Source organism: Streptomyces sp. NPDC014891, from assembly GCF_043081085.1.
Taxonomy (GTDB): Bacteria; Actinomycetota; Actinomycetes; order Streptomycetales; family Streptomycetaceae; genus Streptomyces.
Genome location: NZ_JBIBWF010000015.1, coordinates 113168 through 168340, shown reverse-complemented (window position 1 = coordinate 168340; position 55173 = coordinate 113168). Strand labels below are relative to the sequence as shown.

55 protein-coding genes (2 of these 55 only partly in view) are annotated in these 55173 nt (G+C 73.2%); 25 read left to right on the top strand and 30 right to left on the bottom strand.

The features are described 5' to 3' along the window. From ACF09E_RS33535 to ACF09E_RS33515, 5 genes are all read left to right on the top strand, one after another. Positions 1 to 972 carry the 3' portion of a bifunctional SDR family oxidoreductase/pyridoxal phosphate-dependent aminotransferase family protein gene (locus ACF09E_RS33535; protein WP_392209765.1) on the top strand. Its footprint begins 3126 nt before the window's first position, so only the last 972 of its 4098 coding nucleotides appear in the window; its start codon lies beyond the left edge, outside the window; the stop codon is at positions 970 to 972. A 208-nt stretch (positions 973 to 1180) separates the two neighbouring features. After that, complete coding sequence (locus tag ACF09E_RS33530; RefSeq protein ID WP_341623410.1) at positions 1181 to 1483, top strand: hypothetical protein; 303 nt, start codon at positions 1181 to 1183, stop codon at positions 1481 to 1483. After that, positions 1480 to 2649, top strand: coding sequence for a class II histone deacetylase (locus tag ACF09E_RS33525; RefSeq protein ID WP_392209763.1), 1170 nt, complete (start codon positions 1480 to 1482; stop codon positions 2647 to 2649). Before ACF09E_RS33530 ends, ACF09E_RS33525 begins: the two co-directional genes overlap by 4 nt. Before the next feature lie 11 nt (positions 2650 to 2660). Further along, positions 2661 to 3476, top strand: coding sequence for a thioesterase II family protein (locus ACF09E_RS33520; protein ID WP_392209761.1), 816 nt, complete (start codon positions 2661 to 2663; stop codon positions 3474 to 3476). Continuing rightward, positions 3473 to 5074 carry an MFS transporter gene (locus ACF09E_RS33515; RefSeq protein ID WP_392209759.1) on the top strand — a complete coding sequence of 534 codons (1602 nt, stop codon included), beginning with the start codon at positions 3473 to 3475 and terminating at the stop codon, positions 5072 to 5074. The genes ACF09E_RS33520 and ACF09E_RS33515 overlap by 4 nt, the downstream gene beginning before the upstream one ends. 70 nt (positions 5075 to 5144) lie before the next feature. Here the strand turns inward: ACF09E_RS33515 and ACF09E_RS33510 are convergent, their stop codons facing one another. Continuing rightward, positions 5145 to 5585 (bottom strand): VOC family protein, encoded by a 441-nt coding sequence (locus ACF09E_RS33510; RefSeq protein ID WP_392209757.1) that lies wholly within the window; start codon positions 5583 to 5585, stop codon positions 5145 to 5147. Between the two features lie 188 nt (positions 5586 to 5773). On the opposite strand from ACF09E_RS33510, the gene ACF09E_RS33505 reads away from it, so the two are divergent. Then, positions 5774 to 6121: a VOC family protein gene (locus tag ACF09E_RS33505; RefSeq protein ID WP_392209755.1), complete on the top strand. Its 348-nt coding sequence runs from the start codon at positions 5774 to 5776 to the stop codon at positions 6119 to 6121. An 18-nt stretch (positions 6122 to 6139) separates the two neighbouring features. Here ACF09E_RS33505 and ACF09E_RS33500 read toward each other — a convergent pair whose 3' ends face one another. Beyond that, on the bottom strand, positions 6140 to 6730 hold the full coding sequence (locus ACF09E_RS33500; RefSeq protein ID WP_361850275.1) for a TetR/AcrR family transcriptional regulator: 591 nt from the start codon (positions 6728 to 6730) through the stop codon (positions 6140 to 6142). Positions 6731 to 6901: 171 nt separating this feature from the next. On the opposite strand from ACF09E_RS33500, the gene ACF09E_RS33495 reads away from it, so the two are divergent. Then, positions 6902 to 7639: a dienelactone hydrolase family protein gene (locus ACF09E_RS33495; protein WP_392209753.1), complete on the top strand. Its 738-nt coding sequence runs from the start codon at positions 6902 to 6904 to the stop codon at positions 7637 to 7639. 490 nt (positions 7640 to 8129) lie between these two features. Here ACF09E_RS33495 and ACF09E_RS33490 read toward each other — a convergent pair whose 3' ends face one another. The 5 genes from ACF09E_RS33490 to ACF09E_RS33470 form a co-directional block, all read right to left on the bottom strand. Next, a complete protein-coding gene (locus tag ACF09E_RS33490) occupies positions 8130 to 8441 on the bottom strand; it encodes a hypothetical protein (protein ID WP_392209751.1) in 312 nt (103 codons plus the stop codon). A gap of 70 nt (positions 8442 to 8511) precedes the next feature. Beyond that, positions 8512 to 9618: a PI-PLC domain-containing protein gene (locus ACF09E_RS33485; RefSeq protein ID WP_392209749.1), complete on the bottom strand. Its 1107-nt coding sequence runs from the start codon at positions 9616 to 9618 to the stop codon at positions 8512 to 8514. Positions 9619 to 9949: 331 nt separating this feature from the next. After that, positions 9950 to 10693 carry a methyltransferase domain-containing protein gene (locus ACF09E_RS33480; protein ID WP_392209747.1) on the bottom strand — a complete coding sequence of 248 codons (744 nt, stop codon included), beginning with the start codon at positions 10691 to 10693 and terminating at the stop codon, positions 9950 to 9952. A gap of 563 nt (positions 10694 to 11256) precedes the next feature. Then, positions 11257 to 11655 (bottom strand): hypothetical protein, encoded by a 399-nt coding sequence (locus ACF09E_RS33475; RefSeq protein WP_392209746.1) that lies wholly within the window; start codon positions 11653 to 11655, stop codon positions 11257 to 11259. A 144-nt stretch (positions 11656 to 11799) separates the two neighbouring features. After that, on the bottom strand, positions 11800 to 12327 hold the full coding sequence (locus tag ACF09E_RS33470) for a hypothetical protein (protein ID WP_392209744.1): 528 nt from the start codon (positions 12325 to 12327) through the stop codon (positions 11800 to 11802). A 388-nt stretch (positions 12328 to 12715) separates the two neighbouring features. Here ACF09E_RS33470 and ACF09E_RS33465 point away from each other — a divergent pair, with 388 nt between their 5' ends. Genes ACF09E_RS33465 through ACF09E_RS33455 form a run of 3 tightly spaced genes read left to right on the top strand, consistent with a single transcriptional unit; the run spans position 12716 to position 15116 of the window. Next, a complete protein-coding gene (locus ACF09E_RS33465) occupies positions 12716 to 13240 on the top strand; it encodes a hypothetical protein (RefSeq protein ID WP_392209742.1) in 525 nt (174 codons plus the stop codon). A 2-nt stretch (positions 13241 to 13242) separates the two neighbouring features. After that, positions 13243 to 14454 (top strand): histidine kinase, encoded by a 1212-nt coding sequence (locus ACF09E_RS33460; RefSeq protein ID WP_392209740.1) that lies wholly within the window; start codon positions 13243 to 13245, stop codon positions 14452 to 14454. Then, positions 14451 to 15116 carry a response regulator gene (locus ACF09E_RS33455; RefSeq protein ID WP_392209739.1) on the top strand — a complete coding sequence of 222 codons (666 nt, stop codon included), beginning with the start codon at positions 14451 to 14453 and terminating at the stop codon, positions 15114 to 15116. The genes ACF09E_RS33460 and ACF09E_RS33455 overlap by 4 nt, the downstream gene beginning before the upstream one ends. A gap of 143 nt (positions 15117 to 15259) precedes the next feature. Here ACF09E_RS33455 and ACF09E_RS33450 read toward each other — a convergent pair whose 3' ends face one another. From ACF09E_RS33450 to ACF09E_RS33410, 9 genes are all read right to left on the bottom strand, one after another. Beyond that, positions 15260 to 15541, bottom strand: coding sequence for a DUF3253 domain-containing protein (locus tag ACF09E_RS33450; RefSeq protein ID WP_392209737.1), 282 nt, complete (start codon positions 15539 to 15541; stop codon positions 15260 to 15262). A gap of 72 nt (positions 15542 to 15613) precedes the next feature. Further along, positions 15614 to 16012 (bottom strand): hypothetical protein, encoded by a 399-nt coding sequence (locus ACF09E_RS33445; RefSeq protein WP_392209735.1) that lies wholly within the window; start codon positions 16010 to 16012, stop codon positions 15614 to 15616. A gap of 103 nt (positions 16013 to 16115) precedes the next feature. After that, positions 16116 to 16718, bottom strand: coding sequence for an SLATT domain-containing protein (locus ACF09E_RS33440; RefSeq protein WP_392209733.1), 603 nt, complete (start codon positions 16716 to 16718; stop codon positions 16116 to 16118). A 49-nt stretch (positions 16719 to 16767) separates the two neighbouring features. Continuing rightward, positions 16768 to 18153: a hypothetical protein gene (locus ACF09E_RS33435; protein ID WP_392209731.1), complete on the bottom strand. Its 1386-nt coding sequence runs from the start codon at positions 18151 to 18153 to the stop codon at positions 16768 to 16770. Next, complete coding sequence (locus ACF09E_RS33430; protein WP_392209729.1) at positions 18153 to 19544, bottom strand: hypothetical protein; 1392 nt, start codon at positions 19542 to 19544, stop codon at positions 18153 to 18155. The genes ACF09E_RS33435 and ACF09E_RS33430 overlap by 1 nt, the downstream gene beginning before the upstream one ends. After that, on the bottom strand, positions 19520 to 20707 hold the full coding sequence (locus ACF09E_RS33425; protein WP_392209727.1) for a hypothetical protein: 1188 nt from the start codon (positions 20705 to 20707) through the stop codon (positions 19520 to 19522). The genes ACF09E_RS33430 and ACF09E_RS33425 overlap by 25 nt, the downstream gene beginning before the upstream one ends. Continuing rightward, positions 20649 to 21158 carry a hypothetical protein gene (locus tag ACF09E_RS33420; RefSeq protein ID WP_392209725.1) on the bottom strand — a complete coding sequence of 170 codons (510 nt, stop codon included), beginning with the start codon at positions 21156 to 21158 and terminating at the stop codon, positions 20649 to 20651. The genes ACF09E_RS33425 and ACF09E_RS33420 overlap by 59 nt, the downstream gene beginning before the upstream one ends. Positions 21159 to 21354: 196 nt before the next feature. Beyond that, positions 21355 to 24798, bottom strand: a complete 3444-nt coding sequence (locus ACF09E_RS33415) for a hypothetical protein (RefSeq protein ID WP_392209723.1) — start codon at positions 24796 to 24798, stop codon at positions 21355 to 21357. A 381-nt stretch (positions 24799 to 25179) separates the two neighbouring features. After that, a complete protein-coding gene (locus ACF09E_RS33410; RefSeq protein WP_392209721.1) occupies positions 25180 to 25596 on the bottom strand; it encodes a hypothetical protein in 417 nt (138 codons plus the stop codon). 278 nt (positions 25597 to 25874) lie between these two features. Between ACF09E_RS33410 and ACF09E_RS33405 the strand changes: the two genes are divergently transcribed. After that, a complete protein-coding gene (locus ACF09E_RS33405; RefSeq protein WP_392209719.1) occupies positions 25875 to 26525 on the top strand; it encodes a hypothetical protein in 651 nt (216 codons plus the stop codon). Between the two features lie 159 nt (positions 26526 to 26684). Here ACF09E_RS33405 and ACF09E_RS33400 read toward each other — a convergent pair whose 3' ends face one another. After that, positions 26685 to 27911, bottom strand: coding sequence for a serine hydrolase domain-containing protein (locus ACF09E_RS33400; RefSeq protein WP_392209717.1), 1227 nt, complete (start codon positions 27909 to 27911; stop codon positions 26685 to 26687). A 224-nt stretch (positions 27912 to 28135) separates the two neighbouring features. Here ACF09E_RS33400 and ACF09E_RS33395 point away from each other — a divergent pair, with 224 nt between their 5' ends. Continuing rightward, the gene (locus ACF09E_RS33395; RefSeq protein WP_392209715.1) at positions 28136 to 28909 is read left to right on the top strand and encodes a MerR family transcriptional regulator; all 774 of its coding nucleotides are present in this window, start codon (positions 28136 to 28138) and stop codon (positions 28907 to 28909) included. Positions 28910 to 28952: 43 nt separating this feature from the next. Here the strand turns inward: ACF09E_RS33395 and ACF09E_RS33390 are convergent, their stop codons facing one another. Continuing rightward, positions 28953 to 29531 carry a TetR/AcrR family transcriptional regulator gene (locus ACF09E_RS33390; RefSeq protein WP_392209713.1) on the bottom strand — a complete coding sequence of 193 codons (579 nt, stop codon included), beginning with the start codon at positions 29529 to 29531 and terminating at the stop codon, positions 28953 to 28955. Positions 29532 to 29625: 94 nt separating this feature from the next. Between ACF09E_RS33390 and ACF09E_RS33385 the strand changes: the two genes are divergently transcribed. Then, complete coding sequence (locus ACF09E_RS33385) at positions 29626 to 30072, top strand: anthrone oxygenase family protein (RefSeq protein WP_392209711.1); 447 nt, start codon at positions 29626 to 29628, stop codon at positions 30070 to 30072. A gap of 110 nt (positions 30073 to 30182) precedes the next feature. Further along, positions 30183 to 30623 carry a DUF4267 domain-containing protein gene (locus ACF09E_RS33380; protein WP_392209709.1) on the top strand — a complete coding sequence of 147 codons (441 nt, stop codon included), beginning with the start codon at positions 30183 to 30185 and terminating at the stop codon, positions 30621 to 30623. Positions 30624 to 30840: 217 nt separating this feature from the next. On the opposite strand, the gene ACF09E_RS33375 is transcribed toward ACF09E_RS33380, so the two are convergent. The 3 genes from ACF09E_RS33375 to ACF09E_RS33365 form a co-directional block, all read right to left on the bottom strand. Next, complete coding sequence (locus ACF09E_RS33375; protein WP_392209785.1) at positions 30841 to 31278, bottom strand: type II toxin-antitoxin system PemK/MazF family toxin; 438 nt, start codon at positions 31276 to 31278, stop codon at positions 30841 to 30843. 93 nt (positions 31279 to 31371) lie between these two features. Beyond that, positions 31372 to 32361 carry a nucleotidyl transferase AbiEii/AbiGii toxin family protein gene (locus tag ACF09E_RS33370; protein ID WP_392209707.1) on the bottom strand — a complete coding sequence of 330 codons (990 nt, stop codon included), beginning with the start codon at positions 32359 to 32361 and terminating at the stop codon, positions 31372 to 31374. Then, on the bottom strand, positions 32358 to 32954 hold the full coding sequence (locus tag ACF09E_RS33365) for a hypothetical protein (protein ID WP_392209705.1): 597 nt from the start codon (positions 32952 to 32954) through the stop codon (positions 32358 to 32360). Before ACF09E_RS33365 ends, ACF09E_RS33370 begins: the two co-directional genes overlap by 4 nt. A gap of 120 nt (positions 32955 to 33074) precedes the next feature. Between ACF09E_RS33365 and ACF09E_RS33360 the strand changes: the two genes are divergently transcribed. Continuing rightward, complete coding sequence (locus tag ACF09E_RS33360; protein WP_392209703.1) at positions 33075 to 34034, top strand: phytoene/squalene synthase family protein; 960 nt, start codon at positions 33075 to 33077, stop codon at positions 34032 to 34034. Here ACF09E_RS33360 and ACF09E_RS33355 read toward each other — a convergent pair. Further along, positions 33973 to 34854 (bottom strand): alpha/beta hydrolase, encoded by an 882-nt coding sequence (locus ACF09E_RS33355; protein ID WP_392209701.1) that lies wholly within the window; start codon positions 34852 to 34854, stop codon positions 33973 to 33975. The genes ACF09E_RS33360 and ACF09E_RS33355 overlap by 62 nt on opposite strands. Before the next feature lie 160 nt (positions 34855 to 35014). On the opposite strand from ACF09E_RS33355, the gene ACF09E_RS33350 reads away from it, so the two are divergent. Beyond that, complete coding sequence (locus ACF09E_RS33350; RefSeq protein ID WP_392209699.1) at positions 35015 to 37084, top strand: BTAD domain-containing putative transcriptional regulator; 2070 nt, start codon at positions 35015 to 35017, stop codon at positions 37082 to 37084. Positions 37085 to 37094: 10 nt separating this feature from the next. On the opposite strand, the gene ACF09E_RS33345 is transcribed toward ACF09E_RS33350, so the two are convergent. Beyond that, entirely contained in the window at positions 37095 to 37307 is a 213-nt protein-coding gene (locus tag ACF09E_RS33345) for a hypothetical protein (protein ID WP_392209697.1), read from the bottom strand. A 191-nt stretch (positions 37308 to 37498) separates the two neighbouring features. On the opposite strand from ACF09E_RS33345, the gene ACF09E_RS33340 reads away from it, so the two are divergent. Continuing rightward, on the top strand, positions 37499 to 38197 hold the full coding sequence (locus tag ACF09E_RS33340; protein ID WP_392209695.1) for a hypothetical protein: 699 nt from the start codon (positions 37499 to 37501) through the stop codon (positions 38195 to 38197). A gap of 146 nt (positions 38198 to 38343) precedes the next feature. Here ACF09E_RS33340 and ACF09E_RS33335 read toward each other — a convergent pair whose 3' ends face one another. The 3 genes from ACF09E_RS33335 to ACF09E_RS33325 form a co-directional block, all read right to left on the bottom strand. Continuing rightward, positions 38344 to 38505 carry a hypothetical protein gene (locus ACF09E_RS33335; RefSeq protein WP_392209693.1) on the bottom strand — a complete coding sequence of 54 codons (162 nt, stop codon included), beginning with the start codon at positions 38503 to 38505 and terminating at the stop codon, positions 38344 to 38346. Between the two features lie 156 nt (positions 38506 to 38661). Beyond that, positions 38662 to 40128, bottom strand: a complete 1467-nt coding sequence (locus tag ACF09E_RS33330) for a sensor histidine kinase (protein ID WP_392209691.1) — start codon at positions 40126 to 40128, stop codon at positions 38662 to 38664. After that, a complete protein-coding gene (locus ACF09E_RS33325; protein WP_392209783.1) occupies positions 40125 to 40829 on the bottom strand; it encodes a response regulator transcription factor in 705 nt (234 codons plus the stop codon). The genes ACF09E_RS33330 and ACF09E_RS33325 overlap by 4 nt, the downstream gene beginning before the upstream one ends. 133 nt (positions 40830 to 40962) lie before the next feature. Here ACF09E_RS33325 and ACF09E_RS33320 point away from each other — a divergent pair, with 133 nt between their 5' ends. Both ACF09E_RS33320 and ACF09E_RS33315 read left to right on the top strand, forming a co-directional pair. After that, a complete protein-coding gene (locus ACF09E_RS33320) occupies positions 40963 to 42114 on the top strand; it encodes a glycosyltransferase (protein WP_392209689.1) in 1152 nt (383 codons plus the stop codon). Beyond that, complete coding sequence (locus ACF09E_RS33315; protein WP_392209687.1) at positions 42111 to 43118, top strand: GDP-mannose 4,6-dehydratase; 1008 nt, start codon at positions 42111 to 42113, stop codon at positions 43116 to 43118. Before ACF09E_RS33320 ends, ACF09E_RS33315 begins: the two co-directional genes overlap by 4 nt. 125 nt (positions 43119 to 43243) lie before the next feature. On the opposite strand, the gene ACF09E_RS33310 is transcribed toward ACF09E_RS33315, so the two are convergent. After that, on the bottom strand, positions 43244 to 43552 hold the full coding sequence (locus ACF09E_RS33310) for a WhiB family transcriptional regulator (RefSeq protein WP_361850330.1): 309 nt from the start codon (positions 43550 to 43552) through the stop codon (positions 43244 to 43246). 594 nt (positions 43553 to 44146) lie between these two features. On the opposite strand from ACF09E_RS33310, the gene ACF09E_RS33305 reads away from it, so the two are divergent. The 6 genes from ACF09E_RS33305 (at position 44147) to ACF09E_RS33280 (ending at position 52080) form a co-directional block, all read left to right on the top strand. Next, positions 44147 to 44548, top strand: a complete 402-nt coding sequence (locus ACF09E_RS33305) for a DUF427 domain-containing protein (protein ID WP_392209685.1) — start codon at positions 44147 to 44149, stop codon at positions 44546 to 44548. A gap of 152 nt (positions 44549 to 44700) precedes the next feature. Further along, on the top strand, positions 44701 to 45753 hold the full coding sequence (locus tag ACF09E_RS33300) for a helix-turn-helix domain-containing protein (protein WP_392209683.1): 1053 nt from the start codon (positions 44701 to 44703) through the stop codon (positions 45751 to 45753). Between the two features lie 144 nt (positions 45754 to 45897). Beyond that, entirely contained in the window at positions 45898 to 48786 is a 2889-nt protein-coding gene (locus ACF09E_RS33295) for an AAA family ATPase (protein WP_392209681.1), read from the top strand. A gap of 160 nt (positions 48787 to 48946) precedes the next feature. After that, positions 48947 to 50251: an extracellular solute-binding protein gene (locus ACF09E_RS33290; RefSeq protein WP_392209679.1), complete on the top strand. Its 1305-nt coding sequence runs from the start codon at positions 48947 to 48949 to the stop codon at positions 50249 to 50251. 154 nt (positions 50252 to 50405) lie between these two features. Beyond that, on the top strand, positions 50406 to 51239 hold the full coding sequence (locus ACF09E_RS33285) for a carbohydrate ABC transporter permease (RefSeq protein ID WP_392209677.1): 834 nt from the start codon (positions 50406 to 50408) through the stop codon (positions 51237 to 51239). A gap of 88 nt (positions 51240 to 51327) precedes the next feature. Then, positions 51328 to 52080: a carbohydrate ABC transporter permease gene (locus tag ACF09E_RS33280; protein ID WP_392209781.1), complete on the top strand. Its 753-nt coding sequence runs from the start codon at positions 51328 to 51330 to the stop codon at positions 52078 to 52080. 20 nt (positions 52081 to 52100) lie between these two features. On the opposite strand, the gene ACF09E_RS33275 is transcribed toward ACF09E_RS33280, so the two are convergent. The 3 genes in view from ACF09E_RS33275 to ACF09E_RS33265 are tightly spaced (at most 19 nt apart) and all read right to left on the bottom strand, a layout consistent with a single transcriptional unit that may run on beyond the window. Then, positions 52101 to 52862 carry a GPR1/FUN34/YaaH family transporter gene (locus ACF09E_RS33275; RefSeq protein WP_392209675.1) on the bottom strand — a complete coding sequence of 254 codons (762 nt, stop codon included), beginning with the start codon at positions 52860 to 52862 and terminating at the stop codon, positions 52101 to 52103. A gap of 19 nt (positions 52863 to 52881) precedes the next feature. After that, positions 52882 to 54771 carry an amidohydrolase gene (locus ACF09E_RS33270; RefSeq protein WP_392209673.1) on the bottom strand — a complete coding sequence of 630 codons (1890 nt, stop codon included), beginning with the start codon at positions 54769 to 54771 and terminating at the stop codon, positions 52882 to 52884. Then, positions 54768 to 55173 carry the 3' portion of an alpha/beta hydrolase gene (locus tag ACF09E_RS33265; protein ID WP_392209671.1) on the bottom strand. Its footprint extends 548 nt past the window's final position, so only the last 406 of its 954 coding nucleotides appear in the window; its start codon lies off the right edge, out of view; the stop codon is at positions 54768 to 54770. The genes ACF09E_RS33270 and ACF09E_RS33265 overlap by 4 nt, the downstream gene beginning before the upstream one ends.

Below are 55173 nucleotides of genomic sequence, written 5' to 3'. Positions count from 1 at the left end.
GGGACCGGCGCCCACGGCGTACGCCTGCTGGCCGGCACCCTGCACCTGCACCGCGAGCTGGAGCTGGCCCTCGCCCGCTTCCTCGGCGCGGAGGACGCCATCGTGTTCTCCAGCGGCTACATGGCGAACGTGGCCACGGTCGGCGCCCTCGTCGGCCCGGGCGACACCGTGATCGGCGACGTCTACAACCACGCCAGCATCCTGGACGGCTACCGGCTGTCCGACGCCAAGGTCGTCACCTACGCCCACAACGACCTCGCCGACCTCGAACGCGCCCTGCGCAAGGCGGGCGACGGCGGCCGGCTCGTCGTCACCGACGCCGTGTTCAGCATGGACGGGGACGTGGCCGACCTGCCCGGCATCCTGGAACTGTGCGAGCGCTACGACGCCCCGCTCATGGTCGACGAGGCGCACAGCCTCGGCGTGCTGGGCGACACCGGGCGCGGCATCACCGAGCACTTCGGCATCGACCCCGACCGCGTCCACGTCAAGATGGGCACGCTCTCCAAGACCGTCCCGAGCGCCGGAGGCTACGTCGCCGGCTCCCGCGACCTGATCTTCGCGCTGAAGAACAACGCGCGGGGCTGGATGTTCTCCGCGGCGGCCACGCCCGCCCAGGTGGCCGCGGCCAAGGCCGCCGTCGACGTGATGGCCGCCGCGCCGTCCCTCCCGCGTGAACTGCGGGCCAGGACCACCCGCTACCGGGACCAGCTGCACGCCCTGGGGTTCGACACGCTCGCCAGCGAGACGCCCGTCGTCCCGCTGATCTGCTCCAGTGCCGACCAGGCCGTGGAGATGGCGCGGCTGTGCCAGCAGGACGGGCTCTTCGTCCAGCCGATCGTGTACCCGGCCGTCCCGCGGACCCTTCCGCGGCTGCGGACGATCGTCAACCTCAGCCACACCGAGGCCGACCTGGACGCGGCGGTTCTCACGCTCGAGAAGGCCGGCCGCGCCTGCGGCCTCATCCGCTGACCCGCGCCGGCCCACCGGTGCCGCGCGACACCGCTCCCCGACCGCGGGAGCACCGCGCACCCGTGACGACCGACCGACGCACGGACCCGCGCACCACCCGGAGCACCACAGCGTGTTCCGGCCTCCGACACCCGACCGCCGGCCGCACCACGGCCGACGCGCCGGTTGACGTACCGACCGATGCACCGCGAGCAAGGGGGATTCGACCATGACCGACACCACGGCGTTCTTCGGAGCGGTTCTGAAGACCATCGCCTCCACCCGCAACCACGACAGTGACCCGGCGGCGTTCGCGTCCGGAGTGGCGGAGCCGGCGGCGCGCATCCGCGCGCTGGAGAAGGAGATCGGCGAGAGGGGACTGACCCCCGCCGAGGCCGAGGAGATTCTCCGTCTGCTGGAGACGACGCTGCGCACCAAGCGCACCCCCGACGAGGAGCGCGAGTACTACCTCCAGTACATAGAGAAGGCTTCCGGCGTCAGCCGCGCCTCGCTGGGAGTGTCCGGCTGGTGAGCGGCTCCCGACTCGCGTGGTTCAGCCACGAGATCTGCTTCTGGCACGACCCCGGCGCCGGCTCGGGGTACGTGCCGGTCGGGCCGGGCGTCGAACCGCTGCGGCAGTTCGCGGTCGACCCGGACCTGCGGCGCGCGGAGGGCCTGGTCAAGGCGACCGGGGTGATGGACCATTACGCCGTCCACACCCCGGCGCCCGCCACCGACGAGGAACTCCTCCTCGTGCACGGTCCCGGCCACATCGAGCGGATCGAGGCCGCCTCGGCGGCGGGGGCCGGCGACGCCGGCGTGTACGCCCACGTCAACTACCACAGCGCTCGGGCGGCCAGGCTCGCCGCCGGGGCCTGCGTGCAGGCCGCGACGGGCGTCCTGGACGGCAGGTTCGACCGCGCCTACTGCCTGGTCCGGCCGCCCGGGCACCACGCCGAACCCGACCGGGCGATGGCGCTGTGCCTCTACAACAACCTGGCGGTCGCGGCCCGCGCGGCCCAGCGGCGCGGGGCACGCCGGGTGCTGATCCTCGACTGGGACGTGCACCACGGCAACGGCATCCAGCGCACCTTCTACGAGGACCCCGACGTCCTGTACGTCTCCGTCCACCAGGACGGACTGTTCCCCGCCGCGTCCGGTCTCGTCATGGAGACCGGCGCCGGGGAGGGCACGGGCGGCACGCTCAACGTGCCGCTGCCCGCCGGGTCCGGCCACGGCGCCTACCTCGCCGTCATGGAGCGGATCGTGGAGCCCGCGGCCCGCGCCTTCGCCCCGGACCTGATCCTGGTGGCGGCGGGCGTGGACGCGGGCGGCCACGACCCGATGGGCCGGATGATGTGCACCAGCCGCACCTTCCACGCCATGGCCTCGGCCATGGTCCGGCTCGCCGACGAACTGACCGGCGGCCGGGTCGTGTTCGCCCACGAGGGCGGCTACTCGGCGTGGTACCAGCCGATGCTGGTGCTCGGCACGGCCACCGGGATCGCCGGGCTGCCGGCGCCCGAGGACCCGTTCCTGCACTCCCTGGAGCACCTTCCGGGGCAGCGGCTCCAGCGCCACCAGGAGCGGGTGATCCTGCACCTGGAGAAGCGCCACCCGCTCCTGGCCGGCCGCGCGCCGGCCCGGCAGCCCGTGACGGCCGGACACCCCGTGTCCGGGGATGCGGGGCCGGGATGAGCGGCTGGTGGATGAAGGTGGGCAGTGGGGCCCGCCGTACCGCCGCGAGCGGCCCGGGGCACGTGCCCCGGGCCCGCCCGCGGTTCCGGGTGGTGGCGCTCCCGCACGCCGGCGGGTGGCCGTCCGCCTTCCGCTCGTGGTGGCAGGTGCTGCCGGAGGACGTCGAGTGCGTGGTGGCCCAGCTGCCCGGCCGGGGCGCCCGGATCGGCGAGCCGCCCGTGAACCGGGTGGAGCCGATGGTCGAGGCCCTGGCCCGGGAACTGGCCGAGCTGGAACCCCTGCCGTACGCGGTCGTCGGACACAGCTTCGGCAGCGTGCTCGGCTTCGAGCTCACCCGGGCGATGGAGGCCAAGGGCCTGCCCCCGGCACGTCTGGCGGTGTCGGCGCGGCAGCCGCCGTGCTTCCCCAGCGAGCCGCCCTTCGCCCACCTCAGGACCGACGCGGAGCTGCTGGAGCACCTGACGGACATCGGGGGGATGTCCCCGGGGGTGAGGGACCGCGCCGACCTGGTCGGTCCGTCGCTCCGGGCGATCCGCGCCGACCTGGAGGCCATGGAGACCTACCGGCGTCCCCGGTCCGGGGTCGCCGTCCCGATCCTCGCGCTCGGCGCCGTCGACGACCCGGTGGTGATCGGCGACCGGATGCACCTGTGGTCGCTGGAGACCTCCGGCGGCTTCGAGTACCGCACCTTCTCCGGAGGCCACTTCTACCTCTACACCCCTGCCCACGCGGCCGCCGTCACGGCGCTCCTGCTGCCCTCCTCCAGCGCGCCGCCCGAGGCGGCGCCCCCTATGCCTCTGCCCGGTGTCCGCGCCGGGCAGCGATGAGTACGTCCCCGAAAGGAACACCGTTGACCACCGACGTCGACACCCCCGCTCAGGCAACGCCACGTGAGTGGCTGGGCCTGGCAGTCCTGGCACTGCCGACCCTGCTGCTCTCCATCGACGTGAGCGTGCTGCACCTCGCCGTGCCCCACATCAGCGCGGCCCTGGACCCCTCCGCCTCCCAGATGCTGTGGAACATCGACATCTACGGCTTCCTGATCGCCGGCTTCCTGGTGACCATGGGGACCCTGGGAGACCGCATCGGCCGCCGCAAGCTGCTGCTGATCGGCGCGGCCGCGTTCGGCCTCGCCTCGCTGGCGGCGGTCTACGCCGACGGCCCGGTGTCCCTGATCGTGGCCCGCGCCGCCATGGGCCTCGCCGGAGCCACGCTGATGCCCTCCACCCTGGCCCTGATCATCAACATGTTCCAGGACGCACGGCAGCGCGGTGTGGCCATCGCGGTCTGGGTCACGATGTTCTCCGTGGGCATCGCGCTCGGCCCGGTGGTGGGCGGCGCCATGCTGGAGTACTTCTGGTGGGGTTCGGTCTTCCTGCTCGGCGTGCCGATCATGGCGCTGCTCCTGGTGGCCGGTCCGATGCTGCTGCCGGAGTACCGTGACGAGGAGGCCGGGAGCCTCGACCTGACGAGCGTGGCCCTGTCGCTCGCCGCCATCCTGCCGGTGATCTACGGCCTCAAGGAGATCGCCAACGACGGGTTCGGCGCGGTGCCCGTCGCCGCGCTCGTCGTCGGTCTGGTCGTCGGCGTGCTCTTCGTCCGCCGTCAGCGGACCCTGGAGAACCCGCTGATGGACCTGGCGCTCTTCCGGACCGCCACCTTCCGGACCGCGCTGGTGACGCTGCTGCTCAGCATGCTGGTGGCGGGCGGCACGTACCTGATGGTGACCCAGTTCCTGCAGCTCGTCGGCGGGCTGAGCCCCATGAAGGCGGGTCTGTACCTGCTGCCGGCGGCGTTCGCGCTGATCGTCACCGCGGTGGTCTCCCCGATGGCGGCGAGCCGCTTCCGTCCCGCGTACGTGGTGGCGGCCGGCCTGCTCGTCTCGGCGGGCGGGCACCTGATGCTGAGCATGGCCGACAGCACCTCGGGCATCGCCCAGGTCGTGACCGGTTTCGCCTTCGTGTACGCCGGTGGCGGACCGCTGATCGCGCTGGGCACGGACATCGTGGTCGGAGCTGCTCCGCCGGAGCGGGCGGGCGGGGCGGCCGCGCTCTCGGAGACCAGCACCGAACTCGGCATGGCGCTGGGCGTCGCGATCCTCGGCAGCCTCGGCGCCGCCCTGTACCACGCGGGCGTCAAGGTGCCGGAGGGGGCGCCGGACTACGCTGGTGACACGCTGGCCGGGGCCGTCGACGCCGCCCAGGGTCTGTCCGCGGATGCGGCCTCCGGGCTGCTGGCCTCCGCGCGCGAGGCGTTCACCGACGGTCTGAACGTCATCGGCGGCATCGGCGCCGCGGTCGCGGTGGCCTCCGCCGTGCTGGTCGCCATCGTCGTGAAGCTGCCCGCCACGGGCGGGCAGCCCGAGAACGCCGAGGACGCCGAGGGCGCGGTCGAGGCTGCGCCGGTCGTCGGCGCGGAGAAGTAGCGGCACGTCACGCCCCCGCGAGGAGGCCCCGGTTCGGCCCGCGTCCCCCGGTGGACGCGGGCCGAACCCGTCATGCCGCCGTGTCGGCGCCGTCCGTGTAGGCGTCGGCGTACTCGGCCGTGGGAGGGATGGGCGTGATGACGTCCACGAGGACGCCGTCCGGGGCGGCCACGATGAAGTGGCGCTGCCCGAAGGCCTCGCTCCGCAGTTCCAGGGCCACCCGGAGCCCCGCACGCCGCACCAGGCGCTCGTACTCGGCGTCCACGTCCGTCACCTCGAAGTTGAGGAGGAGGCCGCCGGCCGGACGGCGGTGGCCCTCGGGAACGGTGGGATGGTCGGCCGAGACCAGACCCAGTTCGTGGAACGGCGGTTCGGGCCGGCGCAGGCTGACGTACCAGTCACTCGCGTAGGTCGTCTCGAAGCCGAAGTGCGTGCGGTAGAAGTCCACCGACTCGTCGAGCACTTCGGTGCAGATCACCGGATAGAAGCTGGTCAGGGTCGAGGAGGTCATGGTGGCACCGTTCCGATCGCGAGAGACGTGCGTTCGTTTCCTCAACGACCCTCGCGTCCCGGCGTCACGCCGGGGGCGTGTCCTGGGCGCGGTCCGCTCGTTGCCCTTCCCGAGGGCGCGTTGACATACCAGAGGTACGCCCTTAGCGTCATTTGACCTACCGTTGGTATGTGAGCGGAGCCGTCTCGATGATAACCAGCCTCTGTCCGGTGATCTGCACCTCGCGTATGGACCAGACCCGCAGCTTCTACGGAAGACTCTTCGGGCTCACCGTCGCCTACACGACGCCGTGGTACACCGAGCTGGTCCGGTCGGGCGAGCGCCACCCGACGCTCGCCCTCCTCGACCACACCCACCCCGCGCTGCCCGAGGCGTTCCGCACGCCGATGCGTGCGGTCCGGATCACCCTGGACGTGGAGGACCGCCCCGAGGTGTGGGAACGACTCGCCGCCGACGGAGCCGTACCGGCCGACGACCTGAGGCGCGGTTCCCTCCTCGACCCCAACGGGGTCAGGATCGACCTCCAGACGGCCTGACCGCGGGCCGGGCGGACGTCACTTCGTCCGCAGCGCCTCCAGAAGACGCGTCAGAGCGTGCCGGGTGGCCTCCAGGTCCGCGGAGTCCTCCGACGAGGCCAGCCACAGCGCGGCCTCGTTCATCGCCCCGGAGAGCAGATGCGTCAGCGGCGCCGCGGGCTGTGCCGGGATGACGCCCTCGGCGATCAGCATCTCGAGGGCGTCGGCCAGGTGCCGGCCCGAGGTGGCCGCCGTCATCGCCCGCCAGCTCGGCCACCCGAGCACCGCCGGCCCGTCCACCAGCATGACGCGCTGGACCGAGGGGTTCGTGGTGGCCTCCAGGAACGCCTGGCAGCCCGAGGCGAGTTGGCTCCAGGAGTCCTCCTGGGCGTCCGCCGTCGCCGCGACGTACGCGGCCACCTCCTCCTGGACCTCCTCCAGCACGGCACGGAAGAGCGCGGTCTTGCTCTCGAAGTGGTGGTAGAGCGCCCCCTTGGTCACACCGGCCGCCTGGACGACCTCCGACAGGTTCACCGCGGCGTACCCGTGAGTCGAGAAGAGCCGTCGGCTCTCGCTCAAGAGGGTGTGCCGCGTCTGTTCGCGCTGAAGCGCCCGGACCCCATTTCCCATCGTGCCCCCCGATTCCGTCTGGCTTGCCGAAAGCTTGCACATACGGTACTTCGTGACCGCGCGAGCGGGTAGCTCAGCGTAGTCGGCCCTCTCGGCCGCACCACCCGTCTCGTTCCGCCAGTGGCGGAACAACCGCCGCACCGGGCTTGGCTGTTACTACAGTCGCACCCCATGACGACGATTACGACGCGAACGGTCGAGTACCCGGCCGACGGTCTGACCATGGTCGGGCACCTCGCACTCCCGGCCGGTACCGACCGCCGGCCCGCGGTGCTGGTCGGACCGGAGGGCACCGGGCTCAGCGACGTCGAACGCCGCCGGGCCGACGCCCTCGCCGAACTGGGCTACGTGGCGCTCGCCTTCGACATCCACGGCGGGCGCTACCTCAGCGACCCCGAGGAGATGCTGGCGCGTTGCATGCCCCTGCTCGCCGACCACGACCGGATGCGCGGCATCGGCCACGCGGCCCTCGCCGTGCTGCGCGCCGAACCGCGCACAGACCCCGACCGGATCGCCGCCATCGGATACGGCACCGGAGGCGCGATCGGGCTGGAACTGGGCCGCGACGGCGCAGACCTGCGCGCGATCGGAACGGTCAACGCCCTGACCACCGGCCGCCCGGGAGAGGCGTCCCGCATCCGATGCCCGGTGTGGGCCGGGGTCGGCTCGGAGGACCCGATCATGTCGCCCGCCCAGTGGAACGCCTTCAGCGCCGAGATGCAGGCCGCGGGCGTCGACTGGCGCCTCGCGGTCTACGGCGGGGCCCTGCACGCCTTCCACCACCCGACGGTCGACCACCCCGCGGTCCCCGGCGTCGCCTATCACGCACGGCACGCCGAGCGCGCCTGGCGCGACGTGACCGGCCTGCTCGCCGAATGCCTGCCCCTGCCGGACCGGCCGGAGGCCTGACCCGGGGGGCCCGGGACCAGGGCTCGGGCGGCCCGGGACCGACGGTCGGACGGACCCGGCCGACGGCGCCTGAGCCGACCTTCGGGCGAGTGCGCCGGGCAAGGCGGCCCGGAGAGGCGGGCGTGGTGAACGTGCGGTCCGGCGACGGGCTACTGCCGTCGGGTCCGTTGCCCGGGGGCGGCGCTCTGAACGCCGGGGCCGGGGGTGCGCCGAACGTCTCCGCGTGTCCCTGCGGGGTGCGCGGGGTGTCCGGGTGCCGTACGGATCCGGCGGCAGCCCGTCGTGCCTACGGGCGGGCCCCGGTGACGCCGAGGGGGAATGGGCGTCACGGGGCGGGCCCGCTCCGGAAGGCCCACCCCCACGGTGCGCACTTCCGATACTCCACCGTCTGACCCGGGTTCCCGCGCTCAAACGCGTTGTTCTCCGGGAGCTCTGAGAAACCGGGTCAGCGCCCCCTCCGGGCTGCCCGCCCGGCGCCGCCGCCCGACCCTCAACGAGGCCGTCCCGGTGGTGGGGTGACACCGCCCGGCAGGACGGTCTCGAAGCCGTCCGGCCATTCGTCCTCGTCGAGCACGTGGTCGTCGACGACGAAGCAGTCCGGCTCGTCGGCGAACCCCGGGAGGAGGCGCGCCCGGCGCATGCGCTCCTCGGCCTTGACGCGCGAGGAGTAGACGCCGAGCAGCTTGGCGTCGTCGCCCTCCTGCTCGTCGACGAAGACGTCCTCGCCGTCGGTGTGCAGGGTGGTCCGATCTGGTCCGGCTTCGTTCCGGTGTCCGATGTGCCACAGCAGGGAGACGATCATCGAAGCAGGCTACCCGCGTTCGCGGCCGGGTCTGTCGCCGCCCGGCGACGGCGTCCGAGGAGAGGCCGCGTCAGTTCCGGGCGTTGAGCTCCGCGACGATGCCCGCGGGTGTGTGACCGCTCGTGTCCGAGATGCGGTGGAAGTCGACCGAGACGAAGTTGGGGTCCCGGTCGCCTGCGGCCGGGCGGCACTGCCGGTTGATGCGGTCGCGGAGTTTGGACCCGTTGTCGAGCGCCGAGTTGATGACCGTGGGCACGTTGCGGTGATGGCTCATCGTGAAGAGCCGACGGAATCCGGGCTCCTGGCGGTCCAGGGGCACGTCGGACCAGCGGGTGACGCAGGAGACGTCGTTGCCGAGGTCGCCCAGGCTCCAGTAGTTGCTGACGGTCCAGTTCTTGTCGTACATCACGCCGAGGTGCTCACGGTCGCCCTCGTCGCTGAAGAGGAGCAGACGCTTGCCGGAGCCGATGAGCTCGGTCATCTTCGGCCACCCCTCCTGGCGGACGTTCCAGGCGTCGGGCCGGAACAGCAACTGGTCGAGGCCGCGTACACGACTCAGGGAGCTGCCCAGCTGCTGCGCGGACACGTAGTCCTCCAGAAAGACGCTCACGACCTCCTGGGGGTGGGTGTTCAGGAAGTCGACCACGGTCTGCAGGGTGCTGTGGAAGGACTGACGCGGGAGCGCGTAGGTGACCCCGGCGAAGGTCTTGCACTCGCCGTGGCAGAGATACACGTCGCTCGGGTAGCAGTCGCTCCCGAAGCTGATGACGCACAGCCACGTGCTGCGCTCGTACCAGTGCGTGTCCAGGCTCAGGCCGCGCACCCCGTTGTCGAGCTGGTGACGGATGGACTCGGACTGCGCGACCGAACTCCAGCGTGAGTCCTCGTAGTTGGTGAACGCGTTGTGCGTGGCGAGGAAGGTCGCCTCGTCGAGTCGCCGGTCTCCCCACCGCGCCTCTGCCTGGGCCGCCGCCGCGCCGCTCGACTGCGCCGCGGCCGAGAGCGCCCGGGCGGGTGCGGGTGGAGGCGCGGCACTGGCGAGCGTCGGGGCGGTGAGGAGGCTCAGGAGGAGGAGCAGCAGGAAGGAGAACCGCCGCGCCCTCCGTGAACCGGCGGCCCCGGACGCGCCCGATGCGAACCGCGGACCGGCGCCGCGGCGGACCTCTCTGTTTGGCATGTGCATGGTTGGCATGGCGTGGAGCGTAGCGCGCCTTCGCGTGATTCGAACCCATCGGTAACGTATGGATTGTTGTGGCCGGATATGCGCGCTCTGTCGCACCCTCGGGAGCCCGAGCCGTGCCGCTCCGCGGGCCTGTCCCGGCTGCTCGATCCCCCTCGGCCGCCCCGATGCCGAGGCGACCGGCTACTGAACCACCGTTCAGCCGCTCCGTGTCTACCGCCCCGCGCGGTCGCGGCGCAAGACCCCGTACACGTCCGCCGTCCGCCAGATCCCGGCGGGAAGCTGGCGGACGGCGGACGGCGGACGGCAGAGGGCGGTCGCGCCGAGGTCAGGACTCCCTGGTGAAGACGAGGACCTCCGTGGAGGCGAAGCCCAGGGGTGCTGTGAAGCTCGCCTCCAGGCCGCAGCCGAGGTGACCGAAGAGGTCCACGCACGCCTGGCGCGGCAGGGCGGCGGGGTAGGAGTCATGTCCCGGGCCGCCCTTGGCCGCCCAGTCCCGCACCGTCGCCGGATCGAGGCAGGTCTCCGTCATGGCGTCGAAGACGATCCGGCCGCCCGGGCGCGTGACGCGCGCCATCTCGAAGAAGTAGCGGGCGGCGACGAGGAACGTGACCGTGTTGAAGACCTTGTGCGCCTGAACGAGGTCGACGCTGTCGTCGGGCGTCGAGGCGAGGTCGCCCGCGCCGGTGGGCTGGGCGACCACGTCGAAGGTCTCCACGAGGTAGTCGGCCCAGGGCTTCGCGGTCTCGTAGATCTCGTAACGGTCCGGCGTGCACTCCTTGAGCGTCTTCTCCAGGTACCGGCCGGAGCCGGGGCCGATCTCCAGCACGGTCCGCGGTCCGGAGGCGAAGACCCCGAGGTCGCGCAGTTCGTCGATCGTCGACTGGGTGGCCCCCGGAGTCCCGTTCATGACCTCGTCCAGGTAGTCCCCGACGGACAGGCCCGCCGAACGGGCGGCCCGCATCGTGGCCTCGAAGGGCAGGAAGTCGTCGACCCCGCCCCGGTTGTTGGTACTGCGCACGATGTCGAATCCGGTGCGCCCAAGGAGCCGCTTGAATCCCGACTTCAGCACTTCTCTGCCCTTCTTGCTGCGTAGATCGTGTAGGTGGTCGCGAGGGAGCGGCATCCGCGTCCGAGGCCGTCCGCGGTCGAGACGGCGGGGATGGAGGGCGGGGAAGGGACGCCGACGGGAAGGGGAGAGGCGCTGCGCGGGAGGGCGGCCGGGGCCAGGACGGCGACGGGGCGTAAGGCGGTCAAGGTCAGGGGCCGGCGGTGGGGTCCTGCGGCGAGGGCGGAGGAACAGGCGGTGGGGGTGCCCACGAAAGTCCGGCGCGCCCAGGGGTGTTGATCGGAAATGCAGGAGATCGGCATGGCTGGACCATCATCCCGGACGCATGCCCCGCCTCGTGGAGGAATGCCCCATCTCGTACGGAGTGAGGCCAGGCCGGCCATCCTCCCTCGGTCCGGTGCGCCGGACGGAGGGGACGAGCTCGGCGCCGGGGGCCAGGCAGCCGGCAGTGCGGGGGAGGGGGGCGGGGCCGGCGGAGCAAGCGCGACCCCGCACGGCGATCATGAGGCGAGGCCGGGAGGCGGATCATCGGCCGATGGCACCGCGGTCGCGCGCCCCGGCGACGGCTAACGCGCGAGGTCGGTCCTGGTTCCGGCACGCCGCGAGCGACCCCGCAGACGTACGACGAGCGGCAGGGCGGCGCCGATCAGCGTCATGACGGCGGCAGCGACCCAGTGCCGCGTCTGCTGGCCCAGGAGCAGGCACGAGAGGGCCCCGAACCAGGCACCGGCTGCCGGAATCAGCGCGGCGTGCCGCTCGGCGGTGGTATCGGTGAGCGAGGCCACGCAGAAGTAGCCGACCATGAACCCGCCGAACAGGCCGACGGAGTACCACTCTCCGCCGTCCGGGAGGGTGTAGCCCTTGCGGGTCCGTTCCAGCCCGAGGTCGACGGCCCCGGCAACCGCCCAGAAGAACGCGCTGGAAGCCACCACGCCGAGAGCGACGCGCCACGCCGTATTCGTCATGGCGGGATCGTACGAGCGACGACTGACGCGCGGCCAGGATGTCTCCTCCGTCCCTTCCCCCTGCACCCGGGGCACTCGCGTCGAGCGGACCCGATCACGCCCGTACGGAGGCCTGGTGTACGGAATCCCGGCGATCGAGGGCCGTCAGGAGCGTCGACGTCCGCTGGGCGAACTCCCGGGAGCCGGCGTTCCCGGCGTGCCCGGCACACGTCCGGCCCGTGCGGAGAGAAGCTCGCGAGAGGCCAGCGCGACTCCCCCGAGCAACGCGGTACCGGCCGCCGACGCGGCGGCCGTGACCCGAATCCTCTGCGGCACGTCCTCGACCTCCCTGCGCTCGCCGTCGCCCATGACGCACACCGTGCGCAGGCTGCGGAAGTCGACCTCGTAGTCCACCGCCCCCCGCAGCTTGGCACGGCACGGGTGGGTGTAGGGGAACGGAGCCGAGTCCGCGCCGCCGTCCTGCGCCACGACCACGGTCGACATCAGGACCAGCGCCCCCATCGCGTACGACGCCACGGCCGCGGCACCGCTCGCCAGCGCGCAGCCGGCGAGCGCGCGCCACCACCCGGGCCAGCGTCTGCTCCTCGTGAAGGCGATCCTGACGGACTGGATCAGGAGGAAGACGACGGATGCGAGGGCGGCCAGAAGGACCACCGGTAAGAAGAAGATCATGGTGCTGCCCTTCCTCGTGCTCAGCCGCGCTCGGCCTCTCCGCCGTCGCCGAACTGAACGTGACGCCAACCGGGACGTGCGACGCGTCCACGACGTGAACAGGAGTACGACCGTCTCCGTGATCGACATGCGCGAGGGCCTGTTCGGTTCCCCGCCGGCGCCGCGCCCGGACATTCCTGCCCCGAGGACCGGCCGTGCACCTCGTCACGGAAGGTTGTCAGCGTGCCGTGATCACGTCGGAGACGACCGGGACCACGTCCGCACCCGCGGCAGGATGCACCCTCCGTGATGTCCGGTGATCCCGTCGGGACCTCTCCACCCTGGTTCCACCCAGGGTTCCACCCCTGGGTGCAGGTGCTGCGAGCTGCGGCGCAGCAGTCTGGAGGGCATGACAGCAACCGAGTGGATCACCGACGCAGCACTCATCCTGGTCGTCTTCCGGCAGCTGCGGGAGGGCCGTCTGGACCGTAGGACGTTCCTGCTCCCGCTGGCCATCGTGGCCTTCGTGGCGTACTCCTACCTGGACACCATCCCCACCGGAGGCAACGACCTCGTTCTCATCGCCGCGCTGATGGCGATCGGTGCCGTCCTCGGCATCGCCGGCGGTGTCTACACCCGCATCCGGGCCCTCGACGGACAGCTCCTGATCAAGGCCGGTGCCGTGTCGGCGATCCTGTGGGTCGTGGGCATGGGGGCCAGGATGGGCTTCCAGGTGTGGGTCGAGCACGCCGGCGGGGCCGACGACGTCGCCCGCTTCAGCCTCACGCACCACATCACCGGGCAGCAGGCATGGGTGGCGGCCTTCGTCCTGATGGCGCTCACCGAGGTGGTGACCCGCGTGGCCACCATCTACGTGCGCAGCAGGACCCACAAGGCGCTCCGCCCCGTCGCCGTTCTCGATCGAGCGGCCTGAACGTGCAGTATGTTCGGTTCGTGCCCGCAGATCACAACGCCCCGCCTCCCAGGTCGGACCCCGGCCCGGGGGCGGGTGCGCGTCGCGTGCCCGGACAGGACCCCCGGGTGCAGTGGGTGGCGAGCCTCGCGGTGGTCGTCGTGGGCGCGGTGACGATCCGTCCCATGGGGTTCACCGGCCAGGGCCTGGCCGTGGCCGTACTCTTCGTGGTGAACGCCGCCGCTCTGCTGGCCAGGCGCCTCCCCGAGCACAGGGTCCCCCCGCGTCTGGTCCTGGTCTGGCTCACCGTCGGCGTCGTCGCGGCAGCCGCCCTGATCGGGGTCAGCAGCAGCGGTACGGGCTACCTCTTCGCGTTCTTCCTCTCCGGTCACATCGGCTACCGGCTGGAGACCCGGCCGGCCCTCGTGCTCGCAGGGCTGTGCAGTCTGCTGTGCGGCGCGGTCCTGTTCTTCCGCCTCGGGCCGGGGTACGAAGCCCTGCCGTGGGTGTTCGGGCTGCTGACGGGTCTGCCGGTCGTGATGGGCATCCTCAACCGCACACAGCGTCAGGCGGTACGGGCGGCCATCGAGGCGGCGGAGGCGGCCGAGCGCGCGGCCCGGGCCGAGGCCCGTACGGCCGTCCTCAGCGAACGCAGCCGGATCGCCAGGGACGTGCACGACGTGCTGGCGCACTCGCTCGCGGGGATCAACATGCAGCTGGAACTGGCGGACGCGCTGATGGAAACCGGCGACCTGGACAAGGTCCGTGAGGCGCACGACAAGGCGCACGGACTGGTCAAGGACAGCCTGCGGCAGGCGCAGTGGACCGTGCACGCGCTGCGCGAGGACGCCCTGCCCCTGCGGGAGACCTTGGCCGCGATGCTGGAGTCCTCGGGCCACCATGAGGCCCTCACCGTGAACGGTACGGTGCGCGACGTGCCTGCCCGGGTGACCCAGGACCTCCTCCGGATCGCGCAGGAGGCCCTCACCAACGCGGCCCGGCACGCTCCCGGCGGCGAGGTCCGGGCCGAGCTGACGTACACCGCGGAGACGATCGCGATGCGTGTCCGCAACGGGCCGGCGACCCGCGAGGCGAGCGCGGGCGTAGGCAGCGGAATGGGCCTGATCGGCATGCGCGAACGGGTCGCGCTCCTGAACGGAACGCTCACGACGGGCCCGATCACCGAGGGACCGCAGCGCGACGGCTGGCAAGTGGAGGCAGTGATCCCGGCATGAGTGACGATACGGATCGGCAGCGGTTGAGGGTGGTCGTGGCCGACGACCAGGCGGCCGTGCGCGAGCCGCTCGCGGCGGTACTCGCGCTGGCCGGGGACATCGACGTCGTGGCAGCGGCGTCGAACGGCCACGAGGTCCTCAAGGCGGTCGAGGCCGGGCCGGTGGACGTGGTGCTGATGGACCTGAGGATGCCTGTGATGGACGGGATCGAGGCCACGCGGCTCCTGGCCGAGCAGCACCCGGAGGTCGCGGTGGTCGTGCTCACCACCTTCGCCGACGACGACTCCATCCTGGGCGCACTCAGCGCGGGAGCCCGCGGATACCTGACGAAGAACGCCGGACGCCGCGACATCACGCGGGCGATCCGGGCCGCCGCGGCCGGTCAGTCCGTCCTGGACCGCGAGGTCCAGGACCGCCTGCTCGCCACGGCACGGGCCAAGGCCCCCGCGCCGACGAAACGGGACCTGCCGGACGATCTCACTCCGAGGGAACGAGAGGTGCTCGCGCTGATCGGCCTCGGCCTGCCGAACCGCGGCATCGCCGAGAAGCTGTTCATCAGCGAGGCCACGGTCAAGACCCACATCAACAACCTCTTCGCCAAGGCCGGCCTCCGAGACCGCCCGGACGCGGTCCGCCTGGCCATCGAGGCGGACCTCGCCTGAGGGGCGCACCGTGAGCCGGAGCCGGAGCCGGAGCCGGAGCCGGAGCCGGAGCCGGAGCCCGAGCTGGAGCTGGAGCTGGAGCCGGAGCCGGGTGCGGCAGTGCGGCCCACGGCGGTGGGACGGGTGAACCGGCACCACCGGCTTCAGTCCGAGTGACGTGCGCGGCGGATGCGCAGAGGCCCCCGTGCCTCGTTCTCCGTCACAGGCCGGCCGCCCTGGGTCACCTCGACCTCGCCGGCCGCCACCAGACGCCAGGCCGCCCGGCGGGCCGGCTCCATCAGATCCCGCCAACCGTCGTCATCGCCGTCGTAGACCTCGCGTGCCACGTCGGACGGACAGATCGAGGCCGTCTCGGCGCGGCGCTCCAGCAGGTGCCTGGTGGCCGTCTCCAACCGCCGGGCGAGCTGCCGATCCGACCGCGTCATGCCTTCAGTGTGGCACCGCGGGACCGGCGACGCCCGTACGGGCGCGGCTCCTGCGTGTTCCCGGGGCCGATGTCACCTCGACGGTCCGGCTTCGGGCATGACCACGACCTGGTACGCGTCCTCGTAGACGACGCGCCCGGGGTTCGTGGTCTCCAGGCGCCGGCAGTCCACTCCGTGCGCGGCGAGCAGCTCCAGGTACCCGTCCACCCGGCCCACGAGCTCGACGGCCGACGACTTGAACCAGGCGACGGCTCCGGGGTTCACCTCGGGGTCGTACACGCGGGCATCGACGTGACTGGGGTTGGGGTAGTTGGCGTCGTACCAGTCGTTGTTCGACCTCCAGAACCGGTACTGCTCCTCGGTCAGCCGGCCCTGCGCGGCCAGTTCGTTGGCGAGGATGAAGACTCCGGGATAGTGCCCCCGCTCGTGCCGCTCGGTCCCCTGGAACCGTACGTACAGTGCTTCGTCCATGACGTACTCCTCGTCGTGCCCCGATTCCGACTCCGCACGGGATCCTACGGAGTCCGCGGCCGGTCCCTCTGCCATGACCGGCTCGGCGGAGGCGGCCCTTCGGTCAGGGAGAAGGCGTCCGGTCGACGGAATAGGTCTGCCCGCCCGCCCCCATGTTGGCCCGGGCCTTGCGGTACGCGCGGCGGCTGGGCGGCTCGGCGCCGGCGTTCTGCTCGTCGCGGCGGGTGGTCAGGGCGGCCAGGGCCTCCCGGGCTTCGACGGGACTCCAGTCGGGGAGATCGATCTCGCGGTGCTGCCGTGCGGCCGTCTGGATCGCCAGATACGCGTTGGCCGCGGTGATGGCCTGCGTCGCCCTCTGAGGTGCGTTCACCGTGGTGAGGACCGCCCCGAGGCCCGCCGACAGGAGGGCCAGGATGCCGGCCGCCGTCGCGCCCGTGGACTCGACGAGGGCGGTCGTCCCGGCGACGGCGGCGAGCAGCGTCGCGGGCAGGCCGAGGAGCCAGTGCGTCGCCCGCCAGCGTTTGCCCTCCTCGAACTGGCACTGCGCGCTCCACATGGCGCTCTCCTCCAGCCGCCGGAACTCGGCCTCGACGGAACGCAGACGCCTCTCGCCCCCGTCGGCGCCGGAAGCAGCCGTCCCGCCCAGGGGGTCCTCCGGGCCGTGGGCGGTCGAGGCCGTCGCTGTGTCGCCTGGTGTGCTCTCCACCCGCTCACGGTATCCGGCCATCGTTGCTCAGGGAGCGGAACGACCGATACTACGGGGGCAGTTCCTCCTCGTACGTGGCCAGCGCGGCGTGCGCGGGATGGCGCGCCGGCAGTCCGTCGACCAGCTCGTGCCAACGCACCGGACCGATCAGTTCGTTGGCCCGCAGCGAGGCGAGCAGCTCTGCTGCCGGCACCCGGTCGAGGAACAACAGGGGGACCGGGGGCCCGTCCAGGTCCACGTCGAACCCGCCCGAGGGCGCGGGCACGGCGATCCGGCCGTGCAGGACGGGACCGACACGGCCCAGCAGCATCCAGTAGCGATCGCTGCCCGGCGCTCCGGCGACGACGCCCGCCGGAACGAGCCGCACCGGGTAGCACACGGGCCCCTCGGCCTCGTCCGCTCGGCGCCCGGCAGGGGCTCCTGACGCCTCCGCGGCGGCGGGATCGATCTCCATCTCGACGGTCACCCGGCCCCCTCGCGTGACGGTCACCTCCGCTTCGACCGGCCCCTGCCCCAGCGAGACGGACGTCGGCCCGTCCTCGTCCCCGTCGGCGGCGCGGAGGACGAAGGTGGAGTCGAGGCGCGCCAGGAGCGCGAGGTGGTCACCCGCACGGGGCTCGGGGGCGCTCAGCCGGGCGGCGGCGAGCCGTGCGCTGTGGTGGAGCACCGGGTCCGCGCCGATGCGCAGGGCGACACCGGCCAGTGCGGCGCGGGTCGGTGCGGGAAGCCGGTGCGGATCGGCCGCCAGCAGCCCGGCGATCAGGGCGGACGCCTCCCGCCCGAACCACGGCCCGGGGCGTTGGGTGCGCAGCCCGGACTCGAGGACGGACAGCGGCCCGGCGAGCGAGGTGGCGGCGGGAGTGAACCAGTGGCGCAGGGGACCGTCCGGGGCGGGAACCGCGGCGGACGGCGGGCCCGCCTCGTCGAGGAGTGCCGCGGTCGCGCGGGCGGCGGCCTCGACCCGGTGCCACGGCAGGCAGTGGAAGAGGGCCGCGGGGACGGTGGTCTCCCGGTCGAGCCGGTGCAGCAGGAAGTACCGCAGCTCCAGGCTTTCACCGGTCAGCCACTCCACGGTCGTGGCGTCGGCGGGAGGGGCGGACCACCGTTCCTCGAACCGCGCGACGAGTTCGGCGCCGTTCGCCGAGACCTCCACCGGTGCACCCCGGTCGTCGAGTTCGACCACCAGCGAGTCGTCCGGGGCCCTCAGGGCCAGGGCGCGCACGGGGTCGCCCGTGGGCTGCCGCACGGCTGCGGCGGCGCGGGTCCAGCCGGGGGTGAGGAAACGCGAAGCGGTCCGGGCGTCCGCCCGTTCGTCACCGTCGTTGATCGGGCCGAGGAGTCCGGGCGCGCCGGAGGTGGCGCCCGGGCTCAGCCGCGCGACCCAGCCACTGAGCGGGCGGTGTGCGGGGCGGGAGTCGCCGCCGGTTCGGGGCATCAGACGCCTCCGCTCCGGTCCGGCCGGGCGGTGGGGGCCGGCCGGACCCGAGGGGCGTGGTCGTGGTGGATGTCAGGCGCGTCACCCGTCTCCGGTCCGTCCGATCCGCCGGGCGCGGCGACGTCGATCCGCCGGTCGCGCGTGGAGAGCCTGTCGAGCAGCCCGGACGCCGCCGGCCCGAATGCGCGGAGTGATTCCCCCTGGGCGGCCGTCGGGCCGCCCGGCACCCACGCCTCCCAGAGGGTCGCAAGCCTGAGCCATTCGTCCTGGCCGGTGTCGAGTGCGTCGATGCGAGCCGGAAGGTCCGCGGGGAGTTCGAGCACCCAGTCACGCAGCCCGGCGGTCTCGAGGCCGGGCCTCGTCTCCCAGCGGATCAGGAACTTCGCCGCGCGCAGCAGGAGTTCGGCGCAGGTGACGGGATCATCGGGGCGTCCGGGCGGGACCAGTCGCAGGGGTCGCCCCGGCCCTTCCGCCTCGTGTCCGAGGTCGGCGAGGGCGCGCCCGAGCGGGTCCAGAACGAGCTGTCGCACGGGGTCGTACAGCAGGGTGTTGACGGTGAGGTCGCGCTGGTGGGCGTCCTGGCTCAGGTCGGTTCCGGTCGCGGGATAGGGCAGGCCGGTGAGGCCGAGACCCCGGTACTCCAGGGTCCGCCGGTCGCGGTGGACCGTCAGGACGGAGCAGACCAGGGAACGGGGGCTGAAGCGGGGCGGGAGTTCGGCACTGTCGCCGTCCAGGGCGAGCACCTCGTCGACGGCGCGCAGGAAGGCGCCCGCCGGAGCGGTGCCGGTGGCGTCCAGGTCGCGTACCGCCTCGGGGGCGCCGCCCGCGACCAGGTCGCGGGGCGCTCCTCCGGCCAGCCAGACGCCGTGACCGTCCGAGGTGAGCCGGTCCACGAGGTGGCCGAGGTAGCCGGGGGCCTCCGGACCGTACAGCAGTCCGTCGAGGGACGCGACGAGTCCGGGACCGATGTCACTCGCCCGGTGCACGTGCCGGTCGTCGAGCTGGTGGCCAGGCGCCAGGCCCGCACGTGCCAGCGTGGGGTGGTCGGCCGGGTCGGCGCTCCGCTCCGGCGGTCCGCTCGCGTGCTCGTCGCCGTCGAGCAGCAGACGGTCCCCGAGCCGGTCCGCCGCGTAGCCGGCGTCCTGCGTCCGGGGGCCGCCGCGGTGACCGAAGCCGAGCACCCGACGGCCGTCCACGAGGTCACCGGTCATGAGGGGCCCCGGCCGGGGGCGCGGCGACACGTCCCCGGCCCCCTGCTCCCCGGTGCTGCGGGCCTCGACCGCCTGCGCACCGGCCTCCGGTTCGCCTGCCTCCCGCTCCTGAACCCTGGGGGCCGGTACTCCCGGGTCCCCGGTCAGCCGGTCGTTCAGCCTGCCGCCAGTCCGGTCCACAGGGCTTCTCCCTTCGCGTCCGTCCGGAAGAGGAGCGGTACCTGGGGAAGGTCGCCGCCCCACGTGTTGTAGACGACCCCGCCGTAGTCCACGTCGCTCGCGTCGGGGCGCGCGCCGAGCAGGGCGACGTCCCGGAGCTGTTGTGGCGTGCAGGTGATGTCCTGTCCGGGCTCGTCCACGCAGCTGCTCAGCCCGGGATACATCAGGCCCTCGGTGCCGTTGCGCCCGGGGTGTGCGCGGATGGCGCGCAGGACGGCCGCGGGCCCGTCCTTGCCTCGGATCCACTCGTGCACCCCCGCACCGCAGGTCCCGCAGAGGGCGACCAACCCTGCGGTGTCGCCCCGTACGGCCGCCTCCTCGATCCGGCGGGCCAGCCGGACCACGGCGTCGGGCAGGCGTTCGCCGTGGTCGTCCACGGAGGTCACCGTGGCGGCCGGCGGTTGCGGCGCGGCCTTCGGACGCCCGGCGGCCGCGCTCTCGGCAGGGGTGAAGGTGAACGCGGACACGCCCTTGGCCAGGGTGTGCTCCCGGTCGGCCGAGGTCAGGGTCAGGGTCCCGGTGTAGTCGGCGATTCCGGACGGCGCGCGGGTCAGGCCGAGGGAGGACTCGTCCCCGGCGAGTCTGGCCACCCGCCCGTCGGCGCCGAGCGCGATCCCGAGCATGCCGGTGCCGAGGAACGTCCGGGCGCCGTCCCGCACGTAGTACGACACGAACCTGTCGGGGCCCGGGACCTGGCAGGTCTGGAGGGGGCCGTAGGTGACGGTGACCCCGTCACCGGCCCAGGCGAAGGAGGAGACCGTGCGCTGTCGGTCGCCGATCAGGGCTCGGCGGAAGGGGAGGTCGTCCGGCAGGTGCCGGACCGGGTCCGTGGAGGTGCGACCGGAGTGGGTGAGCAGGGTCGACCGGGTCCAGCAGGCGCCGCCACTGTCGGCGGTGCCCCACGCGAGTGCCTTGCCGTCGGGGGAGCGCAGGGCGTCCGTGAACGTCGACGGGCGCTTCGCCGGCAGGAGCTCGCGAACGGTACCGCGCCGGTCGACCGTGGCCAGGGTTCCCTGCCCCCGGGTGACGCCCGGGCCCTCGGGCAGTGTGGCGAAGACGACGACGTCAGCGGGTCCGCCCGCCGCGAGCCGGGCGTACGAGCCGCGGCCCGTGCTGAGCGGCACGCGGCGCGCGGGCTCCGCCGGGAAGCCCGGGGGGGAACAGGGCGAGAGAGGAGCCGTCGGCCGCCAGGGTCGCCAGGTCCTCGCCGAGGAAGCCGAGGCCGTGGCAGGGGCAGGCCTGGGAGTAGGGCTTGCCCGTGGCGACGTCGTAGATGTGGATCTCACCCGTGCCTCCCGAGGCCTCCACGTCCAGCCAGGCCAGGCGGCGGGCGTCGGGCGACCAGACGACCGTGGTGGGCGGCGTGGCCCCGGTCCGGGCGGCGAGCCATGTGCGGCCTGCCGCGTCCGCCAGCATCACGGTCCGCTTCTGCGGCTGGACGAAGGCGAGCACCGGGTGGTCGCGGTCCGGTTCCGGACCTGCGGGGCCGCCGGCGGGGCGGGGCCCGGACGGCGGAGCGTCGTCGCCCGCCGTGCAGCCGACCGCGGCGAGCGTCCCGGCGAGGAGGAGGGCCACCAGCCGCCGGACGCGTCGCCCGCCCCGGTGCCCCGGGCGGGACGGGGCGTCACCTGACGCTCTCCGCCGGACGGCCGGGCCGACCGGAGTACGGACGGACGCGGTGTGGCCCGACGGCCGGGACGGCTCCGGGAGCGACGGGTCGTGCGGGGAGGCAGGGCCGGGACCGGAAGGACGTGCGGGTTCCATGACGGTCTCACTTCTTCTCGGGGCACAGATCGATGTACGGCTCGTCGGGGTCGACGAACTCCTTCCACTCCTCTTCGGTGAGCCCGGAACCGGTCCAACGGCACAGCACCTCGCCCCAGTCGACGGAACCCACCCGCCAGAGCTCCACCGGCCCGGCGGGCCGGTCGCCCTCCCGGCCCACGGACGAACGGGTGATCCCGGCCAGCACCTGGCCGTCGGGGGACCAGCGCAGATGAAGGATGCGGTCGGTCCCGGAGACCTGGAGCTCGGGCAGGAGGGGGTCTCCGGTGCCGGTGTCCCGCACGGTGACCCGGTCGCCGTACCCGACCGCGACCTGCGCACCGTCGGGCGACAGGGCGATCGAGGACGGTTCCGTCACCGCGCCCGTGAGGCGCAGCGGATCTCCCGTCCGGTGCAGGTCGGCGTCGAGGAACCGTACGGTGTTGTCGAGACCGAGGAGGGCCACGCGCTTCCCGTCGAGGCTCCAGGCGAATCGGTGGACCCGCGGGGTGTCGACCACCCGGGTGGTGCGGGTGACCAGGTCGACGAGGACGAGACGGGCGTCCGCGGCACCAGGCCGCTCCAGGGCGAGGGCGAGCGGCCGGCTCTCGTGCAGGGTGAACCCGAGCCCTTCGCTCGCACCGAGCGCCACGGTGCCCAGCGGCTTCCAGGTGCGGGTGGACCACAGGTACAGGGGACCGTCGACGTGCCGGGCCACGAGGAGTTCCCTGTCCGGCACGAACCCGACGCCGACGGCGATGCGGTGGGCGCTGGTGCCCTGGTCGGCGTTCGGGGGGCGGAGGCCCTTGAGCCAGGTTCCGTCCCGCTTCCACACGACGATGTTCGAGGCCCCTCGGAACTGACCTGCGGCGGCCACGAACGCGGGGGAGGAGGCCGCGTCGTTGATGAAGTGGCCGGATGCCGGATACTCCGTCAGGACCGGGTACTCGGCCAGCGCCGGGTCCTGGTGGTAGGCGAGCGGGTCCGGCCGGATGCTCCGGAGGCCGTAGGAGAGGTTCCCGCTGACGTCTGTGAGCAGCAGCGACCCGTCCGGGTCGAAGGTGGCGGTGCTCGACGCCCCTCCGGGGAGCAGTCCGAGCGGTCCGGGGCGCCGGTCCAGGACGCCGACCCAGCCGTCGCGTCCGGCCGTGACCACGGTGAAGTTCCTGCCGACCGCGGCGGCCCCGGTCGCCCCTCCGCGCGGCCTCTCCAGGCCCCGGCTGGCGGCCGCGTCGCCGCCGGTGCCCAGGGGGATCAGCGCGGCGCCCGCGTCACCTGCGATGACGACGCTCCCGCTGTGACCGATCAGGACCTTCGGCGAGTCGGCCAGTCCGCCGACGGGGTAGTCGAGTTGACGCTTCTTCACTCTGTCCCACGCCAGCACTCCGCCCGGGGTGGCCAGCATCACGAGACTGTCGTCGGCCCCGAGGGCGGTGGCCTGGCCCGGGATGTCCTCGTTCTCGATCTCGCCCTGGACCTTGTGGCTGTCCAGGCCGACCGAGACCACCGCGTTGTCGTCGAGGAGCAGGACCGCCCGCTCCTCGGCCGGAAGCTGCCCCGAGACCCAGGGGCTCGTCGCCACCGCGGCGTCGACCACGCTCCACCGTCCCCGGCCGGCCCGGTGGCAGGCGGACTGCTCGCGCGTGAGCAGGTCGTACTGGGCGATCGTCCCGTCGTTGCGCACCTCGACCAGCCGGCTCCCGCCCTCGGTGAACGTGGTCGCCACGGGGTACGTGTCCGGGCCCGCGCAGGTGGGGCCGGGGAGGGCTCCGAGCAGCTTGGGAACGGCGCTCTGGGCCGAGAACAGGAGGGTGCCGTCCTTCCCGTGCGCGGCGAGCATGCCGCTCTCGGGGCCGAACACCAGCCCGCCGAACTCCCCCTTCACGAATCCCAGCGGCTTGCCGGTCCGCAGGTCCCAGGACTTGAGGTAGGGGTCGTCCCCGGTCGTGTACACCCGGTCCCGCGCGTCGTCGACGGCGACGCTGTCCACGCTGCCGGGGCTGGCCTTCCAGGAGATCCGGAGCCCGGAGTTGGCCTCCAGGACGTCTCGCATGGCCTGCTCGGCGTTGGGGGTGCCGGATGCGATCCGGCGGCCGGCGAGCGCGAGCAGCCCGGCCAGCCTCGGCTCGCTGCCGCGCCGGGTCATCGCCTTGGCGACGAGGCCGGCGGCGAGCTTCTCGCGATCCTTCGTCTCGCCGCGCTCGTACAGCACGTACGTCGCTCCAAGGAAGACGAGTGCCAGCGCGAGCAGGACCACGATGACCGGCCGGAGAGACCGCAGGACGGCAGGCATGTCCACGGTGCGGGCCGCCTTGGCCGCCTCGGTGACGGTGTGGACGGGTTTCAACTGGGCGGAGCGGTCGCCCTCCCAGGCCTCCAGAGCCCGCCGCCGGTCCTCGTGGGGGAGGACGACGGTCTGTCCGTTGTCGACGACGCTGAGCTTCGCCTCGTAGCCGCCGACCCTGGTCAGCCGGCCCTCCGTGCTCCCGTCGAGCGCGCCGATCAGGGCGATCCGGGGGTTGAGCCGCGACCAGCCGGTCGCGAGGCGACGTACGCGTCCGCTCTGAGCTCGCCTCACCTCGTCCAGGAGTACGGCGAAGGCGCAGCCCAGTGAGGGGTCGGTGGCCATCGCGGTGACCCCCTCGTCGTCGGTGAGCGACCAGAGGACGGTTCCGCGCACATCGCGGCTCGACGCGATCCAGGCATGGCGCAGGGAGGTGTGGAACTTCTCGTCGGCCCGGAAGCCCGACATGGTGCGGGGATCCGGTACGAGCGCGGGCGGCCCCTCCGGGAGCACCGCCACGCTCAGTGCGCCGCGCACCCCGGTGTTCCCGCCGTCGAACAGCACGCTCGCCGATGCCACCGCCTCGGGCCCGGGCAGCGCGTCGTCGAGTGTCAGCAACCACAGCAGCAGGGGCAGTGACGCGTCCCGGTCCTGTGGCCCGAGGTCTTCGAGCAGACGCCGGATCCGCGCCGGGTGCCCGGCATCACCGGACGGGAAGGCCCGGAGGAGGCCCTCCACCGGCCCGTCGGGGGACGGGAGCCGGGCCCAGGAGTTGTCGAGCCACCGTGTGCCGGCGGTCAGTTGTGCCGCGGCACCGTCCAAGTCGTCGACGAGGGCGAGTCCGAGCGCGGCGGAGGCGCGAAGCGCCTGCACGACCCCTGGCTCCGCGTCCCTCGCCGGGCGGAAGGGCGGATGGTCCGCCAGGGCGGGGACGGTGGTCCGCGCCGCCGCGCGGGGCATCATGAGCGTGTGGACCTGCGTCGTCTCGTCCCGCACGCGACGGAGTGCGGCCACGTCCTCCGCGGCGATCCTCTCGCGCAGGTACGCGAGTGCGGGCTGCGCCGGCGACAGCAGGGCCTGACGGGCCGCCGGACGTTCCCTCATCGCGAGCCGCGGGCCGGCGAGTAACTCTCCGATGTCCAGCGGCGCGGACGGCGCATCCGCCATCGTCTCTCCCCCTCGCGCACGACCGGCGGAGCGGTCCGCGCCGGTTGAGAACACATAGTGGCACCGGAGACGGCCGCGCAGGAGGAAGTCGGCGACATCCCGTTCTCTTTGGACTTCTGGTACTACACCGGCTCTTGGGCGGATTGAGGGGATCGGAGCGTGGGGGCTGACCGGCCCGGGACGGGAAGCCGCAGCTCCCGGCACCAGTCGGTAGGGTCCCAAGCCCCTCAGGCCTGAGCGCACCGAACAACCGACCGAGTCGCCCTCCAGGCCCTTCGGCCGGCCCTGTGACCTGCTGCTCGCACCGCACCGGCCGCCGTCTCCGCCGGGCCCTGTGCCCAGCGGAGACGCGGCCTCAGGCGACGGACTCGCTGCCGTCGTCTACTCGGGCTGGGTGACGGTCAGAGCCCAGCGGACGGAAGGTGACGAGGCGTCGACGCCGACGGAGAAGGACCCCGCACGGACCACGCCCGCCGGCAGCGTCACCGACCCGCGGCCCGGTGCGTCGACGGGGCAGTCCACGGCGAACGCGGCCACCCGGGTCTGCTGGGAATCCATCGTCACGTCGAGGGAACCGCCGCCGTCGCAGGCCACCGTCAGGACGGTGGGCAGACTGTCCCACGCACCGCCCGAGACGACACCGCCGTCCCCCCACTGCTCCTGCACCCACACCAGTCCCTCCGGACCGGGGTGAGGCAGCAGGACATCGTCCGAAGTCGCCGCGAACGCCCCGCCGCCCGCAGCGCAGACGAGAAGTGCCGCTGCCGCCGACGTCAGTACGGTTCGGATCCGTGCCATGTTCTGCCCCCTGTCGTTCGTTTGCTGTGCGAGGAAGCCTGCCCCTTCGAACGTCCATGCGCCTGAGTACGGGTACTCAGGCGAAATCCAGACGGATGCCGCCGTTCAAGCCAGTTCCGCCTACGGCGTTGCTGCTCGATGGAGCGGTACGAACGCAGGCGATCCGCTCGCGGCCGGCGGCCCCCGCCGCAGCCTCCGCCCGCATGCGGGCCGGTCCCCGTGCCGAATGAGTACGACGACTCAGGCGGCCGGTGGCCGTCGGCCCGCAGGGTGTGGGCATGCGATCGATTCTCCTTCCCAAGTCCCTGATCACCGCCGCAGCCGGCGGCGCGCTCCTGGTGGCCTTCGGCACCCAGGGTGCCTCCGCCGCCACCAAGGCCCCCGCCCCGGCTGCCAAGCCCGTCGCCCCCGCCCGCACCCCTGCCGTGTACGTCCCACCCCGCGCCGTCATCGTCCCGCCGAGAGTCTCCGAGGCCGAGGCACGCTTCCTGGAGGTCGCCGATCTGATCGCGCAGAGCTGCGAACCCCGGGTCCTCCGTGCCGAAGGCCGCGTGGCAGCGGCACCGGCTCGCGACACCACCATGCCGGTCCTGGTGGACCCCCTGCCGTTGCACCCGGCGGAGCAGTGCGCCGCCCAGCGGCACCAGCTCCGGATCGGCAAGGCGTTCTCCGGGACGGAGACGGGCACGTATGCGCGGATGCGGGACCGGCTGACGCTGCTGCGGTACCCCGAAGCGCGCATCCACCGCATGCCGGACTTCTCCGGCAGGCCTGTCGTGAGGCTCGATCTCCGGGTGGGATCCGGCAATCTGGCCCTGGAGGTCACCGACATCGGCAACAGCGTCATGGTCCGGGCGTTCGGAGCACCCGAGCACGTGAGCGTGACCGAGGTCCGGCTGAAGCAGGAGGTGGACTGGCCCACCTCCTGAGTCCTGCCGGTGGCCGCGTGGCCTCGGAGGATCTCCCGCCGTGGCCTCGGCCGTGACCGCGCCGTCGGCGTACCGCGGACACTCAGGCGGGACCTCCGGTACGGGAGGGGGGAGCGAGCCTCCCCCCTCCCGTACCGGCTGCCGCCGTCCGAGTCGCTCTCAGTCGACGGCCTGGTACAGCGTGGTCCAGAAGTCGCTCATGGCGCGGGGGGAGTCCGCGGTGGACAGTCCGACCTGGGTGAGCAGGACTCCGGTGAGCCGGTTGACCGGATCGGCGTAGACCGTGGTGCCGGTGCCGCCGAACCAGCCGAACTGGCCGACGGGGGCGTAGTCGCCGCGACAGGTGCGCACCGACATCCCGAAGCCCCAGCCCCCGTCGGCACCCTGACCGGACGACAGATGCGCGACGGTGCCGAACATGGTGTCCCGGGCGGCCTGTTGCTGAGGGGAGAGGCGGTTCGTGGTCATCAGCTCCACGGCGGCCCGAGACAGAATGCGCCGGCCGCCGTGCACGCCGCCGTTCAGCAGCATCCGGAAGTAGGCGTGGTAGTCGTCGGCGGTGGAGACGAGTCCGCCGCCCGCGCCCTGGAAGGCGGGAGGCGTGCTGGACCTTCCTCCTGCCGCCGCGTCCCACACGGCGAACTCGCCGGTCTGCGGGTCGGGTCCGTACAGGGGAGGGAGTCGGTCGATCTTCTCGGTGGGCACGTGGAAGGCGGTGTCCCGCATGCCCAGCGGATCGAGGACGCGTTCGCGCAGGAAGGCCTCCAACGACTGTCCCGCGACCCGGGAGACGAGGACACCGACCACCTCGTTGCTGAGGTCGTACTGCCACCGCACGCCGGGCTGGTACTGGAGAGGCAGCTCGCCCAGACGGCGCATCCACTCGTCCGGCTCCGGTGCCGGCCCCGACGCCACGCTGTAGTCGAGACGTTCGAAGGTCGCGGCCCTGATGGGGGAGGCCATCGACTCGAAGTCCACACCGAGGCCGAACGTGGACGTCAGCAGGTCCCGTACGGTGATCGGCCGGAGCGCCGGCACGGTGTCGTCCAGTGGTCCGTCGGGACGCTTCAGGACCTGGCGGTCGGCGAGCTCGGGAAGCCACGGGTCGACCGGGTCGTCCAGTCGCAGCCGGCACTCGTCGAGCAGGATCATCGCCGCCGCCATGGTGACCGGTTTGGACGCGGACGCCATCCGGAAGATGGTGTCCCGGCGCATCGCGGGCCCACCGTCGTGGCGCATCGTCCCGATCGCCTCGACGTGCGTCTGATCACCGCGGCTGACCAGGGCGACAAGGCCGGGAATCTTCTTGGACTCGACGTGCCGCGCGAGTACCTCGCGCAGTCGGCGAAGCCCCGCGTCGGAGAATCCGTCGCTGCTGGTTCCCATGATGAGTCTCCTGTTCACAGTGTGCGGGCTGCCGGCAGCCAGATGGCGGCCGGGCCACTTCCGCGGCCGTGTGAGGAGCTTCCAGCCTTGACCCAAGGTCAAGGTCAAGCCCCGCCTCTCGAACTGGCGCGCGCTATCCTCGCCCCCGCGTCCGGCTGCGCTTTCCGGACGAGGCGGTTCGGGGAACCGCGACCGTGCCGCTGAGCTGGAGGTGCACCGAACCGATGACAGGCGGGCTCACGATCGGTCAGGCGGCGGCGTTCGTCGGCGTCACGATCAAGACCGTTCGTCACTACCACCGGCTCGGCCTGGTCGCCGAGCCGGATCGTGACGGCTCCGGCTACCGCCGGTATCGCTCGGGGGAGTTGTTCCGGCTGGTCCAGGTCCGGACGCTCGCCGCGGCGGGCGTCCCCCTGGCGAAGGTCGGAGACCTGCTCGACGCCGACCCCGTGACGTTCGCCGCGACCCTGGACGACGTCCATCGGCAGCTGACCGAACGCATCGACGACCTGATCGCCCGACGCGACAGGCTGCACCGGCTCGACCACGGCGACCGGGCCCTGCTGCCCGACCGGGCCTGCGCGGTCCTGGACCGGCTCGGCGAGGCCGACTTCGACCCCGGCTACGTCGTCGGTCAACGCGAGGCGCTGGTGCTGACCGCGGCGCTGCTCCCGGAGATCTTCGACGCCTTCGTGTCCCGTCTCGAAGCTCTGCTGGACGATCCCGAGTCGGTCGAGCTGACGAAGCGCGGTTGGGATGCCAGGGCCTGGGATCCGTACGATCCGAGGATCGAGGAGCTGGCCTCCGCGCTGGCCGACCGGCTCCTGGCCGATCCGGCCCTCCTGGCGGCGCCGGCCGCGCTCCAGAAGCCGGACACCGCCTCCCGGTACGGCATGGTCAACCACCACCGGGAGGGCCAGTCGCCTTCCATCGCCCGGCTGAACACCCTGGTGGAGGCGAAGCTGCGCGCGGCCGGAGTCGCCGTTCCGCGGCACTGAGGACCGGGGACCGGGCCTACCCCGCTGGGCGTGGGGGTGGGCGTCAGAGAACGGCGAGCCGGTCCACCAGTAGTTCCACTCTCCGGACGGCGTCCCCGGGGAGCAGTCGTCGCGTCCGGGTGAGCGTCGCCAGCCCGTGGAGAGACGCCCAGAACAACTCGGTGAACATCCCGGGATGGACGTCCGCGCCGGCGACCTCGGCGAGTGTCTCCTGGAGGGAGGCGAAGGCGTCCTTGAGCGGTTCGGGGGTGTCCTCCCGCGCGTAGGGCAGGCCGCCGTCGAGGTGGAAGAGGGCGTCGTAGACGGCGGGGTTGTCCGCGGCGTAGTCGAGATAGGCCTGGGCCAGGGCGGTGACCCGTGCGCGCGGGCCGTCCGCCTTCGCGGTCGCGGCGCGGACGGCGGCGGCCAGCTCCGAGGCGCCCTGGAGGGCGACGGCACCGATGATCTCGCGCTTGCCCGTGAAGTGGCTGTAGAGGACGGGCTGGCTGTACTCGATGCGCTCGGCGAGGCGGCGGGTGGTGACGGCGTCCCAGCCCTGCTGCTCGGCGAGTTCGCGGGCCGTGACCACGATGAGCCGCTCGCGGTCTGCCCGCTCGCGCTGCTTGCGTTCCTGTACCGACATGACTCGATGCTAGCACCGCTAGACAAGGGAGCGGCAGTAGTACTAGCGTTGCCTCATCAGCTAGCAACGCTAGAAACTGGGAGGGGTCGCCGCCATGCTCACCGCATTCGAGGTCGTCACCGTCGTGATCACCGGCCTGATGGTCGGAGTGGAGTTCTCCGTCGCCTTCGTCATGAACCCGATCTTCAACGCACTGCCCGAGGACAGCGGCCAACTCGGCCGCGCACACGGCGGCCGGATGCTCGGCGCCGTCATGCCGGTCTGGTACATCGGCTCACTGATCCTCACGGCCGCCTGGGCGGTGGCGGGATGGGGCCAGGAGGGCGCCGGCCTCGTCGTCACCGCCGGCGCGCTCCTCGTCGTCAGCGTGATCATGTCCGTCCTGCTGCTCGTCCCGATCAACAACCGGGGCAAGACCTGGACTCCCGAGAACCGGCCCGCCGACTGGAAGCGGCAGATGAAGCGCTGGGACTCCTACCACTACGCCCGCGTCGCCGTCATCATCGCCGCCTTCACCCTCCTCGTCGTCGCCCGCGCCTGACCGCGGACCGCGCCGTCAGGCTCCCGGGCGCCCCTGTCGCCACGACGCGGACGCCCGGCCCGCACATCCCGTATCCACCCGGCTCGACGAGACTTGCAGGGAGCGCGACGATGTCGCTGAAGAAGATCAACACCATCCTGGCCGCGGCCTTCATCCTCTTCATCCTCTGGTTCGGGACGGAGTTCATCCTGCGCCCGGAGGCGACGGCGCCGGGCTTCGGCCTGCCGAGTTGGCCGTCCGGTGACGGCGGTGGCTTCCTGGTCGTCAAGGGAATCAGAGACGTGGTGATGGCCCTGGTCCTGGCCGTTCTGCTGGTGACCGGTCACCGCCGGGCCCTGGGCTGGGCCATGCTGGTGGAATCCCTCGCCGCGTACGGGGACATGGCCACCGTGCTGGCCCACCACGGCTCGACGGCGACCGCCCTCGGCATCCACGGCCTGACCGCGACGCTCATGGTCGTGAGCGGCCTGCTGCTCCTGTGGGAGACCCGAACCTCCACCTCCGCGGCGACGACGGGCGGCACGGCGTCGAAGGCCGCGGTGCCTGCCTAGGGGGCCCGACGCCCGGGGTTCGCCGGCAGTCGCAGGGGGCGGGCGCGGCGAGGGCGGCAGCCGGTGAGGTCCCACCGGGTGCGGACCTCGCATCCCGCGCTGGGAGCCCGCATGCCTCGCGGGTGAACCTTCCGGCCCTGCGGCCCGGGCAGGTACGCGACTCGGAAAGGGCCGGGGGAGTAGGTCGCGCTGCGCCGGCCGGCCACCTCCTCGCCGATCAGAGAGCGTGGGCGCCGGATCCCGCTCCCGCCTCCCCGAGTGCACCGCGACGGAGGGCGTCCCTCATCTCACCGAGCTTCGCGGTGGTGGCCGGGGTCGGCTCCTGCGCCTGTGCGGAGAGTCGGAGGGCGTCGTCGATCTCGCCGAGCTTGACGGAGGACAGGACGGCCGCCCGCTCGATCAGGTCGTCCCGGGACACCGTGGTCAGCCACGTGCACGGAGTGAGGCCCGGACGCGGGAACGCAAGCCGCAGCACGCCTTCGAACGGCAGTCCCTCAGCGGCCCCGACCACCACTTCGATGCCCAGACCGCTGATGTCGACGCCCGCGGGAGCGACGACCTGCATCACCCGGATCCCGGTCGTCTCGTCCCCCGACAGCAGTACGGCCAACCTCCGCTCGTCGTACTGAACCCACCAGACCTCGCCACGCCGCACAAGTCCTCCAGACACGATCCCCGTACGTCCATCCCGACGACGACGCCCTCGACAAGGCCGTGCGGCTCCGATCGGCGAGCTGCGTGACGCCGCTCAGGCCGCGCCGACCACCGGTGCCAGGGCGGCCAGCAGGCGGGCGCCGAGGTCGCGGCGGGCGGCCTCGGTCTCCGGGTGGCCGTCGTCGAAGTCCGACCAGTCGACCTCGCGTACGGCGTCCCCGAACATCGCCAGGCTCAGCGGCTCGCCCGGACGGCCCGGCCACTCGTCCGCCTCCCGCAGCACCGCTTCCAGGAGGGAGAGGGGCAGGGTGCAGCTCTCGGCGAGGAGCACCGCGTCGTACAGGTCCTTGGCCTGCGGGTACGAGTCGCAGCTCAGCCACATGAGCTTCCAGGCCAAGGAGGACTCCCGGTCCGCGGCGGCCAGCCGGACGCCCGCGACCTCTTCGGTGCGGGGAGGGGTGGGGAGGCACTCGTTGAAGACGAAGTCGAGCTGGACCTGCCCGCCGGGCAGTCCGGGCGCGGTCCACGGAAGCACCAGTCGGTGACCGGGCACCCGTTCGTACGTCCAGATGTACTCGGACACCGCCCCGGCCGCCGAGATCGCCAGATCCGTCCCGCGCTCCGCGGCGAGGCGCTCGGCCGCCGCGGCGATGTCGTCCAGCATCTCCCGGGTCCGGGGCTCCTCGATGCGCCAGGTCTCGGGGACCACGACGAAGTCGATGTCCTTGGGGGCGCGGGCGGCGTCGCCGAACCAGGCCCCCATCAGCATGCTTCCGCGCAGCACGAGGGAGCCGGCCCACGGCGACCCGGCCACGGCCGCGAGGACGAGTTCCAGGGCCGCGCGCCGGGCCGTCCGCCAGCGGGCCCGCAGCTCCGGGTCCTCGACGACCCCGTCGGCGGGGCGGAAGGCCTCGTCGAAGTGCTTGAGCGCGGGGTCGAAGACGCGGTGCCGAGCGGGCACCTCGCCGACTCCCGCGGTCAGGGTCTGGGGAACCTCCGTCCTGCGGCGCACCCGGTCCGCGACCGGTTCGGTGATGCTGTCGGGCCCGTCGGGGATCGACGGAGCCCACTGCTTCTCGTTCATACGGGCATCTCCTCCAGCCAGCCCTCGTCCCACGACAGATCGCTGTCGGAGACCACGAACTCCCGCTCCTCGGACAACAGTTCGTGTCCGGCGGTGATCAATGCGGCGACGAGCGCGTCGCAGGCGCGACCCGCCGCGTCCGCGGGGCCCGCGTGCCGCTGGGTCACGAAGCGCTCGTGCCGCCCGCCCGGCCCCGGCAGCGCCCGGCGCGCGTTCCACGAGACGTGGGCGCCGTGCGGCACGACGAGGTCCTCGAGCGCCGTCCGGTCGTACGCGGCGGACAGCACCAGCTTGACGTGGTGCTCGAAGTAACCGCCGCCGGGACCCGGGGGCTCCGTGCTCCACGGCACCGTCTCCACCTTGACCCGCGCCGGCTCGAAACCGGCCTCCCGCAGCCCGGACACCACGGCCGGATGCCCCGTGCGACCGCGCAGGGTGAGCATCGGCTGCACCGGCGTACGGCCCCGCGCGAGAACGATGGTGGTGACCTTGAGCGCCCGGTCCGCCGCCCAGGCACGGAGGCGGGTCAGCTCGCCCTCGCTCCGGCACCGCACCGTCACATGCGTCTCGAAGACGTCGTGGAACTCGTTCATCCCCCACCCCAGGAACACCTTGCGTTTCGCCGCGAGTCTGGCAGACGGGCACCCGGGGGCGCCTCCGGGTTTCCGCCCCGTGAGCCGTAGGCTCGGAACCGACGTCGACGGGAGACTGGGATGTGGAAGCGGGCCCTCGACCGGGCCGGGGTGAGGGAACCGCGGCTGCGACGGGACTACACCGAGCAACGGCGGGCGGTACGGCGGTTCGCGACGGCCGAGTACGCGGCCGCACGCCTCCTGCTCCCCGCCGCGCTGCTGCCGCACGTCGTCGCCGCTGTCGCGTTCATGCACGACACCGACGACCGGATCGACCGCGGCACACCGGACGAACGGGCGGCCCGACTCACCGAGTGGGACGCCCTCGTCCGCACGTCCCTCGCCGAGGGCGACTCGGCCCTGCCCGTCCTGCGCTGCCTCGCGCACACCGCCGAGAGCCACCCCGGGATCCGCACCCACGTGGACGACTTCCTGCGGGGCTGCGAGCGCGAGGTCCTCTGGCGGACCATGGCCGACGACGAGGAACTGCGGCAGTACGTACAGGAGTACTCGCTGCCCGCGCTGATGCTCACGGCCGGCCTCCTCGCCCCCGAGGACGCCGCCGCACGTACGGCGTACACCGAGGGCTGCCACCTGCTCATCCGCGCCATGCAGCGCATCGACTTCCTCGAGGACCTGCCGGAGGACCTCCGCGCGGGCCGCCACGGCATCCCCCTCGACGCCGTGGCCCGCCACGGCGCCGACCTCACCGTGCCCGGTCCCGAACTCGGCCGCCTCGTCGAGGAGCAGGCCGACCGCGCCGCCGCCGACCTCACGGCCGCCACCCCCCTCCCGAGCCTCGTGGCCCCGCCGTACCGCCCCTTCGTCCGCGCCCTCGTAGGCGTTCAACGCCTCCGCCTCGACGCCGTACGCCGCGCAGGCGCCTCGCTGGCGACCCGCACCTCGGGCCCCTCGGCACCGGCGGCGGCGCGGCTGCTCCTGCGGGAGGCGGCAAGGAGGGCGCGGAGCGGCCCCCGAGTCACCGGTCGGCGAGTGCCCGGATCTCGGCGGCGATCAGTCGGGGGTCCTCCTCGGCCATGAAATGGCCGCAGGACACCGTGCGGTGGCGCAGTGCGTCACTCCAGGCGCTCCACAGCCCCCGGGCGTGATAGCCGAGCGCGGCGCCCCAGTCCTGCTGGAGGACCGTGACCGGCATGGCGAGCTTGTTGCCGGCCTCGCGGTCCACCGTGTCGTGCTCCACGTCGACGCCGGCCGAGGCACGGTAGTCGGCGACGATGGACGGGACGGCCGCCGCCGAAGCGGCGAGGTAGTGGGCGCGGACGTCGGCGGGGATCGCGTCCGCGTCCCGGGTCCAGGCGTCGAGGAAGTGGGCGAAGAACGGTTCGGGGGCCGCCTCGATCATCTTCTCGGGCAGTCCGGGGGCCTGCGCCATCAGGTACAGGTGGAACCCGACGGCCGCGGACACTCCCCGCAGGGCGCCCCACATGTCCAGAGTGGGCAGGACGTCGAGGAACAGCGCACGGGACACCGCGTCCGGGTGGTCCATGGCGGCCCGGAAGGCGACCAGGGCACCACGGTCGTGGCCTGCCAGGGTGAAACGGTCGTGTCCCAGCGCGGCGGCCAGGCGTACGACGTCCCGCGCCATGGTCCGCTTCGCGTAGACGCCGGCTCCGGACTCGGCGGGCTTGTCGCTGGCGCCGTAGCCGCGCAGGTCGGGACAGATGACGGTGTGATCGGCGGCCAGGTCGGCCGCCACGTGCCGCCACATGAGATGCGTCTGGGGGAAACCGTGCAGCAGGACGACCGGACTGCCCGCCCCGCCGACGGCGGCGTTCAGGGCGACCCCGTCGTCGACGCGTACACGGTGCCGGGTGAATCCGGGGATGGTGGGGGTTGTCATGGCTGCTCCTGGCGTTCGTGGCAGAGTGATCTTCCGGACCGCCGACCTCGGTGGTCCTGCCGTCCGGGGACGTCACCCAGGCTGCGGGCCCCGGATCAGCGATCGATGAGTGACCATGCGGCACCCGCCAGGGACGGCGCCGCCCGCGAAAGGAACAGCGGTGGGCGTGACCTTCGGACTGCTGGGCCCGGTCGCCGCGTGGGGACCCGACGGCGCCCCCCTCGCCCTCGGCGCACCCCGCCATCGGGAGGTGCTGGGGCGGCTGCTGATCGCCCGGGGCCGCGTCGTGCCGATCGGGCGGCTCGTCGCGGACCTGTGGGAGGACGAACCTCCGGCAGGAGCCGTAGGCGCGGTACGCACGTTCGTGTCCGCCCTGCGGCGGGCGCTGGAACCCGATCGGCGCCCCCGCCTGCCGTCCCGGCTGCTGATCACCGACGGCCCCGGCTACGCCCTGCGCGCCGACCGGGGAGCGGTCGACGCCTGGCGGTTCCAGGGCATCGCCGCACGGGCCGCTGAGGCGCCGCCCCATGCGGCCGCCGCCCTGTGGGACGAGGCCCTGACCTGCTGGCGGGGACCGGTACTGGCCGACTTCCCCGCCGCCACGTGGGCCTCGGCCGAACGAGCTCGCCTGGAGGCGCTCCGCCTGGACGCCGTCGAGCGGCGCGCCGACGCCCTCCTGGCCACCGGTGCCGCCCGCGACGCGGTCGCCGATCTCGCGGCGCACGTCGCCGAGCACCCGGGCCGGGAGGACGGCTGGGTCCTGCTGATCACGGCGCTGGACCTCGCCGGACGGCGCGCCGATGCCCTGGAAGCGCTGAGCCGGGCCCGTACCGCCCTGGTCACCGAAGACGACGGCAGGACCCCCACGGGAGCCCTGGCACGGACCGAAGCACGCCTTCTCGGCCGTACGAGGCCGGCGGAGGCCGCACCCGCCGGGACGGTCGACAGTCTCTGGGACCGGGCCGCGGCCGCATGGGACCGCTCGGTGCCCACCCGGTCCCGGTCGCGGCTGCACGCCACCGCGGGCCTCCTCCGCGACCTCGCGGTGACCGGCCCCGACGGCCTGGAGGAGGCCGGCCGGCACCGCCGGGACCTGGTCGCCGCCGCGGAGGCGACCGGGGACACCGAACTGGCCGCCCGCATCATCGGCTCCTACGACGTCCCGGCCGTATGGACCCGCGCCGACGACCCCGAGGCCGCGGCCGAACTCGCCGGGGCGGCCGCCCGCGCCGCGGCCCGGCTCGGGCCGCAGGGCCCGGCCGCACTGCGCGCCCGTCTGCTGGCCGTCGTGGCCGTCGAGTCCCGAGGGGACGCCACCGCCGATGCGCCGCTGCCCCGTGCGGCGCACCCTCCCGGCACGGAAGCGTGGCGGCATCGTGCCGAACGCGCCGCCCGGCAAGCCGTAGGACTGGCCCGGAGCCTGGGCGACCCCGCGCTGCTCGCCTTCGCCCTCAACGGCGCCTTCATGCAGTCGTTCGCCTCCTGCGGCTCGGCCGCCCTGCGGGCCGCACTCGGGAGCGAACTGGCCGGGGCTGCCGCAGAACACCAGCTCGCCGGCCACGAGATCCTCGGCCGGATCATCCGACTTCAGGCACTCGCCGGCCTGGGACGCCTTCCGGAAGCGGATGCCGAGGCAGAAGCGATCGACCGGCTCGCACAGCGCAACGAACGGCCGCTCGCCGGGGTCTTCACCACGTGGTACCGGGCGTTGCGCACCTGCGAGACCGAGGGCTGGGACGCCGCACGGCCCCTCTACACGAGGGCACTTGAGGACTCCGCGGACTGCGGAATGCCCGGCCTCACCGAAGGCGCCGCCGCCCTCGTCGCCCTGGTCCCCGTCCTGCGGAGCGACGGCCTGCCCGACCCCGCGGGCCTCGCCCACGGGGACGCCGGGCCCTACCAGCCATGGCTCGACCCGCTGATCCTGGCCGCCGCAGGTGCCACCGACGAGGCACGCCGGGCACTGTCACGGGTTCCCCGGCCCCCGCACGACCTCCTCCAGGAGGCGCTGTGGTGCGTACTCGCCCGCACCGCCGCGTCCGTCGGACACGTACCGCTCCTGCGCCGGGCCCGCGAGGTGCTCACCCCCGCGGAGGGCGAGTACGCGGGAGCCGGCAGCGGCCTGGTCTCCTTCGGCCCCGTCACCCGCCACCTCTCCGCCATCGACACGGCCCTCGGGACACACGGCCACTCGGCTGTGGCCTCGGGAGACGGGGATGCGCAGCAGTGATTCTCAGGAGTCACACCGGCGCGTCCCGGGCCGACTCCCGATGCCCGTGGAGCTCGGCCACCGCCTCCGAGGCCTCCTTGCGAACCTCTGAGTGGGGATCGTGGAGGAACCGCTCGACGATCGGCAGCGCCGCCTGGTCGTGAGTGGACGAGAGGACGGCCAGGACGTAGGGGAGGAGCAAGGGTGCGAAGCCCTCAGCTCCGGCTGCGAGCGGTTCCACCACGCGGTCTCCGGGCCTGCGGGGACCCCCGCCGCATACCTGCCCGAGGCCTTCTGCCGTGCAGCGGCCCGTACCCTCGCCGTCGGCTCAGAGTTCCTGTCCTGCCTCGTCGTTGGTCGTTTTCCTGTTGCTCCGCCCGAAGTGCGCTTCGTCCGTCATAGTGGGAGCAACACTGACGGATGGGGGGATCCATCGTGATCGAGCAGGCGTATGTTCAGCCGGGGGACGTGACGGACCCGACGGTCGCGTCCTTACGGGCCCGGATCGGCACCGCGATCGACGACAACCCGGCGCCGGGCACGGGAACCGCCCTCGAACGTCTCGACTTCTGGCTGCAGTTGCCGAACGACTCGATGTTCACCGGCATGCGGGACAGGCTCTGCGAGGCCCGTGGCCAGCGCGTGGGGACCGTCCTCAGCTCGGTGGCGGCAGGAGGGCTATACCACCCCGCGGACCTGGCGGCGGCCGGGGACATCGCGGCCAAGTGGACCGCGATCGGCGACCGTCTGCACGTCGAGCGTGCCGTGACCGTCAAAGGCCCGACCAGCCATGTCGGCGGCTCCCAGAGCCTGTTCATTCGGAAGGACGGCACCGGATTCCACGTGATCGTGCTCCTCGCCACCGGCAACGACGGAGGCCCCGGTGGAGCCCCCTTCTTCCTGGCCTTCGACCCCGACGTCAGCGCCACGAGGGAGGCCCGGTTGGCGTGGGTGCGCAAGCAGACCGTCGGGAAGACCGCCGACAAGGCATCCGCACTCACTCATGCGGACGCCGTCACGCACATCAAGCGCATGCTCCTCGGGGACGATCCGGACGGCTTCGGCCCGCTGATTCGCAAGTACTACGTCAAAACGGCCGAGCCCTTTCCCGCGGTTCCCTGGGGCGGCGAGTAGCCGGCGCGGCGAGCGGCACGATCACGACAGGACGTGTGCGCGTCACCGTCGGCGGTGACGGTCCATGACCGCCCCTGGACTGACACGACCTCTGAGGCGGCGAAACGCCCGCGGCATGCCGCGGGCGTCCCGTCCGTGCGCTGAGTTCAGCGCAAACCGTTCGTGTCGTCGAGCTCTTCGCCGGCGGGGAGCGGCTGAAGGTCGTACCCCGGCTCATCGCCGTACATGACCGCGGAGACCGCGTTGTCGTAGGCGTCGGCGAGGCCGTTGCCGCTTGCGTCGAGTATGTTCTCCCAGTCGATTCCCATGTCGACGAGCCTACCCGTAGTGCGCCTTGGGAGGTTGTGGACGTCTGGGCAGCCCGACACGCAGCCCAGCCGTGGTCCCGCATCGACATCTTCCGGACCCTCGTACCGATACGGGCCGCGCCGAGTACCGCCCTGTCTTCTGTCCCGACGGCCCCGTCACTCAGGAGTCTTCGGGACGGAAGCGGTTGCCTCCTCCGGGCCGAACGTCAGCGTGAACAGCGCCCCGCCACCCGCCGCCGCCCCGGCCGTCAGCTCCGCACCGTGGGCGCGGGCGATATGCCGGGCCATGGCGAGGCCGAGGCCCGAGCCGGGGAGGGCGCGGGCCGACTGGGCGCGGTAGAAGCGGTCGAAGACATGGGGGAGGTCCGCAGCCGGGATCCCCGGGCCGTGGTCCCGGACCGTCAGCTTGAGCCCGCCCGCGCCGCTCCCGCTCGCCACGGCGCTGCCTCCAGGGCCGTACGCGCCCAGCGTCACCTCGACCGGTGTGCCCGGCGGGCTGAACTTGGCGGCGTTGTCCAGCAGGTTCGTCAGCAGGCGGGCCAGCCGCGCCGGGACCCCGGGCCGGACCGCGTGGACCGCGTCCGGCTCCACCTCCAGGTGGAACGGGGTGTGCGGCCAGTGCGTCCGGGCGAGGGCGACCGCGTGCTCCGTCATCTCGGCGACGTGCACGTCCTCCAGGAGGGGGAGCGGTTCCTCGTCCCGGGCGAGTTCGATCAGGTCGTTGACGAGCCCCGTGACCTCCCGGATGCCCCGCTCCAGCGCCCCCGACGCCCGTGCGCGCTGGGTGGGTGTCAGCCGGTCCCCGCGGGCGAGGAGTTCCGCGTTGGCACGCAGCGCGGTCAGCGGCGTCCGCAGTTCGTGGGAGGCGTCCGCGACGAGCCGGCGCTGGGACGTCACCGACTGCTCCAGCTCACTGAGCATGGTGTTGAAGCTGGCCGCAAGGCGGGTCACCTCGTCCTGGCGGCCCGGGGGACCGGGCGGGAGCTCGATGCGGTGCCGCGGGTCCCGGGTGGACGCGATCCGTTCGGCGGTCGCGGTGAGCCGGGCGACCGGGGCCAGGCCCGTGCGGGAGACGGCGGAACCGAGCAGCCCGGCCAGCAGGACGCCCACCGCGCCGACGGCCGCGAGCAGCGCGGCCGCCTGCCGCACGCCCTTGTCGACCGGGTCGGCGCGCAGGGCCACCTGGAGTGCCTGCCCGTCCCCGAAGCGGGTGGTCAGCATCCGCAGCGGCTGCCCGAACCGATGGACGTTGCTGTAGTACGGGGCCCGCGTGCCCTCCGCGACCTCCCGTACGGGGGCGGAGACGGGCAGCACGTAGGGCTCGGCGGGATCCGCCGCCGGGTCGGCGGGGACGATCTGGGCGCACGCGGGTGCGGAGAGGTAGCGGCACTCGCCCGCCACGACCTGCGGGTCCTCGCCCCGGTTCGCCTGGATCACCCGGGTGGCGGACTGGGTGAGGGACAGGTCGAGCTGGTGCAGGAGCTCGTAGCGGATGACGAAGAACGCCGCCGTGCACACCCCGACCGCGACCAGCGCCACCGCCGCCGACGCCGCGAGCGCCATACGGGTCCGGAGCGGCCTCCTGCGCCGCCAGCGGGCGCCGAGCCCGCGCACCCCGCTCACACCAGATCCAGCCGGTAGCCGAGCCCGTGCACGGTGTGGACGAGGCGCGGCTCGCCGCCCGCCTCCAGCTTCCGCCGCAGGTATCCCACGTACACCGCGAGCGAGTTGGAGTCGGGCCCGAAGTCCCGGCCCCAGACCCGCTCCAGGATCACCTCGCGCGGCAGGACCTGGCCCGGGTGACGCAGCAGGAGTTCCAGCAGGGCGGACTCGGTGCGGGAGAACTCCAGCGGGCGGTTGCCCCGCCGCCCGGTGCGGGTCACGGGATCGAGGGTCAGGTCCGCGAAGACCAGGTCGGCACCCAGGGCGGGCGGCGCGGCGCGGCGCAGCAGGGCCCGCACGCGCGCCACCAGCTCGTCCAGGGCGAACGGCTTCACCAGGTAGTCGTCGGCGCCCGCCTCCAGCCCGTCCACCCGTTCGCTCACCGAGGACAGCGCGGTCAGCACGAGGACCGGCGTACGGTCCTCCACGGCCCGCAGCCTCCGGCAGACCGCGAGCCCGTCCAGCACCGGCATCATCACGTCCAGGACCAGCGCGTCCGGCTGCCAGGCGGCGACCGCCGACAGCGCCTCCAGGCCGTCGCCGACACCCCGGACCTCGTACCCCTCCATGCTGAGCCCGTCCTCGACGGCGGCCCGGACGTCCGGCTCGTCCTCGGCCACCAGGATCCTGCCCGCACCCCGCACGCCGCTTCCGCCACCCATGCCCTCACCGCCGCTCACACCGTTCCCGCCGCCCACACCGTTCCCGTCGCCCGCGCTCAAGCCGTTCATAGCCTGAAGCCTGCCAAACCGGACTCTTAGAACCCTCTTAATCCGCTTCCCGAGAGTGGCGGCCATGCGCACACCACTCTCCGTCGTGATCGGTGCGGGCGGCACCGGCGGCCACATCTACCCCGGCCTCGCCCTGGCCGAGGCCCTGCGCCGCGTCGACCCCGAGACGGTCATCTCCTTCATCGGCACCGAACGCGGTCTGGAGACGACCCTGATCCCGGCGGCCGGATACCGGCTGCACACCGTCGACATGATCCCCTTCGACCCCGCGCTCGGCGCGAAACGCTTCCTCCTCCCGGCCGCGCTCCTGCGCTCGGGTGCCCAGGCCCGTCAGGTTCTGCGCACCCAGAAGGCGCACGTCGTCGTCGGCATGGGCGGCTACCCCAGCGCCCCGGCGATCGTCGGGGCGAAGATGGCGGGCCTGCCCAGCGTGATCCACGAGTCCAACGCGGTCCCGGGCCGGGCCAACCAGTTCGCCGCCCGACTCACCCCCCACCTCACCGTCGCCTTCGACGGCAGCCGCACCCACCTGTCGGGCGGCGAGCGGGCGCAGACCGTGGGCATGCCGATCGCCGCGTCCCTGGCCGCCCTGGACCGCCCGGCCCTGCGCGAGGAAGCCCGGCGCGCCTTCGCGATACCCGGGGGAGCCCGGGTCGTCCTCTTCAACGGCGGCAGCCTCGGCGCGGCCCGCCTCACCGCCGCCGCCGTGGGCCTGGCCACCCGCTGGCGGGGCCGCGAGGACGTCCACCTCCTGATCAAGACGGGCCCTGCCGCACTCGCGGAGACCCGGAGAGCGCTCGTCGAGGCCGACACGGGACCGGTCGCCCAGGCGGTGCCCTACCTCGACCGGATGGACCTCGCCTACGCGGTCGCCGACCTCGTGGTCTGCCGCGCCGGCTCGGCCACGATCGCCGAGCTCGCCACGACCGGAGTGCCCGCCGTCCTCGTGCCGTACCCGCACGCCCCCGGCGACCACCAGACCCACAACGCCCGGGTCCTGTCCGAGGCCGGCGCCGCCCGCCTCCTCCCCGACGCCGAGACGACCCCCGACCGGCTCGCCGCCCTGATCGACCCGCTGCTCGCCGACCCCACCCGGCTCGCCGTGATGGGACGCGCCGCGGACCCCGGACACCACGCCCACGCCGCCGACCTGCTCGCACAGACGGTCATCCGACTCGCCGGACGACCCACCACCGCAAAGGAGCTCACCGCATGACAGCCACGACCATCGACTGGACCGGCCGCACCGTCCTCGTCACCGGAGCCGAGGGCTTCATCGGCTCCACACTCGTCGACCTGCTCGTCCACCGCGGCGCGCGGGTCAAGGCCTTCGTCCACTACAAGCCGTACGCCGACAAGGGGCACCTCGCCCACTACCTCGACGACCCGCACGGCCCCGTCGAGTTCATCGCCGGGGACGTCGGCGACGCGGGCCGGGTCATGGACGCGGTCGAGGGCTGCGACACCGTCTTCCACCTCGCCGCGCTCATCGGCATCCCGTACAGCTACGACGCTCCAGGCGCCTACGTCCGCACGAACGTCGTCGGCACCGAGAACATCGCCGAGGCCTGCCGCCGTCACTCCGTCCGACGCCTCCTGCACACCTCCACCAGCGAGGTGTACGGGACGGCGCTCACGGCCCCGATCGGTGAGGACCATCCCCTCCAGCCGCAGTCGCCGTACTCGGCATCGAAGATCGGCGCGGACATGATGGCCCTGTCCCACTGGCACGCCTACGAGCTGCCGGTGACGGTCGTACGCCCGTTCAACACGTACGGGCCCCGTCAGTCCGCCCGCGCCGTGATCCCCACGATCCTCGCCCAACTGCACGCCGGGGCGCAGGAGATCCGCCTCGGCTCGCTGACCCCGACCCGCGACTTCACCTACGTCACGGACACCGCGGCCGGGTTCCTGGCACTGGCGGGCTGCGACCGGGCCCTGGGGGAGAGCGTCAACCTCGGCACCGGTCGCGAGATCGCCATCGGAGACCTGGCGAAGGCCCTCGTCACCGCCTCCGGACGGGACGCCGAGATCGTCGTGGACCCGGCACGGCTGCGGCCCTCCGGCAGCGAGGTGCACCGGCTGCTCTCGGACAACACGCGGGCCCGCACCTGGGCGGGCTGGGAGCCCGAAGTCGACCTGGAGGAAGGCCTGGAGCGGACCTCGGCCTGGGTGGCGGATCACCTGCACCTGTTCGCTCCCGGGCGCTACCAGGTCTGAGCACGGCGGCCAGGGGCGCCCGGCTCGTGATCGCCGGACGCCCCTGGCAGGGCGCATTCCCACCGCTGCCCGACACGAGTCCCCGCCTCCGCACACCGAGGGACGGAGAAGGGGCCCGCGGCGGGTCAGGCGGTCTCCCGCGTCAGCGGCGCCACTCCCACCTCGTGCTCACGCCGGGCGGCTTCCAGGAGCCTGCTCCAGGACCGCACCAGCGGGCGACGCTTCAGCAGGGCGCGTCGCTCTCGTTCCGTCATGCCGCCCCAGACCCCGTGCTCGATCCGGTCGTCCAAGGCATGAGCCAGACACTCGACCCTGACAGGGCATCCGGTACAGAGCGCCTTGACCTGGCTCTGCGCCGCGCTCTCGGCGAACAGTTCGTCCGCGTGCGCCGCCCGGCACAGGGCCGACGTCGTCCAGTGCTCACTCACTCGCATCCATCCCACCCCAGTTCCACCCTGCCCCCGCTCCCGCACCGCAGCCCGGCCTGCGTCCGTCTCAGGGCCCCGCCCCGCAGCCGGCTCGCCCCCACCGCCACCCGCTCCCGCCCGAGACCACGTCGTCTCCGGGGGAGGCCGTCCGGGCCGAGACGCGGTGACCGGCCCGCACCCTCTCGGATGCGGACCGGTCTCCACCCTGCCCGGGGCCTGTGCGGACGGGGGAGACCGCAGGCCCTCGAGGAGCGGCCATGTCCTCCGCTCCCGGGGTCGTGTGCCCCCGAACCGCGCACCCATGCACCACTTCGCCCGGAGACGGTGAAGAGGCAGGGAGAAAGCCGGTTCGGCCGCCCTCACCGGACCTTCGTACGCACACGTGCCGAGCCGCACGCCGGGCTGATCCGCACCGCATCCGCGGGCCGGGCCATGCCGGAAGTAGCGGTACGGGCAGTGGGCGAACGGTGAGGGCGGGCCATGAACGACGTGAACGGCGAACCCGACGGTCCTCGGGGACGGGGACCGTCGCCGGCACGGCCGACGGAGTCGGTGTGGGACTACCCACGGCCGCCGCGGCTGGTGGCCGACGACCGTCATGTGCGAGTCACGGTGGGCCCGCACGTGGTGGCGGACACCCACACGTCGCTGCGCGTCCTGGAGACGAGCCACCCGCCGGTCTTCTACGTCCCGCGCGACGACGTCCGCATGGACCTGCTGCGGCCCGGAGCGGGACGGAGCGTCTGCGAGTGGAAGGGCGCGGCCTCCTACTGGGACGTCGCCGCCCCCGACGCCGTGGTCCCGCGCGCCGCCTGGAGCTACGAGCACCCCCTCGCCCCGTACGAGGCTCTCCGCGGCCACCTGGCCTTCTACCCGTCCACCGCGCGCTGCACGGTCGACGGCGAGGTGGTGGTCGCCCAGGAAGGCGACTTCTACGGCGGCTGGATCACCCCCGAGATCGAGGGCCCCTTCAAGGGCGGTCCCGGCACCTGGGGATGGTGACGACCGGCCGCGGCACCGGCATGGGCGCGAGGTCGTTCCGACCCGCCCCTGACCGGCACGGCGGCACGCGATCTAGCGGATTCACGTGATGTGCCACCGCGCGGCCCGCTGACACGCTGGTGGCAGAGCACGAACCGCCAGAGGAAACACCCATGCAGACGCTTTCGCCGGAGCCGACCCCCGGCCCCCTCACCCGCACCCACTACTCCGCGGAGACCGTTCCCGCCGCACGGCGCCGGGGGTACTGGCGCGAGGCGCTGTCCCGGACGTTCGGCGCCGTGGACATGGCCGTGCCCGACGAGGTGTGGTCCGGCACGATCCGCACCGCGGTACTGGGACGCGTGCAGGCCGTCACGGTGGAGAGCGAGCCGCAGTTCGCCCGCCGGACCCGGCGCCTCATCGCCTGTGCCGACAACGAGGACTTCGTGGTCGTCAAACTGCTCAGCCGGGGCGGCGCCCGCGTCGAACAGGACGCCCGGGACAACGCCGTACGGCCGGGCCAGCTCTTCGTCTACGACATGGCACGGCCGATCCGGCTCGCTCTCCCCGAACCGTTCCAGACGAAGTCCCTGGTCCTCCCGCGGGCCGTCCTCGGCCTCGACGAGTCGGACATCTCCCGGATCACCGCCCTGCCCCTCGGGCCCGAATCCGCGATCGGCGGAATCCTCTCACCCCTCCTGGCGCAGCTCGTGGACACCGCCGAGGCGTGCCCGGAACCCGTCGGCGAGCTCATCGCCCGCAACGTGATCGACCTGCTCACCGTCCTCGCCGACGAGCAGCGGGGCGCGGACACCATGGAGTCGCCGAGCGGCGCTCGCGTGCTGCTCACCCGGATCCGCGCCTTCATCGACGACCATCTGGCCGACCCCGACCTCACCCCCGAACTGGTGGCCCGCGCCCACCACGTCTCCGTGCGCTATCTGCACAAGCTCTTCGAGACCGAGGGCATCACCGTCAGCCGCCTGATCCAGCGGCGCCGCCTGGAGGAGTGCCGGCGGACGCTGGCCCGCAGGGACGCCGCCGACACGACGATCGCCGGCGTGGCCCACCGCTGGGGGTTCACCAGCGCCTCCCACTTCAGCCGTGTCTTCCGTACGGCGTACGGGCAGTCCCCCGTCGACTGGAAGAACTCGGCGGCGGCCGGACGGGGTGCGCGATCCCGCCCGACGGAACCGCACGGGAGCCCCCGCCGCCTGGTCGTGTGACCGGAGACTCACCCGCCAGATGTGCGTTGAGCTGCAGTTCTTGCCATAGTGACCCTCCTGGGAACGCTTCGGCGCCGGTGACGGCGGCCGGGGGCGATCCGTGGGTCGCGGGGGAGGGGCAAGGTGGCGGGGTCGGGCGGGCCGTTGTCCCGTCGTGGGCTGCGCGGCCGGGAGGCCGAGCTCGCGGAGCTGCGTACGCTCGTCGCATCCGTCGCCCGGAGCGGCAGCGGCGCGCTCGCCCTCCTGCGCGGCGAGGCCGGCATCGGGAAGAGCACCCTGCTCACGGAGGCCGTCGAGCTGGCCCAGGGGCACGGGTACTCCACCGGCATCGGCAGAGCCGACGAACTGCATCACCTCGTGCCGCTGTCCTCCCTGGCGGGCTGCCTCCTCGACGGTGCGCGCCCGCTGCTGTCGGGTGACGCCTTCGCCGACCTCGCCCGCCGCCACGACCAGCGGATCCGGCTCGTGGAGCGGCTCGCCGGGGTGATCGAGGCCCGCGCGGCCGAGACACCCGTCCTCGTCGCCCTGGACGACGTGCAGTGGGCGGATCCGCTGAGCCGGTTCGCCCTGCGGCAGCTGCCCGGCCGACTGCGGAGCTCCCCGGTCCTGTGGCTGCTGACCGGGCGTACGGGGCCCACCGCCGCCGGCGAGGAGATCCTGGCGGCCGCGGGAGACCGGCTGCCGGTGGCACGGTTCCTCGTGGCGCCCCTGTCCGCCGCCGCGATCGGCCGACTCGCCGACGACACCCTGGGCGAGGATGTCGACGAGCGGACGCGGAGCCTCCTCGACGGCACGGGCGGGAACCCCTTCCTCGCCGTGGAACTGCTCCGCGGACTGCGAACCGAAGGACACACCGCAGAGCCCGCCGCCCATGCCGCGGAGCCTGTCGGAGACCCGACCTCCGTCCGAACGGCCGACGCGGGCACGGAACCCGGACCCGGTGTACGGAGCACCGCGCACCCGGCGGAGGACGCGTCCCCGTCCGTGCCGACCGGGCTCGTGTCCGGCGTGCGCGGACGGATCGAATCCCTCGGACCCGACACCCTCACCTTCCTGCGGATGGGGGCCGTCCTCGGCCGCCGGTTCGCCTTCGCCGACGCGGCAGCGCTGTGCGAGCGCCCTCCCACCACCCTGATCCCGGCCCTCGACGAAGCCGTCCGTACCGGGCTCCTCGACGACGACGGCGCGCTCCTCGCCTTCCGGCACGACCTGCTGCGCCAGGCGGTGTACGCCGACATCCCCGGGTCGGCGCGCAACGCACTGCACCGGGCGGCCGCGCACCGCCTCGTCGCCTCCGGGCACCGCCCGATCGACGCGGCGTCCCACGTGCTGCGCGGGGCCGAGCCCGGTGACGAGGAAGCCGTCGCCCTGCTCCGGCAGGCGGCGGAGGACGTCCTGCCGGTCACGCCGGGCCTCGCGGCCGACCTCATGACGCGCGCCCTGGAGCTGGTACGCCCCTCGGAGGCGGCGCGGTTCGACGTCGGCGAGCAGACCATCGTCTGCCTCATCCGCGCGGGGCGGGACCGGGAGGCGCTGAAGACCTGTGACGGCCTTCTCGCCGCGCAACCGCCGCTCGCGGTGTTCGGGCGGCTCCAGGCGACCCTCGGCGGAGCCCTGTGGAGCCTCGACCTGGCGGAGGAGCTGTGCCGGCGGGCCGAGGCGGCCCTGGCCGTCGGAGGGCTTCCGCCCGACGTGGGAGCCCGGCTCGCCGCCCTGCGGGCGCTCGCCCTGTCCCGTGGCCGCGACCTGGGCGTCGCGCGGGCCGCGGGCGAGGAGGCGCTGGCGGCGGCGATCACCACCGGGGACCGCCCGGCGCACGTCCAGGCCCTGTCCGCACTCGGCGAGATCGCCCTCAACGCGGGCGACGGCGCCGGGGCGTTGGCGCGGTTCACCGCGCTGAGCGTCGTGGACAGCGCCTTCCGGCCCGAGGAGGTCGTCGCCCACCAGCACACGGACCGGTTCGACAGCGCCGAGGAGTTGCTGCGGCGGGCGGAGGCGGACGCCGGTGCGCATCGACAGGCCATGCTCCTCTGGGCGCAGGGACAGCAGCACCTCGGCCGGGGCCGTCTCGACGACGCCGAGGCGCACTTCGTGACGATGGAGGACTTGGAGGACGCCGTACGGATCCCCGTGCAGCAAGTGAACTCGCGGGTGATCCGCGCCTGGATCGCGCTGCTCCGCGGCAGGCGCGCGGAGGCCGGCGAGCAGCTGCTCGCGGCGCGGGAGCGCCTGGCGGTCAAGCCGAACCCGGGGAACCGGGCCGCGGTCTGCTTTCTGGAGGCCCTCGTCGCGGCCCACGACGGAGACGCCCGGTCGGCCGCGGACGCGCTGCGACGGCTGCAGGAGATCGGGCCGTTCATGCGCTGGCGGCTGCTGCGCACCTGGGTCGGTACGGCGGTCCGGACGGCTCTGTCGGCAGGGGACCACGCGCTGGCCGAGGATCTGGTCGCGCAGGCGGCGGCGCACGCCGAACGCAACCCCGGGGTGCCGACGGCGACGGGGATCGCCGCCCACGCCGCCGGTCTCGCCACGGGCGACATCGGCGCGCTCGACCGGTCGGTGTCCCTGCTCGCGGCCGGACCCCGCCCGCTGGTCCTGGCCGACGCCAGGGTGGACCTCGGACGGGCGCTGCTCGCGGCGGGACGGACGGCAGAGGCGGCGGCGGTGCTCGCGGCCGCCCGGGACGCCTTCGCCGCGTCGGGCGCCGACGCGGCGGCGGCCGGCATACGGCGGCTGCTCGACGCCGCCGACGGCGGTCCGGGCGCCGAGGCCGAGTCCCGGCCGGGGGCCGGGCCCGAGCGGACGGGCGCCGCGCGCGACCGGCCGGTCCAGGGCTGGGAGGCGCTCACCGCCTCGGAGCGGAAGGTGGCGCGGCTGATCGCAGGGGGCCACACCAACAGGTCCGCCGCCGAGGTCCTCGTCGTCTCGCCCCACACCGTCAACACCCATCTGACGGCGGTCTTCCGCAAGCTCACCGTGAGGTCGCGGGTGCAGCTCACCCATGTGGTGCTCGCGCGAAGCGACCTGGAATAGACCCCTCCATCACGTCGGTCCTCCTCGATGGGCGACACTTTCGAACACGGTACGCACGTCCGTATCCCTCACCTCCGTATCCACCGTGGCCACCGGCCGCACTGGCACCCGCATCCCCGCTCGCCCCCACATCCGCACCCGCACGAAGAGAAGCATTCGCATGAGAAGACGCATCCGCACGAAGAGACGCGTCTGCAGGCAGGGCACCCTCCTGAACGCACCGACGGGACCTCGCAGACGGCTCCTCGCCGCCCTCGCGGCGGCCGTCGCACTGGTCCTGGTCACCGCCGGCTGCGGAACCGGCGACCCGGCCGGCTCCTCCCGTACCGAACGGGTGGCGTCCCTCACCGTGCTCGACTACTACACCGACAGCACCGAACACGCCCACTGGGGCGAACTGCTCGACGCCTGCGGCAGGCAGGCCGGGGTGACGATCGAGCACCGGAGCGTTCCCGCGCCCTCGCTCGTGCCCACGGTCCTGCGGCAGGCCGCCGCACGGACCATGCCCGACCTGCTGATGCTCGACAACCCCGACCTCCAGCAGATCGCGCGGTCCGGCGCGCTCGCCCCGCTCCGTCCGTACGGCGTCCGGACCGGAGGCTTCGGCCCGGGCATCCTGTCGGCCGGCACCTACCGCGGCGAGGTGTACGGGCTGGCGCCGACCGTCAACACCCTCGCCCTCTACTACAACAAGGACATGCTCGCCGAGGCCGGCCTGAGCGTCCCCCGGACCTGGGACGAGCTGCGGAAGGCCGCCCGGGCCACGACCCGGCCCGGCCGCCACGGCCTGGCGGTCGACGCCGACGCGTCCTTCGAGAGCACCTTCCAGTTCCTTCCCTTCCTCTGGTCCAACGGTGGCGACGAACGACGCCTCGACACCCCACAGGCCGCCGAGGCACTCCGCCTGTGGAGCGACCTCGTACGGGACGGAGCCATGTCCCGGTCCGTCCTCACCTGGAACCAGGCCGACGTGCACGAGCAGTTCCTCGGCGGCGACGCGGCCATGATGGTCAACGGTCCCTGGCGGATGACCGAACTCGCGAAGGCGAAGGACCTGCGCTGGGGCGTCGCACCGCTCCCCGTGCCCCGGGCCGGTGCGGAACTGGTCACCCCGCTGGGCGGCGAGGTCTGGACCGTGCCGCGCAGCGGCTCCGAGGCCCGCATGCGGAAGGCCGCCAAGGTCCTCGACTGCCTCAACGAGCCGGCCCACCAGCAGAAGCTGGCGACCTGGCACCACACGGTGCCGACCCGCACGGACGTGGCCGCCCGGTACGCGAGGCAAGTCCCCTCCATGGCCGCCTTCGTCGAGAGCGTCCGGGGCGCGCGGGCCCGCACCCGGCAACTCGGTCCCGCCTGGCCGAAGACGGCCACCGCGATCCACACCGCCGTCCAGGCCGCGGTCTCCGGACAGCAGACTCCCGAGGAGGCGCTCCGGCGTGCGCAGCGCATGGCGACGAGCTCCTGACCGCGGAGGCCGCACCGGCGGCGGCACCCGAACCCGTACCGACGGCAGCGGCCGAAGCCGCCTGGACGGCAGCGGCCGAAGCCGCTCCGGTGCGGCAGCTCGGGTCCGGCGGCGTGAGGCCGCTGCCCGGGCGGCGTTCCTCGCACCGGCCGCCGTGTTCCTCCTGCTGTTCCTCGGCCGGCCGCTCGTGGACAACATCACGACGAGCCTCCGCGACTCCACGGCCGCGACCCTCCTCGGCGGAACGGCTCCGTTCACCGGACCGGACAACCACATCCGCCTGCTCGCCTCGGAGGAGTTCCGGCAGGCGGCAGCCGCCACCGTCCTGTACACGGCCGGTTCGCTGGCCGCGCAGTTCACCATCGGCCTGGCCCTCGCCCTGTTCTTCCAGCGCCGCTTCCCGCTCGGCCGGATCGTCCGTTCGCTGCTGCTGCTGCCCTGGCTGATGCCGCTGGTCGCCACCGGAACCGTCTGGCGGTGGATGCTCGACACCGACGACGGCGTCGTGAACGGGGCACTGCGCGCGCTGCGCGCCGTACCCTCCGGCGTTCCCTGGCTCACCGGCACCCACGAGGCACTGTGGTCCGTGATCCTCGTCAACACCTGGGTGGGCATCCCTTTCAACACCGCCCTCCTGTACGCAGGCCTCCAGGCGATCCCGCCCCAGGTCCACGAGGCGGCCCGGGTGGACGGAGCCGGACCCGTCCGGATCTTCCGCTCCGTCACGTGGCCGCTGCTGCGGCCGACGGCCGGCGTCGTCCTCGTCCTGGGAGCCGTCTACACGCTCAGGGCGCCGGACGTCGTCCTGGCGCTCACCGGCGGCGGACCCGCCGGGGCGACACGGACCCTGGCGGCCCTGGCCCACGAGCAGGCGTACGCCCGGTTCGACTTCGGGCGCGCCGCCGCCACCGGCAACGTGCTCGTCCTGGTCTCGCTCGGCCTCGCCCTGCTCCATCTCCGCGCCGTCCGGCGCGCCCGTACCCCCTGAGGAAGGGGAACCCTTGTCCCTCGCCACGTCGTCGCGACGACAGGGCGGCCTCGTCCGCTCGCTCGGCGCGATCGTCCTGCTGGCCCTGATGCTGTCTCCCGTCCTCTGGATGGTGAACGCCTCCCTGCTGCCTGACGGCCGCCCGGCTCACGGGGTGTGGTTCCCGACGGACCCCGATCCGAGCGGATACGTCACGGCCTTCCACGATCAGGGCGGCGCCCTCGTCACCAGCCTGGCCGTCTCGCTCGGCACGGCCGCGCTCAGCCTCGCGCTCGCCGCTCCCGCGGCCCACGCGCTGACCCTGTCACCGCTGCCCGGCGCCGGCCCGTTCCTCTTCGCCGTGCTGCTCGTCCAGGCAGTTCCCGGCATCAGCGTGGCCAACGCGCTCCACGGTCTCTACGCCGACACCGGACTCCTCGACTCGCGTCTCGGCCTGGTCCTCGCCGACTCGACCGCCGGCGTCCCCCTGGCGATCCTGGTGCTGCGCACGGCCATGGCGGCGATTCCCCGCGAGATCGTGGAGGCGGCCCGTCTCGACGGCGCCGGCGCCTGGCGCGTGTTCCGTTCCGTGGTCCTGCCCCTGAGCAGGAACGCCCTGGTCACAGCCGGCCTCTTCGCCTTTCTCTTCGCCTGGGGCGACACCCTGTTCGCCCTCACCCTGACCACCACCGACACCGTCCGCCCGATCACGCTCGGCCTGTACGACTACCTCGGCGCCCACACCACCCGGTGGAACGCGACCATGGCCACCGCCGTCCTGGCGTCGCTCCCCGCGGCGGTTCTCGTCGTGGTGGCGCAGCGCCACATCACCACGGCACCCGCCGCCGGAGCGACGCACTGAGGACGGCGTCGGCAGTCCCGTCAGAGTGTGCGGCGCACACCCGCCTGGCGCTCGAGATTGCGCAGCTGGACGGACAGGTCGCCCTCGACGGCCAGGTGCGCGGGGCCGCTGCGGCCGATGGGCAGCACCTCCTCACTGCGCATGTCCTCCAGCATCAGGGCGAACGCCGCGTACAGGGCCACCAGCGCCACCACGAGGCCCAGCGCACCGGACGTGCGCGTCAGCCATTCGGCACCGGTGATCCCGGCGAGGCCGGTGGCCGCCCAGCGGGGGGCGGACACCACCAGGACGAGCCACAACGCCCGCTTGGGCCGGGTCACGGCGATCATCAGCGCTCCGAAGACGAGCAGCGCCAGGTTGAACACGCCCAGCACCTCCAGGCCGCCCGGGGCCCCGGTGAGCATGACGAGCGCGTACGGCAGCCAGCTGCCGGCGAACACCGCCATCAGAGTCGCCGCGATGACGTCACGTGCCCCGAAGGCCAGGTGGCTCACCAGGAGCTGGAGGACGAAGGCCGGCAGCACGGTGAACGCGACGGCGCCGCGGGCGGCCTCGTCGAAGACGCCGAGCTGGAGGCAGCCCGTCATCACGGACGCCAGGGCGATCGTGAAGAAGCCCAGCGGCATGGGGGAGGCGATGGGCCGCAGGGTGATCCGGGTCATGGACCGCAGATCGGGCTCGAAGCGACGACCGGCGACCACGGGTGCGGACCCGGGATCGGCGCCGGTGCCGGCGCCTGGGCCGGTGTCCGGGCCGGGCTCGGTGTCGGACTCGGTGTTCATACGTGTGTTCCTCCGGGGATCAGTGGGTGAAGCAGGGGTCGACGAACGACGGCGGCGTGCCGGGACCCGCGCCCCGCGCCGTACGCCACCGGCGGTGCTCCGCGGAATCCGCGGCGGCCTCCGCCACCAGCGCGGCCTGCCGTGCGCCGCCCGCCTGGTAGCCGCCGAAGCGGGCCACCGGCGACCACTCCGGGGAGATCGGGGGGAGTGCCTCGTCGAGGCCCTCGTACTCGGCGGAGGCGTACACGATCCGGCCTCCGACGACGGTCAGGACGGCCTCGATGTCGGGGATCGCGTGCTCGGGCACGGTGAAGTAGTCCTCCGAGAGCACCGCCAGGTCCCCGTAGTACCCCTCCCGGAGCAGGCCCTTGACGTCCTCCTCGCCGGTGAGCCGCGCCCCGCCCCGGGTGTAGAGGCCCAGCGCGGTGTCCCTGCCGAGGAGGTTCGCGGGGCCGCGGAGCGGTGTGCCGCCGACGGTCCGGCCGGTGATCAGCCAGTGCAGCGCCACCCACGGGTTGTACGACGACACGCGAGTCGCGTCCGTACCCGCGGCGACGGTCAGGCCCCGGTCGAGCATGGCACGGACCGGCGGGGTGTGGGCGGCGGCCTCGGAGCCGTACCGGTCACGGAACGCGAGACCCTGGAACGACATGCGGTTCTGCACGGACACCGCGCCGCCGAGGGCCGCGATCCGGTCCAGGCTGCCGGCCGAGACGGTCTCGGCGTGGTCGAACAGCCAGCGTCCGTCGCCGGGGAAGAGCCCCTCGGCCGCGAGCTTCTCGAACACGGCCAGGTCGCGGCGGATGGTCTCGTCGTAGGTGGCGTGCAGCCGGAAGCCCCAGCCGTTCTCGACCAGAAGGCGTACGGCCTGCTCGAACTCCGTCTCGTAGCCCGCAGCGAGTTCGGGCCGCGGTTCCGAGAAGTTCTCGAAGTCGGCCGCCGCCCAGGTCAGGTTCTCCCCGGCGCCGTTGAGCCGCAGCCACGCGTCGCCGTCGCCCGGTCTGACCGTCTCGGTCCAGCGCTTCAGGTCGGCGAGCTCCTGCCCGGCCGTCTGGGGGAAGAGGTGGTAGGCGATCCGCAGCGAGAGCTCACCGGCCGCCGCGAGGTCGGCGACGGTGCCGTAGTCCTCGGGGAAGCTCTGGAAGCCGCCGGCGGCGTCGACCGCCGAGGTCAGTCCGAAGCGGTTGAGCTCGCGCAGGAAGTGCCGGGTCGAGGTGCGTCTGTCGGCCGCGTCCAGGGTGGGCGCCTTGGCCAGTGTCGAGTACAGGACGAGCGCGCCGGGCGCGGCGAGCAGCACGCCGTTCGGCTCGCCGTCGCGGTCGCGGACGATCTGCCCGCCGCGCGGGTCGGGGGTGTCACGCGTGAACCCGGCGGCGCGGACGGCCGCCCGGTTCATCAGCGCCGCCTGGTAGAGGTGCAGGACGAAGACCGGAGTATCGGGGGCGGCGGCGTTCAGCTCGGCGACCGTGGGCATCCGGCGCTCGGCGAACTGCTCGGCCGTCCAGCCTCCGACGACCCGGATCCACTGTCCCTTAGGCGTGCGGCCGGCCTGGTCGCGCAGCATGGCCAGCGCCTGCCGGAGACTGCGCACACCGTCCCAGCGCAGTTCGAGCACGTAGTTCAGACCGCCCCGGATGACGTGCAGGTGCGAGTCGTTGAGGCCCGGGACCACGCGGCGGCCGAGGGCGTCGACGACCCGGGTCCCCGGCCCGACGAGGGGCGCGAGCTCGTGGTCGTCGCCCAGCGCCGCCACCCGGCCGTCGCGGATCGCGACGGCGCGGGCGTGCGGCCGGTGGACGTCCCCGGTGAACACCTTGGCGTTGCGCACCAGGAGGTCGGCGTGCGCGGGCTCGCGCCGCGGGGCGGGGACGAGACCCGCCACGGGCATGCTGGTCGAGGACCCGGTCATGCGAGGGCCTTGCGGAGGACGTCGGTGGCGACGCCGATGGCGAGCTCGGCGCCCCGGGTCTCGCGCAGGGCGTTCAGCATGACGAAGTCGTGGATGACGCCCTGGACGCGCAGGGCGGTGACGGGGACGCCCGCCGCACGGAGCTTCGCCGCGTACTCCTCGCCCTCGTCGCGCAGGACGTCGGCCTCGGCGGTCACCACCAGCGCCGGCGGGAGGTCCGCCAGCTGGTCGAGGGTGGCGCGCAGCGGGGAGGCGGTGATCTGCGCGCGCTCCGCCTCGTCGGTCGTGTACTGGTCCCAGAACCACTTCATCGCGTCGCGGCGCAGGAAGTACCCCTCGCCGAACGCGTGGTACGAGCCGGTGTCGAAGGAGGCGTCGGTGACCGGGTAGAACAGGACCTGG

Excerpts from the sequence above, each read along its gene's own strand:
- ACF09E_RS33530 (WP_341623410.1), top strand. The coding sequence starts at position 1,181 with ATGACCGACACCACGGCGTTCTTCGGAGCGGTTCTGAAGACCATCGCC.
- ACF09E_RS33520 (WP_392209761.1), top strand. The coding sequence starts at position 2,661 with ATGAAGGTGGGCAGTGGGGCCCGCCGTACCGCCGCGAGCGGCCCGGGG.
- ACF09E_RS33515 (WP_392209759.1), top strand. The coding sequence starts at position 3,473 with ATGAGTACGTCCCCGAAAGGAACACCGTTGACCACCGACGTCGACACC.
- ACF09E_RS33510 (WP_392209757.1), bottom strand. The coding sequence starts at position 5,585 with ATGACCTCCTCGACCCTGACCAGCTTCTATCCGGTGATCTGCACCGAA.
- ACF09E_RS33505 (WP_392209755.1), top strand. The coding sequence starts at position 5,774 with ATGATAACCAGCCTCTGTCCGGTGATCTGCACCTCGCGTATGGACCAG.
- ACF09E_RS33500 (WP_361850275.1), bottom strand. The coding sequence starts at position 6,730 with ATGGGAAATGGGGTCCGGGCGCTTCAGCGCGAACAGACGCGGCACACC.
- ACF09E_RS33495 (WP_392209753.1), top strand. The coding sequence starts at position 6,902 with ATGACGACGATTACGACGCGAACGGTCGAGTACCCGGCCGACGGTCTG.
- ACF09E_RS33490 (WP_392209751.1), bottom strand. The coding sequence starts at position 8,441 with ATGATCGTCTCCCTGCTGTGGCACATCGGACACCGGAACGAAGCCGGA.
- ACF09E_RS33485 (WP_392209749.1), bottom strand. The coding sequence starts at position 9,618 with ATGCCAAACAGAGAGGTCCGCCGCGGCGCCGGTCCGCGGTTCGCATCG.
- ACF09E_RS33475 (WP_392209746.1), bottom strand. The coding sequence starts at position 11,655 with ATGACGAATACGGCGTGGCGCGTCGCTCTCGGCGTGGTGGCTTCCAGC.
- ACF09E_RS33470 (WP_392209744.1), bottom strand. The coding sequence starts at position 12,327 with ATGATCTTCTTCTTACCGGTGGTCCTTCTGGCCGCCCTCGCATCCGTC.
- ACF09E_RS33465 (WP_392209742.1), top strand. The coding sequence starts at position 12,716 with ATGACAGCAACCGAGTGGATCACCGACGCAGCACTCATCCTGGTCGTC.
- ACF09E_RS33455 (WP_392209739.1), top strand. The coding sequence starts at position 14,451 with ATGAGTGACGATACGGATCGGCAGCGGTTGAGGGTGGTCGTGGCCGAC.
- ACF09E_RS33450 (WP_392209737.1), bottom strand. The coding sequence starts at position 15,541 with ATGACGCGGTCGGATCGGCAGCTCGCCCGGCGGTTGGAGACGGCCACC.
- ACF09E_RS33445 (WP_392209735.1), bottom strand. The coding sequence starts at position 16,012 with ATGGACGAAGCACTGTACGTACGGTTCCAGGGGACCGAGCGGCACGAG.
- ACF09E_RS33435 (WP_392209731.1), bottom strand. The coding sequence starts at position 18,153 with ATGCCCCGAACCGGCGGCGACTCCCGCCCCGCACACCGCCCGCTCAGT.
- ACF09E_RS33415 (WP_392209723.1), bottom strand. The coding sequence starts at position 24,798 with ATGGCGGATGCGCCGTCCGCGCCGCTGGACATCGGAGAGTTACTCGCC.
- ACF09E_RS33410 (WP_392209721.1), bottom strand. The coding sequence starts at position 25,596 with ATGGCACGGATCCGAACCGTACTGACGTCGGCGGCAGCGGCACTTCTC.
- ACF09E_RS33405 (WP_392209719.1), top strand. The coding sequence starts at position 25,875 with ATGCGATCGATTCTCCTTCCCAAGTCCCTGATCACCGCCGCAGCCGGC.
- ACF09E_RS33400 (WP_392209717.1), bottom strand. The coding sequence starts at position 27,911 with ATGGGAACCAGCAGCGACGGATTCTCCGACGCGGGGCTTCGCCGACTG.
- ACF09E_RS33395 (WP_392209715.1), top strand. The coding sequence starts at position 28,136 with ATGACAGGCGGGCTCACGATCGGTCAGGCGGCGGCGTTCGTCGGCGTC.
- ACF09E_RS33390 (WP_392209713.1), bottom strand. The coding sequence starts at position 29,531 with ATGTCGGTACAGGAACGCAAGCAGCGCGAGCGGGCAGACCGCGAGCGG.
- ACF09E_RS33385 (WP_392209711.1), top strand. The coding sequence starts at position 29,626 with ATGCTCACCGCATTCGAGGTCGTCACCGTCGTGATCACCGGCCTGATG.
- ACF09E_RS33380 (WP_392209709.1), top strand. The coding sequence starts at position 30,183 with ATGTCGCTGAAGAAGATCAACACCATCCTGGCCGCGGCCTTCATCCTC.
- ACF09E_RS33370 (WP_392209707.1), bottom strand. The coding sequence starts at position 32,361 with ATGAACGAGAAGCAGTGGGCTCCGTCGATCCCCGACGGGCCCGACAGC.
- ACF09E_RS33365 (WP_392209705.1), bottom strand. The coding sequence starts at position 32,954 with ATGAACGAGTTCCACGACGTCTTCGAGACGCATGTGACGGTGCGGTGC.
- ACF09E_RS33360 (WP_392209703.1), top strand. The coding sequence starts at position 33,075 with ATGTGGAAGCGGGCCCTCGACCGGGCCGGGGTGAGGGAACCGCGGCTG.
- ACF09E_RS33355 (WP_392209701.1), bottom strand. The coding sequence starts at position 34,854 with ATGACAACCCCCACCATCCCCGGATTCACCCGGCACCGTGTACGCGTC.
- ACF09E_RS33335 (WP_392209693.1), bottom strand. The coding sequence starts at position 38,505 with ATGGGAATCGACTGGGAGAACATACTCGACGCAAGCGGCAACGGCCTC.
- ACF09E_RS33325 (WP_392209783.1), bottom strand. The coding sequence starts at position 40,829 with ATGGGTGGCGGAAGCGGCGTGCGGGGTGCGGGCAGGATCCTGGTGGCC.
- ACF09E_RS33320 (WP_392209689.1), top strand. The coding sequence starts at position 40,963 with ATGCGCACACCACTCTCCGTCGTGATCGGTGCGGGCGGCACCGGCGGC.
- ACF09E_RS33315 (WP_392209687.1), top strand. The coding sequence starts at position 42,111 with ATGACAGCCACGACCATCGACTGGACCGGCCGCACCGTCCTCGTCACC.
- ACF09E_RS33310 (WP_361850330.1), bottom strand. The coding sequence starts at position 43,552 with ATGCGAGTGAGTGAGCACTGGACGACGTCGGCCCTGTGCCGGGCGGCG.
- ACF09E_RS33300 (WP_392209683.1), top strand. The coding sequence starts at position 44,701 with ATGCAGACGCTTTCGCCGGAGCCGACCCCCGGCCCCCTCACCCGCACC.
- ACF09E_RS33290 (WP_392209679.1), top strand. The coding sequence starts at position 48,947 with ATGAGAAGACGCATCCGCACGAAGAGACGCGTCTGCAGGCAGGGCACC.
- ACF09E_RS33280 (WP_392209781.1), top strand. The coding sequence starts at position 51,328 with ATGCTGTCTCCCGTCCTCTGGATGGTGAACGCCTCCCTGCTGCCTGAC.
- ACF09E_RS33275 (WP_392209675.1), bottom strand. The coding sequence starts at position 52,862 with ATGAACACCGAGTCCGACACCGAGCCCGGCCCGGACACCGGCCCAGGC.
- ACF09E_RS33270 (WP_392209673.1), bottom strand. The coding sequence starts at position 54,771 with ATGACCGGGTCCTCGACCAGCATGCCCGTGGCGGGTCTCGTCCCCGCC.